Genomic DNA, 46,845 nt, shown 5'->3' with positions numbered 1-46,845 from the left:
GAGCCGACGTGCTCTTCGCGATGCTCCGCGACGGCACCTTCTACGACCCACAGCCCGCCCCATCAGCTTGACGAAACCCATAGGGGCACCCCCCCCCGCCCCGGAAGCAGCCCGCTGCTGATCCGCCGCAATCGCAGCACTGGCGAACTCGCCTACTACCGCTGTTGCTCGCCCGCCGCGGTGCCGCTGGCCGAGTTGGTGCGAGTCGCTGGATCAAGGTGGCGGGTGGAGGAGTTCTTTCAGTCAGGAAAAGGCCTGGCCGCTCTGGACGAGCACCAGGTCCGCCGCTACGCGTCCTGGTCCCGCTGGGTCACCCTCGCCTGGGTGGACAACGTGCCGCGGCGGCCGGAGCAGATTCGGGTAGAGCACGCCGAGTACTTCGCCGACAGCGTTGCCGCGATGATGCAGGAGCTGTACGCGTGGCGGTTCGTCGAGCATGTCGCGGACGCACTGTGGCTGATGCCGCCCACCGGACGGGTGCCGAGCGAAGCACTCGACGTCCTGCGGGTGCGCATCCCGGGCCAGCCCCGGCATGTGACCGGCCACTCGGAGGGTGAGCTACGGCGCCTGGTGGCCGCCGCCCGTGCGGACGTGGCCGCGATGCGTAAGCGGATCACGCACGGGCGGGCTCCACTCGCCGCCCCGGACGGCGGGCCGGATGCCGGGCGGCTGCGGACCGCGGTACGCGCGGCGCGCGAGCCCCGTCTGTCAGCATCCGGCGCGCCTCATTCCGAGTACAGCCGCGGTTCGCGTTCACTGCGCCGCACCAGGAGCATCCGCTCCCGCTCGTTAATCACGACGGCGGCAGCCAGTCGCTCGCGCCGAGGATCTCCAGGTGCATGGTTCCTCGGTCCCTCGCCGGTGCTGAGTCCGAAGGGTCCGTCATCCAGGAAGGCGCCCGCCGTACCGGCGCGGACCGAACCGCTCTGCGCACTCGCTCCCATCGTGCCACGCCTCCGGTCCGGGCAACGGCGGCTTCGTGACGCCTCGGAGATCGCCAGAACACAAGCCGAAGGACGTCTCGTGTTCATCACTTCATCCCGGAAGCGTTGATGAACGCGAGTTCAGTACCCGATGAACGCGCGTTCAGGGCGTGTGGGAGCTACTGGCCGCGCTGGGCGGCAAGGGATCTGAACGGAAGAAGTCGATGCGCAAGATCATCACTACCACTGTGGCGGTGCTCGTCACCGGACTGATCGCCACGGGTTGTACCTCGCCGGCGTCGGCAGGAAATACGGGTGGTGCCAAGAGTCTCGTGGTGTACAGCAACTCCGTGTCGGACGGACGTGGTGACTGGCTGAAGAAGGAGGCGGACAACGCGGGGTTCAAGCTCCAGCTCGTGGACCTCGGCGGCGGTGACATCCGAAACCGGCTGCTCGCCGAGAAGGCCAACCCGATCGCCGACGTCACCTTCGGCCTGAACAACGTCTACTTCGAGAGCCTCAAGAAGGACCACGTCCTCGACGCGTACACACCCTCCTGGGCCGACAAGGTTGACGCCTCGGCGGGCGATCCGGACGGCAAGGAGTTCTGGCCGATCGTCCGCGAGCCGGTCATGCTGGTCTACAACAAGGCCGTGTACGCCAACCCCGGCCAGGCGCCGTCGGACTGGCCCGACTTGTGGACCAAGGAGCAGTTCGCCAAGCGGTACGAGGTGCCCTCCGACCTCGGCGGCGCCACCAGCCAGATGGTCCTCGCCGGCATCCTCAGCCGCTACCGCGACGACAAGGGCGACCTCGGCGTCAGCAAGGCGGGATGGGACGCGGTGAAGGCGTACTTCCACAACGGCGTCCCCGCCGTCACCGGCACCGACCTGTACGCGCAGATGGCGTCCGGCAAGGTCGACGCCGGGCAGATGTGGCTGGCTGGCAAGGCCACTCGCGAGGAGCAGTACAAAGTGTCGACCGAGGCGGTGCACCCGAAGGTCGGCGTTCCGGTGATCGTCCAGCAGGTCGGGCTCGTGAAGGGCACCAAGAAGTCCACCGAGGCGAAGCGGTTCATCGACTGGATCGGCAGCGCGAAGGTCCAGGCCGCCTGGTCCAGGCAATTCCAGACCGTACCGACGAACAAGGACGCGCTGGCCCAGGCCGACCCGTCCGCAGTCAGCGCGACCGACTCCTTCACCGAGCAGGACATCGACTGGCCGTTCGTGGCCCAGCGCCTCGACCAGTGGGTCGAGAAGATCGAACTGGACTACCTGTCGAGCTGACACCGCGCCGCGCGGGGCGTCCGCCCCGCGCGGCCGCTCCGCCTCCTGGGACGCCTCCCATCCCGTCACATCCGTACCCGCCAGACCCGAGGACCCACATGATCACCTTTGCCGACGTGACGGTGAGGTTCGACAGCTTCACGGCGCTGCCCGCCTTCTCCCTCCATGTGGAGGAGGGTGAGTTCTTCACGCTGCTCGGGCCCTCCGGCTGCGGCAAGAGCACCGCGCTGCGTGCCCTCGCCGGCTTTGTCGACCTCAGTGCCGGCGACATCCATGTCGCGGGCAAGAAGATCACCCATCTGCCCAGCGGCAAGCGCGAAGTGGGCATGGTCTTCCAGAACTACGCCCTGTTCCCCGGAATGAACGTACGCGAGAACATCGCGTTCGGCCTGCGGGTGCAGAAGCTGTCCAAGGCCGAGACCGACCGCCGGGTGGCCGAAATCGCCGAGCGGGTGGATCTGTCGCGGCAGCAGCTCGACAAGCAGGTCGCGGAGCTGTCCGGCGGCCAGCAGCAGCGGGTGGCCATCGCCCGCGCCCTGGTGCTGCGCCCCAAGGTGCTGCTGCTCGACGAGCCGCTGTCGAATCTCGATGCCAAGCTCCGCCGCCAGTTGCGCGTGCAACTGAAGGAACTACAGACCCAGTTCGGCATCACCACCGTCTACGTCACGCACGACCAGGACGAGGCCCTGTCGATGAGCGACCGCATCGCGGTCCTCGACCAGGGGCGGATCGAGCAGATCGGCACCCCGCAGGACATCTACGAGCGTTCGGCCACCGAGTTCGTGTGCACCTTCGTCGGTGAGGTGAACCGGCTGAGCCGGGCCCTGGTCGGCACGCTCGTCACGGCCGGCGCCTCCGGTCTCGACGCCGACGCCACCACTTATGCGCGGATCGAGAAGGTCAAGGTGGTCCGGCCCGGCACCGCGCACGCGGGGATCGCCGTTCCCGCCACGGTGGACTCACACACGTATCACGGCATGCACAACGTGTGCCATCTGCGCACCGAGCACGACCGGCTGCGGGCGGTGCTGACGGCCCACGACGGCTGGCGGCCCTGTACCGGCGAGCGGGTCGACCTCGTCGTCGACCCGGACTCCCTCCTGCAGTACCCGGGCGCGAACGCCGGTTCGCAGGATGTCGTCGCGGTGGCCGGGGCGACACGGTGAACCGCTCCGCGCGGAGGATGCCCCGCTCACCGCTGGTGCTGGTGACCGGCGCGCTGCTGCTCTGGTTCGTCTTCGCCTTCCTGGTCTTCCCGAACCTCGTCGTGCTGCGGGAGATCTTCCTTCCCGACGGCTCGTTCAGCACCCGTGCCTTCGCCCGGCTATGGTCCTCCGACCGCGCGCGGGCCTCGCTGCTCAACAGCTTCCTGCTGGCCGCCCTGCTGTCCGTCACGGTCAACGCCGTCGGCGTCTTCGTCGTCCTGGCGACCCGTTACTTCGCCGTGCGCGGCGCCCGGCTGCTGTGGCTCGGCTACGCGACCACCCTGGTCTACGGCGGAGTCGTGGCCGTCTCCGGCTACACCTTCGTCTACGGCGAGCACGGCTTCGTCACCCGCCTGCTGTCTGCCGTGTTCCCGGGCATGGACCCGGCGTGGTTCTCGGGCATGCCGGCCGTGGTGATGGTGATGACCCTCACCGGTACCAGCTATCACCTGCTGTTCCTCACCTCGGCCCTGGGCCGGGTGGACCACCAGACCATCGAGGCCGCCCAGCAGCTCGGTGCCTCGCCCTGGCGGATTCTGCGCCAGGTGGTGCTGCCGGTGCTCAAGCCCACCTTGTTCGCCGTGACCGTGCTGACCTTTCTCGGTGGACTCACCGCCTTCGCGGCACCGCAGGTCATCGGCGGACGGGACTTCCAGACGATCACCCCGATGATCTTCACCTTCGCGGGCATCCCGTCCTCCCGCGACCTCGCCGCCACCCTGGCCGTCCTCCTCGGTGTGGCCACGCTGATCCTGCTGACGGTGCTCAACCGGATGCAGGCGGGCGGGACGTACTTCTCCGTCTCCAAGGTGCCCACGGCACTGCGCCGGCAGCGGATAGGCGACCCGGTGGCCAACGCCATCGTCCATGTCCTTGCCTACGCGCTGTTCGCCGCCTACCTGATCCCGCCGTTGCTGATCGTGGTGTTCTCCTTCACCGACGCCTCGACCATCGCCTCTGGCCGGATCACCACGGGCAGCTTTACCCTTGCCAACTACAGTCAGGTGCTGACCGACGCGACCGCTTCCTGGCCCTTCGTGGTGAGCATCGGGTACGCGGCCGTCACCGCGACCGTCGTCATCGCCCTGATGCTGTTCGTGGCCCGGGTGCTGCACAAGTACGTCAACCCAGTCACCGTCGCCGTGGAGTACCTGCTGCACATCCCCTGGATGCTGCCGAGCACTCTGACGGCGCTCGGCCTGATCGTCACCTACTCCGTGCCCCGGTCCGCGGCCGGCGGCAGGGTGCTCACCGGCACGCTGGCGCTGCTGGCCGTCGCGTACATCGCGGCGAAGATCCCGATCACGCTGCGCATGCTCAAGGCGGCCTACGCCGGCATCCCGGACTCCCTGGAGGAGGCCGCCGCCCTGCTCGGCGCGGGCGGCCTGCACACCTTCCGGCGCGTCCTGCTGCCCCTGGTACTGCCGACCGCCGCGGCCGTCAGCGCGCTCAACTTCAACAGCCTGCTGGACGACTACGACATCTCCGTCTTCCTCGCCCACCCGCTGTACGAACCGCTCGGCATCGCCATCCAGAACGCCACCCGCAACGAGGGCAGCGGCGACAGCACGGCCCTGACCCTGGTCTACGCGGTGCTCCTGATGGCCGTCTCCAGCGTCGCCATGTGGTTCGTCTACGGCCGCCGTTCCGGCACCGGGCTCAACAGGCGGCGCAACCGGCGGTCCGGCCGGTGGCGTGCCCGGTCGCTGACCGCGGCGACCGACCCTAAGCAGACCCTGCCCGCCATGGACGGCGACACCGCCGCACTCGCCCGCCGAACCCCCGCCGTCTGACCTTCACATACACAGCAGAGGAACACCAACACCATGTTCGGGCATCCCCGGTACCAGGACGTCAACGCGCTGCTCAACGCACACCTCGCGCAGCGCACCCCGCTGATCTGCGTGCACCGCGGCACCGGGCTCGGCAACGTGCCGGAGAACACCGCCGACGCCATCGAGGCCGCGCTCCGCCAGGGTGCCGACATGGTCGAGTTCGACGTCATCGGCTCGTCCGACGGAACGTTCTTCGTCTTCCACGACGGCACCGAACCGCACGCCTTCGACCGCGAGGACGACATCCGCGCGCTCGGCTCGGCAGAGATCCGCGCGCTGCGCTACCGGTGGAGCAGCCACGCGGCCGGCCTCTCCGAACTGGCCGAGGTCCTGGCCCGCTTTCGGGGTGAGACGCTGTTCAACGTGGACCGGTCCTGGTGGTACTGGGACCAACTGCTGCCCTTCGCCGACCGGTTCGACATGGCTGGGCAGCTCGTCCTCAAGAGCCCGGCGGATCGGCAGTGGCTGGACAAGCTGCGCCGGCACCCCGTTAAGTACCCGTTCGTGCCGATGGTCCGCTCCCGCGCGGACCTCGACACCGTCCTCGGCGATCCGGACATCAACCTCGTGGGCGTCGAACTCATTGCGCGTCACCCAAAGGACCAACTCGCCGACCCCGGCGTCATCGCCGAGATGCACCAGCGGGGACTGCTGTGCCTGCTCAATGCGATCAACCTCCCCGACGGGGTACCCCTGTACGCCGGGATCGACGACCACACGTCCGTCTTCGGCGATCCGGACGACGGATGGGGCCGGCTCATGGAGCGGGGGGCGGACATCATCCAGACCGACTGGCCCGACCTGCTCGGCCGCTACCGGCAGCGGGTGCGCGGCACCGCCGTGCGCGAGTACGGCAGGTGGGGCGGTCGGTGCCCCAGCGGCAACGGATAGGCTGACCAGGTGACATCGGGCATGGACAACAAATCCCCTTCACCTCTGAAAGTGACCATGGCGGCGGTCGCCACGGAGGCGGGGGTCTCCCGGGCGACGGCTTCACGGGTCTTCTACGGTTCGACGCCTGTGGCCGAGCACACCCGTCAGGCCGTGTTCGCGGCGGCGGAGCGGCTCGGCTACGTGCCCAACACCATGGCGCGATCGCTGGCCGCGCGCGGCTCCGACCTTCTCGGCCTGCTGCTGCGCGCGCCGGACAACCCCGCCTACGGGCTGCTCTTCAGTGAACTACAGGCCCATGTCAGCGCGGCCGGACTGCAGATGGTCACCGTGGCACCATCACGCAATGAGGGCGCGCACTTCGAGCGCCAGGCACTCAACCGGCTGCTCGGGCTGCGCGTCGGCGGTATGTTCCTGGCCACGAGTGTCATCCGCGCCGAGATGCTCGAACCCTTCCTGGACCTGGTGCCGGTCGTGGTCGTCGGCCGGCCGGAGTCGCACCCCGGCATTCACAGCGTCTCCTACGACGAGGACCACAACGCCGAGCTGCTTGCCGACGCCGTTGCAGCGGCGGGGCATCTCAGCGCTGCGGTCGTGGTCCCCGAGCACTCGGTCTCCGAACACCGCCGTGGCATGGCGTTGGCCCGGGGCCTTGCCGAACGTGGGGTGCGGGTGCACCGGATCTCTTCCCCCACCTTCGGCAGTCTGGACGAAGGTGGCCAGGAGATCGTGGCCCTGCGGCGCCAGGGACGGATCACCGCCGCTATGTTCCCCTCGGACTGGCGGCTGCTGACTTTTCTGACGCTGGCACAGGAGGCGGGCCTGAAGGTGCCGGACGACCTGTCCCTCACCGGCTTCGACGGCATCATGCCCGGCATCGACCTGCTGGGCTTCACCACCGTCCGTATCCCGGTGGAGGAAGCGGCACGCCGGGCTGTCGAAGTGATGCGCACCCAACTCCAGGAGCGCACGCGGCCCCAGCACGAACTCCTCCCGGGCACCCTGATTCGGGGCCGCACCCTCGGCCCGGCCCCCGTACTCCGCTGAGGACACCGTACGAGCAGCGGCGGGCGGACGAACTCGATGAGGGCAGAGTGCCTCGCGGAGCAGGGATTGGCGACGTCCTCCTGGATGCGTCTGCACCCTGCCGGACAGGCACTGCACGCGGTGCGGGCCGAGATCGCACTCATCCGGGGGGACTACAAGGGGCTGCTCGCGGACCATGCACCGGCCCGGCGACCGGGATCTTCTGCTCTGGCCTCCTTCGCACTGCACGCCCTCACCGAACCGGGGTGCTTCGAGGAGGCGCGGCGGCTGGTCCGGGACGGGGATCTCGACCCTTGGGGCGACGTGTGGGAGCTGAGCCGCTTCCGGTACGCCAGTGGTGTCCTGCGAGCAGCTCAGGGCGACGTCTCGGGGGCGTTGCACGACTTCCTCGACCGCGGCCGCCGACTCTCAGCACCCGCGGGCATGAGCCCGTTTCTCCTGCCGTGGCGTACGGCCGCGGCGATGTGCCGGCTCGCCAAAGGAGACCGCTCTGCGGCGCTGGCCCTGGCACGGGAAGCGCTCCGTCTGGCTCGAACATGGAACGCTCCTCGATCCGTCGGACGCGCTGCACGGAGTAGCCGTCGCGACCCCGGGACGGGACGGGCTCGAACTGGGAGCAGAGGCCGTGCGCATCCCGCGGCAGTCCCACGGCACCCGGGATCTGATCTCGGCACTGCTCAGTCACGGTCGGCAGCTGGCCGCCTCGGGCCGGCGGACGCAGGCGCGCGAGCACTGTCAGGAGGCAACCTGTCATGCGGAGCGGCTCGGTTCGGTGCGTCTGCGTACCGACGCCGAGAGGGATCTGCGTACCGTGGGAGTCCGCCGTCCCTCGGCGTCATTCACAGGGTCCGAATCCCTCACGGGATGTGAGCGCCGCGTCGCCGAACTCGCCGCCCGGGGCCACACGAACACCGAGATCTCCCATCTCCTCCAGGTCACGCGACGCACGGTCGAAAGCCACCTGACGAGGGGCTGCAGCGAGCTGGGCATCAACGGCCGGGACGAGTTGCGGACGGCTCTGCGCGGGATGGAGGAGGACCAGTGACACCGATCGCCTCACGCCCGACCCGCGGTCCTGGCCGGCACCACTCGGCCTGCTCGGCGCCAACGGCGCCAGCGGCTCCAACAAGACATCGACCGTGGAACGGCTGGAGGGGACTGACCGCTCCGGCCGGCGGGCGTGCGCGTCCTCGGGCACGACCCGTACACCGAGCGGGCCGCCGTACGCCCCCGCACCGGCGTGATACTTCAGGAAGGCGTCTTCCCTTCCGAGCTGACCGTCGCGGATACCGCCCGAATCTGGGCGGGGACCGTGAGCGGCGCCCGTTCGCCGACCGACGTGGACACCTGGGAGTTGGTGAGCGCGCTGCGCGAGGGCGGGACGACGGTGCTGCTGACCACGCACTACCTGGAGGAGGCCGAGCACCTCGCCGACCGCCTCGCGATCATGCACGCGGACGGATCGCCACCTCCGGGCCCCCCGCCGAAGTCACCGCCACCCAGCCGGCCCGGATCTCCTTCCAGCTCCCCGATGGCTACTTCGTCGGCGACCTCCCGCCGCTCGCCGAACTCGGCATCAGCGACCACGAGGTCGACGACCGGATGGTCAAGCTGCAACCCCGTAAACTCCAGCGCGCCGCCACCGGACTGCTGACCTGGGCCGCCGAGGCCCGGGTGGAGCTGCGCAGACTGGACGTGCGGTCGGCCTCCCTCGAAGAGGCCTTCCTGCGGATCGCCGAAGAGGTTTCCGCCGGAGGCCCGGCTCGGGGATCTCCACGGCAAGCGTCGCATCCTGTATGCGTTCGGTGAGCGCGGCTGTGTCCAGCGCATTAGGGCTTGCCCGTCCCCGGGGTGGATCCGCCGCACGGCCCGGCGACGCCGCCGCTCTTTGGGCATGTCCCGGTTCCCGTTACTCGCTCGGCTCCGCCGCGCAGGCGAGGTCCTGCGGCGGGCGTTGCCCGGTGGTCAGGAATCCCGTCACCGCGTCGTTCGCGCACGTGCTGAGGCCGAACGGATAGACGCCGTGACCGCCCTGGTCGGCCGTCACCATCGTGGCCCGCTTCCCGAACGCGTTCCGCAGCTTCCGGGCGCCGGCCAGCGGTGTCCCCGGGTCGCGTTCGTTCTGCACCATGAGCACGTTCGACGGGCCCCGGTCACCGATGCGTACCGGCGGTTCGACCCGCTTGTCCGGCCAGAACGCGCAGGGTCCGATGCTGGCCGTGGACCCGCCCAGCATCGGGTACTTCAGCCGGTCGACCGCGACGTTGCGCTGATAGTCCCGGACCGTCCCCGGCCAGCGTGTATCACCGCATATCACTGAAAGGCGGGAGGCCAAGCTGTTCTCTATGTTCTCCGGCAACGGCAGTGTGGGCGGAGGCTGGTCCTTCTCGAGCGCTTGCCATGTGACGGCCAGCAGGTGCATGGTCGCATCGCTGTAGAGGTACTCGAACGTGATCCCGCGGAACAACGTCCCGTCGATGCCCTGGACCGGCTTCGCCTCCAACCGCTTCGCCAGGTCGAAGAACTTCGCGGTCACCTGCTCCGGCGTGGTGCCCAGACCGTACTCGGGACGCGCGGCCGCGAACGCCGCGAAGTCCGGGAACCGGTCCTCCATCCCACGGGCGAACAACCGCGTGGCCGTGACGTCGTACCCGCCCGGGCCCAGGTTGCTGTCGAGCACGACCCGGTCGCCGCGCTCGGGGAACATCGTCGTGTACACCGCACCGAGGTAGGTGCCGTACGAATGACCGAGGTACGAGAGCTTCGGCTCGCCCAGCGCCACCCGGATCCGGTCCATGTCGCGCGCGGTGTTCGCGGTGGTGGTGTGCGGCAGCATCCACGCCGTCCGCGAGGTGGCGCACTGCTTGGCGATGGTCCGCGCGTACTTCGCCTCCCTCGTGACATCGGCCGCGGTGTGCGCGAACGACGCGAGGTTGCGGCGTGCCACCTGTTCCGGCGTCAGATCGCAGGTCACCGGCGCGCTGCGGCCGACGCCGCGCGGGTCGAAGCCGATCACGTCGTAGGAGTCCAGCACCTTCTGGGGCAGCCCTGAGCCAGCGAGAAGTGCCGGGTAGTCGAGTCCCGTACCGCCGGGGCCGCCTGGATTGGTCAGCAGCACGCCGCGGCGCTGCGAGGGGTTCTCGCTCGCCAGTCGCGAGATCGCGATCTCGATCTGCCGGCCGTCGGGATCCCGGTAGTCGAGGGGGACTTCGAGCGTCGAGCACTGGAGACGGGGCGAGGCTATGTCCTCCGGGCACGGGCCCCACCGCACGGTGTCCGGCGTCGCCGCCGACGACACTCCCGGAATCGCGGTCACCGCCACCGCGGTGGCGGCAAGGGCGAGGGAGAGTGTTCTGCGCATCTGATGTCCTCCTGAAGGGGCGCCGCGGGGACGCCGGAATCGAGGGTTCGGAACGCGCGCCGTCAGGTCCTGCCGGCCCGTGGAGGCCGGCCGGACAGGGCATGGCGCGTGACGGGATTGCGTCAGGCCGGTTCTCGGCAGTGGATTTCTCCGGAATCACCGGGCCGACCGGTGTCCGGTTGCCGGTGGGTGTGTGCCCAGCCACCGAGCACCATCGCGACGAGCGCGATGGATCCGAGAAGAGTCACCCGGCCGGCAAGGCCGCCCGGGACCCAGTCGAAGATGCCCCACAGCAGCTCGGAGTCCCGGTCGAGCAGACCGTGGATCACCGCTTGGGCGGCCAGGGCCGTGATCACCATCCCCACCGCCTCAAGGGCTCCGAAGCCACCCTCGCGCATCGCGCTTCTCCGTCTCGTGTTCGGTTGTCTCGGCACGTGAACGAGTCTGTCCGTGAGGCGCGGCCTCCACATCAGCCCGACGGCTCGAAAGGCCTTCGACCACAGGCGAGACGGTCATTCGACTTTGGTCCAGGGGGTATCAGCCCCCGGTCCGATTCACCGGACATACGGTGTCGCGATAATGGCCAGGTGGACACGGACATCGCACCATGGCTCAGGTGGTGGCCGCAGGCCTGGCGGCTGGCAGCGGCCGCGGCAGTGGGCCTACCGGTCTGGCTCGCCACCGGTGTGCTGCTGAAGTGGCAGGCGGCCGGAACGGGCTCCTGGTTCCTGATCGGTGATCCGCTGGTGGCGCTCGGCTGCTTGACGGCGCTTGTGTGGCGGCGGCGGTTCCCGCTCGCCGTCGCCATGACGGTCGCGGTCGCGTCGACCGCGTCGGCACTCGCCACCGGCGCCGCGCTCGTGGCGCTGGGTTCGGTCTCCACCCGTCGCCGTCCGGTGGAGATCGGGGTCGTCGGGCTGGCCTACGTGACAGCGTCACAGTTCGCCGTCGGGCTCTACCCGGTCCAGGGCCCGAGCCCGCCCGGCCCGTGGTGGGTCCAGCTCGCGCTCTCGGCACTGACCGCGGGCATCGCGGCGGCCGTGGGCATGGCCATCGGCGCGCGGCGTGCCGAAGTGCGCTCCCTGCGGGACCGGGCGGAGAGCGCGGAACGGGAACAGACCGCGCGAGCGGCGCAGGCACGGGCCCTGGAACGCAACCGGATCGCGCGCGAGATGCACGACGTGCTCGCGCACCGGATCTCCCTGGTCGCCATGCAGGCCGGGGTGCTGGACCACCGCGGCGACCTCACAGCGGAGGAGAACCGCGTGCTGGTCCGCTCCATCGCCGACGGCTCCCATCAAGCCCTGGAGGAACTACGGGATGTCCTCGGTGTGCTCCGGGCCGACCCGACCCGCCCGGAACCACCACAGCCCTCCCTCGACCGCATCCCCGAACTGGCGGCCGACGCCCGCGCATCCGGGCTGGACGTCACACTCACCACCAGCCTGACGGCAGATCCGCCCGACGTCGTAGGGCGAACCTGCTACCGGATCGTCCAAGAAGGACTGACCAACGCCGCCAAACACGCCCCGGGCGCACACATACACATCACCCTCGAAGGAACAGAAGGCGACAGACTAGAGGTCACTGTCCGCAACTCCCCAGCCATCACAGAAAACGCGCGACCACCGGCGTCGGGATTTGGCCTGCTCGGCCTCGGCGAACGAATCACCCTCGCCGGCGGAACACTCGACCATCACCCCACACCCGACAACGGATACGTCCTCACCGCACGACTACCCTGGCCGAACCCCACCCACGAAAAGAGAACATGAGTGGACAGCGAGCGGCAGCCGGTGCGCGTCGTCATCGTCGACGACGACCAACTGGTGCGCGTGGTGCTGCGGCTTGTCATCGACGGCGAACCGGACCTGACCGTCGTCGCGGAGGCAGCCGACGGGGACGCCGCGATCACCGTGGTGGATGAGCAGCGGCCGGACGTCGTGCTGATGGACGTGCGGATGCCCGGCCGTGACGGTCTCAGCGCGACCCGGGAAATCCTCACCCGCCGGGCGCCACCCCGGGTGCTCATGCTGACCACGTTCGACTCCGATGCTCTGGTGCTCGGCGCGCTGGAAGCAGGAGCACTCGGGTTCGTCCTCAAAGACACCCCACCGCCTCGGATTCTCGACGCGGTGCGGACCGTCGCGGAGGGCAACCCCGTACTGTCTCCAGCGGCCACGGCACGGGTGATCGCCGCAGCCACCGGTCCACGGTCCTCCTACGCTCGCGACTCGTCCCGGGAAGCCGCACGGAAACGGCTGGCCGCGCTGACCGAACGAGAACTCGAAACCGCCCGGGCCATCGCGGACGGGCTGGGCAACCCGGAGATCGCCCGGAGGCTCCACATCACCATCGCGACCGTCAAGGCACACACAGGCAACCTGTTCGCCAAGCTGGCGGTCGAGAACCGGGTACAGATCGCGCTCCTGGTTCGCGACGCGGAGGAATGACGGACCCCGCGACGAGGTGAACCTTGAGCGGACCCAGGCCCTTTCAGCGGCAGGTCGAGCTGCTGGCCACCATTCCCTGGGTGAGCGCGCACACCGCCAAGGTGATCCTCGCCGAGATCGGCGCGGACATTCGGCCGCTTCCCCTCGGCCGGCCACCTCGCCTCCTGGGCAGGGGTGTGTCCGGGCAACCACAAGTCCGCGGGCAAGGGCCCGTCAGGCCGCACCCGCCCCGGCGCCCCGTGGCTCAAGGGCTGAAGCCTGAGCGGCCCTTCGAGGACAAGGAGAGCTTCGTACTTTCGGCTGACATCCAGGCCTCACATTCCACCTTCTGACCGAACCGGGCAGGGCCGCCGTGCGTGAACGACAAGCAAACCACCTACCTGCAGGAGTTGCCGTGATGCCCTCCCTGACCAGTCCCGTTGCCAAGTTGCTGCTGACAGCTTCAGCCCTGTCGTTGACCGCCGTCACTGGCTGCGGTGTGTTCGGAGGGAGCTGGGACGTCAAGCTCGAAGTGATAGGTGAGGGAAGCGGTAACGTCAGCGTATCAAGTTAGGCGAGGTGAGGTGACGTATGTCCTGACTGACAACTCCCGTCAAGTCGAGCGGAATCGCCCCCAAGAGGAGGTCACATGGCGGTCGAAGTGAGCGACATGGCCGAGCGAACCTGGATCCGGCCCGACAACGCCAAGCTGATCGGCCGGCCGAATTCCGCTCCTCGCCATGAGATCCGTGTCACCGGCGTTCGGAGGAACCGCCGTTCCTCTCGCCATCACCTGGCTGGTATGAGGAACAACCTATCTGGCGATCGCGTTCGGGCTGCGTGGCACGGAATCCCTCACGCTCTGCTTCGGTCCGGTTTCTGACGGCGGGTCTGCTGCTGTGTGGCTTGGCCGAAAGCCGCCACGAGCCGCGGCTGACGGCACCTCGGCGACGGCGGGCCACGCTCGTCCGGGTACTGCTCCTCTCCGTGGGCATGGGCGGCGTGGCGTTGGCCGAGGTGTATGTCGACTCGGGCACGCCGGCCTCGTTCATCGCCACGGTTCCGCTGTGGAGGGTGTTGCTGAACACCGCAAGGGGACGGCCGACGCGCGGCGCTGAATGGGCCGGGTCCGGCTCGGCCTGGCGGGCGTCGCCGTGCTGCCGGCCGGATTCGGACGCGGTGAGCTGACAGGCGCAGCGATCCTCCTGCCGGCCGCCATATGCTGGGTACTGGGCTCCCATCTGGACGACCACTCTGCCGGAACGCGTGGACCAGCCGCGCAGATGCTCGCGCGCGGTGCTAGCTAGTACTGCAACGGTCTTTTGTGTGACGGTGGGTCGGTTTCTGGTGGTGTGTGGCCTCGTTGTTTGTAGTGGCTGGTGCGTGCCTGGTGTTGTAGTAGGCGATGTCCTCCGGCCGGCGGACGCTGCGGCGGGCGATGACCCAGTGCTGCCGGTCGGGCCGGTGCCAGGGGCGGACTTCGACGCGGGCCCAGTCGAACACGCGCGGGCCGTGGGCGCCGTTGCCGCACGAGCGGCGTTTCCACTTCTGCCGGGGCAGTTCCGGGAACAGGTCGCGGACGGGGTGGTCGATGGCCCAGCGTGTGACGACGGTGTCGTGCCGGGCGGCGGCCATGATGTGGAAGACGTCGGCCTGTTCGAGTTCGTGCCGCCAGCCCTTGCTGTAGCCGTAGGCGGCATCGGCCGTCAACCAGCCGAACGGGATCTTCTCCGCGATTGCGCGGCGGACCATCGCTTTCGCTATGGCTGCCTTGGTCTCGAAGCCGGTTGCATCGTCGATACCGGCCCGGCGGCACCGCTCGCGGTCGTCTGTCCACGACGTGGGCAGATACAGGCGGCGGTCGATCAGCGTGCGCCCGCGGTCGGTGCAATGGGCGAGGAAGACGCCGATCTGACAGTTCTCCGTGCGTCCCGCGGTGCCGGAGTACTGCCGCTGGACCCCCGCCGACCGCACGCCCTTCTTGAGGAAGCCGGTGTCATCCACGCCTCCAGGATTCGGGGTCAAGGCCCGTCTAGACTTCCCCGACCGACTGGCGGAAGGCTGGCGCTATGCGGAGACTGCTCTACGGCATGAACCTGTCCCTGGACGGCTATGTCGCCGCGCCCGGCGACGACCTCAGCTGGAGCGAGCCGAGCGACGAGCTGTTCCAGTGGTGGCTCGACCAGGAGCGGGCGATCAGCCTGTTGCTGTACGGGCGCAAACTGTGGGAGACCATGAGCGCCTACTGGCCGACCGGCGACGAGCAGCCGGGCGTCACTCCAGCGCAGACCGAGTTCGCACGGAACTGGCGAGACACACCGAAGGTGGTGTTCTCCTCGACGGTCGACAAGGTCGACTGGAACACTCGCCTGGTCACCGGCGACGCGGTCGCGGAGATCACCCGGCTCAAGGCCGAGGACGGTGGGCCGATGAGGGTCGGTGGCGCAGCGCTCGCCGGGGCGGCGATGCGGGCCGGACTGATCGACGAGTACACGATCGTCACCCATCCGGTCCTGGTAGGTCGCGGCACACCGTTCTTCACCGCGCTGGACAGCTGGGCGAACCTGAACCTGGTGGAGACACGGACGTTTCCCGGTGGTGTGGTCCTGACCAGGTACGAGACGAGCCGCTGAACGCGCTGGTCGAGCGGTGGGACATCGACGACCAGCGACGGATCGGGGCACGTCCACGGACCGTCGGCGAGCAGTTCCCGGTCGAACAGCCGCTGCGGGTATCCGAACGGGTGCGGCTGCTGCGGGCTGTACGCGGTCGCCCGTGACGGCGCAGTACGGGAACCGGCCCGAGTCGCAGCCGGAGGGGCAGTCGCCGGGCTTACCGGCGTGTGCACTCGCTGCTGGGCAGACCACCCCTTGCACGCCTGAATGCCGCTGTCGAGCTGCGTGCTTCGGGTCATCGTGACCACCTCCGACCGTCACGGTGCACCCGCTTCGACAATCGGGCAAAGCTCTTTGCGGAAAGTGAAAACCCCATGCAGGGTGAGATGCATGAGCGACGACTTCGAGGCGGTACTGGCCGCCGTCGGCCCCCGGCTGCGCGAGCTGCGCCGCCGCCGCCGCGCCACCCTGACCGCCCTATCGGAGACCACCGGCATTCCGATCAGCATCTTGTCCCGGCTCGAATCCGGGCAGCGCAAACCGGGTCTGGAACTCCTGCTGCCACTCGCCCGCGCCTACCAGATGCCGGTCGAGGAGCTGATCGGCGCACCCACCGACCTCGACCCACGGGTGTACCCGCAACCTTTCACCCGCAACGGCATGACGGTCGTTCCGCTCTCGCGCACCCCCGGCGCACTACAGGCGTACAAACACATCCTGCCCGCCGGCCTGACCGACAGCCACGAACCCGATCCCCGCTCCCACGAGGGCTACCACTGGCTCTACGTCCTGCGCGGACACCTGCGCGTCGTGCTCGGAGACAAGGACTTCATTCTCGCCGAGGGCGAGGTCGCCGAATTCGACACCCACCTCCCGCACTGGTTCGGCAACGCCGACGAACACCCCGTTGAGTTCCTCAGCATCCTCGGCCCGCAAGGCGAACGCGTCCACATCAAAGCCAGCTACCGCCCCGACGAAACCCGCCCCCGCTGAGCAGCCAGACCATCGGCACGAACCACGAAGCGTAGGCCATCTTCTGCTCCAGATCCCTCTCGCTGGCGTTAACAACGATTGTGGTCAATACACCTAGTAGCGAGCCTGAACCCAACAGATGAGGGCGGTAGAGATCAATCCGCCGGTCGTGTAGGCGGCACCCTTAACGGCGTGGACTGTGATCATCCCGGCCCGGCGCCGCCATCGCGATGGCGGCCGGTGACCGCACGGGGCGGCCGACTGGTGCTGAGACTCTCCTCAGGTTCTCAGACCTCGCGGATGGTGGGTCCGGATACGCCTGCGTTGGCCATTCTGGCGCCCAGGGTGTGCCGAAACTAGTGCCAGTTGACGACAGCGGGGTCGCCACCGTGTGCCGGAAGAGCTGCCGTGTCGTCCGGTTTGGGGATGCTCGGGGCCCGGGGCGACGTCTCGGCAGTGGACCGGAATGTCGGCGTGGATGCTCCCGGCCGCAGTGCAGGAAGTGAGACGCAGGTCACCTTCGTTCGTGTCACAACTTGCGGGAGCTGTCCCGTCCCAGAGGCACAACCACCAACAACGACGGGGCAATGGAGTGCACCATGGAAGCCCGGTTCCATGGAGTCTGCGGCCACTGGGGTCCATGGGCCCCGCCGTACGAACCAGCGCCGCGCCCCTCTCGCGAGAGGAGAAGGCGATGATCGAGACGGTGTTCCGGACTGAGGGAGTGCCCGCAGCGGAACGATTCGGTTACTGGCGTGAGTGCATGACCCGGCTGCTGTGTCCCATGGACATGAACAGTGACGACGACTCCACATTCCGCGCGGAGACGAGACTCCTCCGACTCGGTTCCGTCTCGATCTGGCCGGGAGGTATGCAGCAGCCGATGCGCTGTCGGCGGACTCCCAAGCTGATCCGGCAGTCCGATCCGGAGAACTACCACCTCTCCCTGCCGATGAATGGTTCGATGGCCATCTCGCAAGCCGGGCGCGAAGCCGTGCACGGCGCCAACGAGATGTACGTCGTTGACACCTCACAACCCTATGAATGCCGTGTATCCGGCGGGCCCCTTCGCGGCGTGGGGCTCGAAGTGCCCAAGACACTCGTGCCCTTACCCACGCACGCCGTCGGCCGACTGCTGACCCGCCGGATGTCGGCACAGGAAGGGATGGGCGCACAGCTCGCCGGCTTCCTGGCCCGCCTCGCCGACGACAGTGGCTCTTACAAGCCCGGCGACGAACAGCGGCTGGAGACGATCCTGATCGATCTGTTCACCGCCACGCTGGCCCATCACCTCGATGCCGACGATGACCTGCCGCCCGAGACTCACCGCCGGACCCTGCCCGTGCGCATCCGGACATTCATCCAGCACCATCTCCACGACCCGGGTCTCACACCTGGCGCGATCGCTGCCGCGCACAGCATCTCAACCAGCTACCTGCACAGCCTCTTCCGGAACCAGAACCTCACCGTCTCGGCCTGGATACGTCACCAGCGCCTGGAACACGCCCGCCGCGACCTGGCCGACCGGGCCCAGTACACGGTCCCTGTCCACCGCATCGCCGCCCGCTGGGGCTTCACCCACCACGCAGCCTTCACCCGCGCCTTCACTACCGCATACGGCCTCGCGCCCCGCGACTACCGGTACCAGGTCCACGCCGGTTCGCCGACGGATACGAGGCCAACAACGTTGCCTGCATTCGGGACTGCGGTGTAGACGCATCGTCAAGAAGTCTGGCCTCTACGCCAACGACGCACTGGCGACACCACGGCAACGTTGATCCCGTCACCACCAGTCCCCGGGAAGCGCCCGGGGCCCAACGAGGAGAAGACATGAAGATGAAACGAGCCCTGGTCGCTATGGCGATGACCGTGGGAGCAGTGGGAGTACCACTGGCGACCGCCACCTCGGCACAAGCCACGCAGAGCCAGTGCACGAACTACCTGGCCAGCAAGGGCTACGTCGTCAGGGACGGCGTTCGGTCGGCATGCAGCCACGGCACGTTCCTCGGCGGCGCCCATCCCTTCTGTACCGCGAAACTGATAGAGCTCGGGATGACCAACGGCACCCATATCAACGAGGCCTGCAAGCGCGCCTAGGTTTTGTCCGGCCGATCATGTGGCTACTTCGTCCTCGGGTCGTTGATGCGGATATGGGGCGGGGTGATCTTACGGATGCCGAGTGGGAACGGCTGCGGCCGTTCCTGCCGGTCAGCAGCAGGCGTTGTGGCAAGTGGCGGGATCACCGGCAGGTGATCGAAGTCGTCCAGGCCCACAAGGTCCGCACGACACAGTTCGGTCAGCAGGCCGGCGTGCAGGCGGGGCCAGACGTGGGCCTCGGTCCAGTCCCGCAGTCGACGCCAGGCCGTGACACCGGAGCAGCCACGGTCTCAGCGGGGACGTCGCGCCAGGCGACACCGGTCCGCAGCACGTACATGATGCCGACGAGAGCTGTCCTGTCCGGAACGCGAAGTCTCCCGGGATGGCGGTGTCGTCGTTCGGGAGCGGGTGGCAGCAACGGGGCCGCCCGCTCCCACAGGTCGTCCGGAACAAGATCAGCACGCACTCGGACACCCTGCAGAGCACGATCGCTGAACGCAATGCGTGCGGCTCAGCTCGATTCGCGGCCCTCAGGCCGCACCGGTACCCGGCGCTGCGGGCAGGGTGATAGCTCGGGCCCGGCGGATCGGCTGGCCCGGGCGCGCCTCCAGGATCTCTGTGCCGTCCCGGATGATGGGGGTGCCGCTCCAAGGACGTGCCGGAAGCCGGTGGAGCGCTGCGCGGGCTCGGTGAACGTCGCATTGTCCTGCACGGTGGCGAGGTCGAACACCACGACGTCCGCGTCCGCACCGACCTGGAGCCGGCCCTTGCCACGCATCTGCGGCACCGACGCCTCCAGGATCTGCGCCGGGATGAGGCTCGTCCTGCGGATCGCCTCGACCAGCGACACCTTGGGCTCCTCCCCGGGGCCCCCGCGCGCCCAGCGGGAGAGGAAGCGGGAGAAGCAGCCGGCCGACCGCGGGTGGGCGAAGGAGCCCTCAGGCAGGGGCCAGACATCGCCCTCGACCAGGGTGCCGTCCTTGTTCACCCACGGCATCGCGTCGGAGGCAATCGCGGCCCCGGGGTACAGCACGGAGAGGTCGAGCAACTCAGCATCTTCGGGCTTGTCGGGGTCGTCGGGGCGCAGGAAGTGCATGTTGACGACGGTGCCGGGCTCGTTCTTCTGCAGTTCGTCGATCTTCTCCTGGGTCATCGGTTCGCCGTTGACCTCCATCGCCGAGGCGTCCTCCACCCCCCAGCGTGCGAGCCAGTCGCCCTGGAAGACCTCCGCGCTCACGGTGCTGGAGCACGCGCCGTAGGGGTACGCCTCGACGGTGATCGGCACGCCGCGGTCCTGCGCCTCGGAGACGAGTTCCACGCAGGCCTTGGCGTCCCGGCCGGCGTTGGCGTTGAGGTGGCAGATGTGCATGTGCGCGCCGGTCGTCGCGGCGAGGGAGATGAGTTCTCCGAGTCCTTCGAAGCCGCTGTCCGGCTCCTGGACGGAGAGGTAGCGGATGTGTGTGAACGTCGGCACTTTGTGCTTCGCGGCGAGTTTGGCGAGCGCGTGGTACTCCTTGCGCCCGTATCCCGGCGCGTAGCCGCCGTTGATGCCGATGCCCAGGCCGCCCTCCAGCAGTCCCTTCTCGACGCGCGCGATGATGCGCTCGACCTCGTCGTCGCCGGCCAGGCTGTTCTGCCAGCCGTCGTGCGAGAACGCCTCCTGGAACCAGACCAGGTTGGCCTCGGGCTCCCGGCCCTCCTTCTCCGCGATACGGGCGTACGTCCACGCGGCGGAGGCGCCGTAGTTGATCGGGCGGCCTTCGGCGGCGACGTTGTCGTAGAACTCCGCGATCGGCAGGAGTCCCGATTCCAGTTCGAGCGCGGTGGTCACCCCGTCGAAGGCTTGCATCCACGCGGCGGGCAGCTGCTGGCCGTGCGAGTGGAGATCGATGAACCCAGGGGCGACGACCAGGCCCTCGGCGTCGATCACTGTCGAGCCCTCCAGCGGCTCGCGCGAGATCGCCGTGACCTGGTGTCCCGTGATCCCCACGTTGAGGACCTCGTCGACGTTCCTCTCGGGGTCCACCACGCGCCCCCGACGAGGACGACATCGTACGGGCCGGGTTTGTTCTGCTGCGTGTGGCCCTCTTGCGGCTTGTCAGTCATCGGCATGTCCCTGGTCGCCATAGTGATTCGTGTCCGAGCAGATCCTGACAGGTCATCAGCTTGCAGGACCTTGCCCCGGGGCCGGGTTCACCCGACGGGCGGAACCCGGCGCCCTCGGCGCCAGCCTTCCGTCGTCTCGTCATTCTTGTCCTCAGCTGACTCGCAGACGTCGCAGCCCTCTGCAGACCCGAACCGGTTTCGCGGAAGCCGTAATGCCCAAGCACGATGAGGAATGCGCGGCAGGGCCGGCAGGGTGTTGGTGGCCAATTGCGTTTACCCGCTTGCGGTCACTCGAAGGGGAGTCATCTGGCCGCGAATGTGACAGTGCGTGGCTGCGTCCCTCTCCCCGCCTCGCCCGCAGGTAGCTCGGCGCAGATCCCGGTTCGGTGTCTCCGGTGGACGCGGACAGGCCGGAGCCCCCGTCGCGGGGGCTCCGGTGCGCCGGGCATCGGCCTCAGGTAGTGAGGATGAAGGGGAACAGGCCGGCGAGGACGAGGTCAGCACTCAGCTTGAGATTTATCCCGTAGGAGCCTTCGGTGCTTGGCTCGCATACTGGTCTGATGAGTCCGATCCGCACACACCATCGGTTCCGGGACCCGCGCAGCACGAAGTACGACTTCCTCGAGTCTGTCCTCGTGCGCTGCCCCGGCTGCGAGAAGGTTGCGCACGTCGGGACGGCGCCAGACCCGGCCGGATTGCAGACCCCGGGCCTCTTCGCACCACGGCGTCTCGTCTGCCGGAACTGCGGGACGGCGAAGGAGTGGAGGCGTGGCTGTGTGGCCTTGCACCGGGACCCAAACGAGCCGGCCGCAGACCCGCACTTCGGCGTCCGTCTGTGGCTGCAGACCGAGACCCGGCACGGGTGGGTATGGGCCTACAACCTGGAACACCTGGACCTGATCAGACGATTCGTGCAGGCGCCGCTGCGCGAGGGGACTCCCTGGCACGACCACGGCCGGAGGATGACCGTGGTGGCCTGCCTGCCCGCATGGATGCAGCAAGCTAAGAACCGCGACGAGGTTCTGCGGGCCATCGCCCGCATCTTGCCTCACTGCTCGGTGCCTGGTCCAGGAACACCGAACTTGTCGCTCATCCCGTGACGCGTCTGGGCTTGGTGCCCTTCTTGTGGTGGCTGGGGCGTGAGTGCGGTTCGCCAGTTCTGAGGACCCGGCCGACGTCCTGAACGACAGCCCGTCGACGGTTCTTCACGCCGGGCGGGCGGCCGGGGCCGGGCTTGGTGGGTTTGGGTGCACGGGCTGGCAGAGGGCACTTCATGCGGAGGTTCCGGAACCTCCGTCGCACCCGGGCGGGGGTGAGTTTGTTCGGCAGAGCCGGCCGTTCCCAGGGGCGGCGGAGATCGGTGACCAGGCCACGGACGAGGCGGAGTTGCGTGTGAGCTGCGACGATCAGCCAGGTCCATCGGTCGGCGGCCTCGGGATCGCGGAGCTTCGGGCGGGTCCAGCCGAGCGTCTGCTTGATCATTCTGAAGGTGTGCTCCAGATCGAATCTCCGCAGGAACGCATGCCAGAGCCGGTCGACATCCGTCTCGCTCGCCCCGGTGCCCGGACCACCACAGCCAGACCAGCTTCGGGTCCGCGCCGTTGGGCAGACGGTCGACCTTGAGCCGGATCACAGTGCCCTCGCTGATCGGCAGCTCGTCCCGGTGGGCGAGCCAGGCTGCCCGGCGGGTCAGTCTCGGGTGGAGCCGGTCAAAGGCGGTGGCCACCGCGGTGCCGTACCGCTCCGTCTCCGTGACCGTGCGGACATCCGGCTCACCCCAGGTGTCCGGCTGGCCGAAGACGAACTCGCCGCCGTGCTTGGGCGGCCGCCCGCCCTTCGGGTCGTAGATCCTCGGCGGCGCCGGCCGGCGCATCACACGGTCCGACCGCAGCCTGCCCAGCAGCTCGACCGGTAGATCGGTCAGCAGGAACGACAGCCGCTGAACGTCGTAACCTGCATCCAGGAGCAGAAGGATGTCCAGGTCGCCGGGCTTCCACTGACCTGCGGCGACCAGGCGATCGATCACCTCGCGGACCTGGACAGCGGTGACCGCCGCGACGTCGGCACCCGGTTCGAGCCGGATCGCGTCCAGCAGCGCGGTCCAGGAGGTGCGGCCCACCTCCAGTGCCGCGACAATCGAGTACGGCCAGCCGGGGATCATGCGGCGCTCGTTCTTGCCCCGGCCATAGGTGTGGCAAGAACGAGCGGTCTGGTGAGGTGTTCGCGTCCGGCCGCAGCCACGGGCTGACATCCGCCGCGAGCACCAAGCGCCCGTCCGCGGCCCGGGGCAGCGGCAGCCCGGCTAGCGTCCTTCGCAGCCGTGCGGCATCGACGCGGCCACGGTTGAGTCCGCCGTACAACGCGCCGTGCCCACGACGGTGTTCAGGCGCGAGCGCGAGGTCGACCAGGGTCCTCACCGGCCCATCGGAGCACAGCAGCGCGTCGCAGAGCTCAAACAGCTCGTCGCCCCGTCGGGCCAGGCACGCATAGAACTCCGACCGGAAGCGTGACGCTTCCGCGAACGCCTCCCGGCGGACGTCCTCATCCAGCAGACACGACTCCACGGCCTTCGTTACGGTCACGTGCGCTCCTCGGTCGGAGCACAGGATCGGGCGAAGGCCGCCCGCATGTCCGCTGAACTGCGAAAACACGGCTCAAGTACGAGGGCCGTTCGACACCTGGACGATAAGCGACAAGCTCAGAGGAGACGCTCGCGTTCAGGCTTGTGCCGATCGGTGATGAGATCCCCTGCTCCATCCGGGTCGGCGGTGGCACTGTCGAGTGCAGGTCATCGAATCAGCACCCCTTCTCGTAGCCGCCGGCTTCGTTCAAACGCTCGCGTCGGCACCCGTTCGAGGGGTCCGGGGCGTTTATGCGGCAGCATCCCTACCGGCCGCAGGATGATCAACTACGGCGCAGCGTGGCTCAGCTGGCGGACCCGGTGGTCCCCCTCTGGCTGCGGACTCACATTCATCGCTGGATCCGGGAAGGCGGCAGGCATCTCACTCCCCGAGTACATGTGTGCCTGCTCGCCTTGCGGGCGTCGGCCCGGAGGCGTCCTGGCTGCCTTCCCCGAGCCGGGGTCACCAGGGGCCAGAGAGACCATCACCACCACCGAGGAGCACGGATGCACCTGGTTCCGTCAGAGCAGGAAAAGCTGCTGTTGAGCGTGGCGGGGATGCTCGCCAGCTACCGCAAAGAGCGCGGCATCAAGCTGAACTACCCCGAGGCCGTGGCCTACATCAGCTGTTGGGTCATCGAGGAGGCCCGGGCGGGCACCTACACCGTCGACCAGATGATGAGCGACGCCAACGTTCCCCTGGAGCGGCGGAAGGGCGACACCCGGGGCGAGGGCGAGAGCATCCTCACGACGGTCGACGTCATGGAGGGCGTCGCCGAGATGCTCGACATCCTCCAGATCGAGGCGACCTTCCCCGACGGTCGCAAGCTCGTCACCCTCTACGACCCGATCCGTACCCCGAAGATCACCCCGACGGCCACCCCGATCCGCTGAGGACGAACCCATGCCCTACTTCCAGCCGCTGGCAGCGAAGCCCACGCCGATCGTGTGTCCGGACGCGCGGCCTGACTGCGCTGGTCCTCCCGAACCCCTGCCGCCCTCCGATCTGGATCCGGGCCAGGTCCACAGCTTCTCCCGGTACAAGGTGGGCGGAGTGTGGGTCAAGGACCCGACCGCGGAGCACGTCCTCAACTCCGAGGAGGGCAAGGCCACTGTCTACGTGGTCAACGTCGGTGACCGCGACATCCAGATCGGTTCGCACATCCACCTGGCCGACGTCAACGAGGACCTGCTGTTCTTCACCGACCTGGACGCCGCCACCGCTGCCGAGGCCGCGCTGACCGACCCTGAGCGCGTGCGGTCTGAACAGATCGCCGCCGCCCGCGAGTTGGCGCACCAACGGTCGAAGACGCCGGGAGTGGCCCCCTGGGGCTACCGCCTCGATATCGCTCCGGGGGACTCCATGCGGTTCAGCCCCGAGAACGCGCCCAGCGACGCGATCGAAGTCGTTCCGATCGGCGGGAGGCGTCATGTTCCGGGCCTGCGCAAGGACAAGCAGGCCGGCGACGCCGATCTGGACTGACAGGGCCCTCGTAAACCCAGCTGGAGGAAAGCAATGGTGCAGATCACCCGCGAGCAGTACGCGAAATCCTATGGCCCGACCGTGGGCGACCAGGTCCGTCTGGGCGACACCAACCTCTGGATCGAGATCACCGAAGACCTGACCTTCGGTGGTGACGAGGCGATCTTCGGCGGCGGCAAGACCATCCGCGAGTCAATGCTGCAGGGCACCACCACCAGTGCGCAGGGTGCCCCCGACACCGTGATCACCAACGTGATCATCCTGGATGTCGCTCCCGCCCAGGAGCGGGGAAACAGCAACGCCGTCGTACGTGCCGACGTCGGAATCAAGGGCGGCAAGGTCGTCGCGATCGGCAAGGCCGGCAACAGCGATGTCATGGACGGGGTCACGCCCGGGCTGGAGATCGGTCCCTCCACGGACGTGATCTCCGGCGAGGGCAAGATCCTCACCGCCGGCGCCGTCGACACCCATGTGCACTACATCTCCCCCTCCGCCGTGATGGAGGCCGTGGCCACCGGGACCACCACGCTGATCGGCGGCGGTGTTGGCCCTTCCGAGGGTTCCAAGGCGACCACCGTGACACCCGGCCCGCAGCACCTGGTGAACCTGCACCGCAGCTTCGACGACCTGCCGGTCAACGTGATGCTGCTGGGCAAGGGCAACACAGTCAGCAAGGACGGCCTGGACGAGCAGGCGCTGGCGGGCGCCGGTGGTTACAAGATCCACGAGGACTGGGGAGCCACTCCGGCGGCTCTGGATGCCGCGCTGAAGGCCGGAGAGAAGTGGGGCCTGCAGGTCACCCTGCATGCCGACTCCCTCAATGAAGCCGGCTTCGTCGAGACCACCCTCGATGCCATCGGTGGGCGTGGAGTTCACGTCTTCCACGCCGAGGGCGCCGGCGGCGGGCACGCCCCCGACATCCTGAAGGTGGCCGCCGAGGAAAACGTTCTGCCCGCCTCGACGAACCCGACACTGCCGTACACCAGGAACACCGTGGCCGAGCACATCGACATGCTGGCCTCCGCCCACCACCTCGACCTCAGCAACAAGAATGACCAGGCGTTCGCCGACTCCCGTATCCGCTCCACGACCATGTTCGCCGAGGACGTGCTGCACGACATGGGCGCGATGTCCATCACCTCCTCCGACGCCCAGGCCATGGGTCGCATCGGTGAGGTCGTGACCCGCACCTGGCAGGTCGCCCACGTCATGAAGGAGTGGAGCCACAAGACCTTCGAGGACGCGAACTTCTTCTACCGGACCGAGCGGGGAGCGGGCGACAACGCCCGTGCACTGCGCTACGTGGCCAAATACACGATCAACCCCGCCATCGCCCACGGCATTGACGAGTACGTCGGTTCGGTGACGGTGGGCAAGCTGGCCGACCTGGTGCTGTGGGACCCGCGGTTCTTCGCCATTCGGCCCGAAATGGTCATCAAGGGCGGCGCCATGGTGCTCGGCAACCTGGGCGACCCCAACGGTTCGGTGTCGACGCCGCAACCGACGTTCCTGCGCCCGGCGATGGCCGACGCGCTCGCCTCCCAGCTGTCCTACTCGTTCGTCTCGGACAAGGTCCTCAACCCGCCCTCCGGCACCGACCCATACGGCGCGGTGAGGGACCAGGGCGTGTTCAAGGACTCATTGAAGACCACCCTTGGTCTACGGCGCGAACTGAAGGGCGCGAAGCCTGTCAAGGACGTCAAGAAGGCGGACATGGTCTTCAACGGCGGGCAATTCGGCATCGACATCGACCCGAGCACATTCAAGATCGCGGTGGAGATCCCGGGTCTCGCCACGGCGCGGAATCACAGCCTCGCCAAGCACAGGAGCCGTGTTGGTTTCTGGTATCTCGACCAGCCGAATCCGCCGAAGAACCTGCCGCTCACCCAGCGTTACCTGATGTTCTGAGGCGCCCGGTGAGCACCTCTTCGCTCCTGCTCGCCCTACTGGGCGACGCGCGGCTCCCGTCCGGGGGACACACACAGTCCGCCGGTCTGGAGCCAGCCCTGCGGGCCGGCACGACATCGGCCGAGGTTCCCGCCTACCTGCGCGCCCGGCTCCGCACGGTCACCCTTGTGGAGGCCGGAACCGCCGTGGTCGCCCGTGCGGTGGCAGCCGGCGGCGGCGACCTCGCCGAGGTCGAGGCCGCATGGGCCGCCCGGACCCCCAGCCAGGCGCTGAGGGTCAACGGGAGGCGCCTGGGCCGCGGATACCTGCGTGTCCTGCAGACGCTCTGGCCCGGCCCCCTCGACGCTCGCGCACGCAGCTGGTCGCGCCCCGTAATCCTTGGCCTGCTCGCCCACCGCGCCGGGATGGACCCCGCCGAAGTGGCCCGCCTGGTCGGCTACGACGACGCCCAGACCGTCACGGCGGCCCTGCTCAAACTCGAGCCGCAGGACCCGCTGCTCATCACCGCGTGGGTGAACGACCTGCTGCCCGACATCGACGCGATGGCCGCTCAGGTCGCCCACCTGCACACCCCCGCACAGATCCCGGCCCACGGCGCCCCTCTCATCGAGCGCTGGGCCGAGACCCACGACACCACCACAGAAAGACTTTTCAGTGCCTGAGAACACCACCGCCCCCACCCGCGCCATGCGTCTGGGCGTAGCCGGTCCCGTCGGCACCGGCAAGAGCTCGCTGATTGCGACACTGTGCCAGGCACTCTCCGGCGAACTGCGCCTGGGTGTCATCACGAACGACATCTACACCGACGAGGACGCACGCTTCCTCAAGAGCGCCGGGGTGCTGGACCCCGAGCGGATCCGCCCGGTAGAGACGGGCGCGTGCCCGCACACCGCGATCCGCGACGACGTGACCGCCAACCTGCTGGCGGCCGAGGACATGGAGGCCGACTTCGGCCCGCTGGACCTGGTCATCATCGAGTCCGGCGGCGACAACCTCACCGCGACCTTCTCCCCGGCCCTGGTGGACGCCCAACTGTTCGTCCTGGACGTCGCTGGCGGCGGTGACGTCGTACGCAAGGGCGGCCCCGGCATCGCCCGCGCCGATCTGCTCGTGATCAACAAGACCGACCTGGGCCAATACGTGGGCGTGGACGTCGAGCGCATGGCCCGCGAGGGCCGCGAAGCCCGCCAAGGCTCCCCGGTGGTCGCGCTGTCCCGGCACGACGCAGCGTCCATCCGGATGCTGACCGGCTGGGTGCGCGACACCCTCGCCCACTACCGCACCGGCGAGCACACCCCCGTCGACCCCGGCCCCATGGCCCCACACTTCCACGCCGACCAGGACGGCGAGGGCGGTCACCCGCACACCCACGCCGACGGCACCAACCACGCGCCCTACCACGCAGCAGCGAACGCAGGGCAGAGCGCGTGACCCGCCCGACCCGCCTGAGCGTCGCACCCACGGGGAGCCGCAGCCGCGTCCACCACACGACCGGGCACCTGACGGTGCGGGTCATGGACCAGGACGCAGACGGAGCCAGGGTGGGCCTGCTCGCCACCCAGGCACTGCTGCTGTCCGGCGACGACGTCCGCATCGAGGTGGACGTCGCTGCCGGCGCCTGGCTCGACGTCGTGGAGACGACCGGCACGGTCGCCTACGAAGGCGAGGCACCGTCGTCCTGGACGGTCGACGCCACCGTGGGCGACGGAGCCGTCCTGACCTGGGCGGGCAAGCCGTTCGTGGTCTCGGACGAGATCGCCACCCACCGTCGCACCCAGATCCGGCTGCACGGCACCGGCAAGGTGCTGATGCAGGAGAAGGTTGTACTGGGGCGTGCCGGGCAGTTGGGCGGGGATCTCAGCATGTCCCTGGAGGCGAGCGACGACACCGGGCCGGTGCAGGTGGAACACCTGAACCTGGGACAGCAGGTCCGTCAGATGCCGGGCGTCTTCGGAAACCTGCGTTCCATGGACACGGTCACCGCCCTGGGATGGACACCTGAACCAACCGGTGAACCAAAGGCCGGCACCACCGGGCCCGGGGAGACCTACTTCCCTCTGGACCGGTCCGGGGCCGCACTGCGCTGGATGGGAATCGGACGATTCCGTGACCAGCTGTGCGACGCCACCTTCGCCGTCTGGCGCGAGGAAGTCATGCGCGACTACCGGCACCGACACGCCGCACGGCACCTGGGTCACGCAGAGGAGGAGACCGGCCTCGGAGAGGTTGATCGTGGCGCGGCCGCCGCGGCCGTGGCAGCCGCGGCCGGGCGGCCCCGTGCCGGTACACGCTGCGCTCCCTGACCGGATGACAGATCGACCCATACGCGGCCCCTCTCGGAGCGGACGAGATCGGCGCTGCCCCCGCAACGATGCAGCGCGGCGGACGGCTCCCCGGGAGCCGATTGGGAGCCGACCCGCTCCCCCAAAACCTCCCGGCCGACCGAGACGAGCTGCTGCTGTGCCTGGTCGGACGCAACGAGCGCGAGGACGCCGACTGACCGTCACCCCCGACGCCCCGGACGACTTCTTCGCCCGCTTCGATCCTCCCGGCCCCGGAGCGGGCGCCGTCACGCCAACAGCGTCCTGGCGATCAGGGAAGCGATGGCACACTGATGGGCCCAACTTTCCCACCGCGCCCGGGAGATCACTTGATGAATGCCACCCCCGCCGACGCCCAGGAAGCCGAAACAGCCGGGGAGCGTACCGGCGGCTGCCTGTGCGGCCGCATCCGCTTCACCACTCGGGGGCCAGCAGTTTTTGCCCACACCTGTGCCTGCGGGCATTGCCAGAAGCTCGGCGGTGCCCCCCTTATGTGGTGGGTGGGATTCGAGACCGTCACCTGGACCGGTGAGGGCGGCGAGCCAACCTGGTACGAGACCTTCGAAGGCGAGGCGAAACGCGGCTTCTGCCCGACGTGCGGCAGCCGCCTCGCGGCGATCGACAGCGACATCCCGGAGATCGGCATCAACGTCACCGCCCTCGACGGCACCAGCGGCCCAGACCTCGTGCCGATCCACGCGTCCTTCCGCGACAACGCCGTGCACTGGCTGCCCTCGGTGTCGGCGACCGAGCACAGCACGGCCAGTTGACCGACCGTCCGCTTGTAGCGTCTCGCGGCTGATGTCGTAATCTCACGGGGGGGGTGTCCCTATCTGTTTGGTCAAGGCCGTGGGTCAGGATTTGCAGCATGACGACCTGGTTCCGGACCTATTACGAGGACGAAGATCTGTGGCTGTATTTCGAGGCCGATGACGAAGGCTGGGCAGCGCGACAGGTTGAGGTCCGGGGGCAGGGCTCGCGTCCGGTGACGGCGGCCTCCTTGGAAGAGGTGCTGCACTCGCGTGATCATGCCGATCTCGCGGCGATGGGCCGCTATGAACGGCAGTACGGCGTTCTCGCCGTAGGCCCCATGGACGGCTGGCAGGATCAGCCGCAGGCGGCCGAGATCTCCGCGGAGGAGTTCGATCGGCTGTGGGCTGAAGCGCGGCAGGCTCTGGGAGATTCAGCCTGACCTGGCGGGTTGGGGGTTGTAGAAGGTGCCGTCGCGGAGCATCGCGAAGAGCACGTCGGCTCGGCGTCTGGCGAGGCGGAGGAGGGCCTGTGACGGGAGGGTTGTTCGCCGCGGATCGAGGAACCGGAACTGCGGGTTGCGGGGGCGAGGCCGGCGTAGGCGGCGAGGTGGGCGGCGAAGGGGAAGTTGCTGCCGTCGCCGACGTCGATGAGGATGCGGGCTCCGGTCCTGACGCCGATGCCGGGTATCCAGGTCAGGACCTGGGAAAGAGGGTGGGACTCCAGCAGTTCCTCGATCCGGCCGGCCAGGACTTTCCGCTGGTCGAGCACCGCCTGGAGCGAGGTGGCAAGGCTGGGGACGATCAGCGCGGCGGCGTCCGTGCCCGGGACGACGACGGTCTGCTCGTCGAGGGCGGTGAAGATGTCGTCGGCCAGGCGCTCGGCCATCCTGGGGGCCCTCGGGCGTATGAGGGTGAACAGCCGTCGGCGTCCGGCCTTGCGGATTCGGGCCGGGGATCCGAACCGTTCCAGCGAGGTGAGGACGGCCGGGTGCTGAATCCGCGGGCCGATCACCCGTTCCAGGTGCGGGTGGATCTGGGTGAGCGGGCCCCGGAGCCGGTTCCCGACCCGGGTGAACCTCGCCCGCGGGGTCGTCGTCGAATCCCACGATCATCTCCAGCTCGGCGACCGTCTCGTCTTCGAGGTCGATCGCCCGCAGGGTGTGGGGCATGGCGCGGGCGGCGTCCGCGATGATGAACGCGTCGCGGGCGTCGGTCTTGGCCTCGCCCGGGTAGAGGTCGGCGATCCGCCGCATGGTGAGGCCGGGCAGATAGGCCACCCGGCAGCCCATGTCCCGCGCGACCGCGAGAGGCAGGGCACCGATCGACGCGGGCTGGTCGACCACGACGAGCACGGTCCCGTGCTTGGCCTGGAGTTTCGCGAAGACCTCGCGCAGTTTCGGTTCGCTGTTGGGCAGGCGCTTGTCGAACGCCTTCTTCCCGGCCGGGGTGACGGCCGTGGCATGGTGTTCGCCCTTGCCGACGTCCAGACCGAGGTAGACGTCGATGTCGCCGGTGTCGATCACGTGCGTCCTTCAGTCGTGCCCACCCGGCCGTCCGTCGGCACCGATCGTCACATCCACATTACGAAGAGCCTCCCTGCCTCCCGGAGGAGTCGGTGGTCATGCCCCTAATCAGCGGTCTGTCAGTGCCTCCGGGATTGGTGACACCCCCCGGGCCATACCTTCAACAGGGGGGAGCAGTCATGCCGGGCCCGGAGGCCGAGAGCCCCATTGCGGGACCACCAAAAAGGTAATGGGGGACCGACGGAACCCTGTGACCAGGACTGTTCTGCCCCTCCGGGGAGATCGGTTCCCTCGCTGTTGCAGATCGTTTCCCACCGGACGGGGCCGACCGGGCCGACGAGCTGGACACATCGACCGCCAACTCGTCGACGCCGCAAGGAAGTTTCGTCGGTGCCCCCCAACGGGCCGTGTCGTACCGATGTCGTATGCGACATCACCGTGAGACCAGCGCGTGGGTGCTGCTGCTCAGAACCTCGTCTCGTACCTGGTCAGGATCACGCCGCCGGGAAACGTCCGCGTCTCCACCAGGTTCAGGTTCACCCAGTTGTCCAGCGCGGTGAAGAACGGCGTGCCGCTACCCACCAGGACCGGCGTGGTGGCCAGCACGTACTCGTCAATCAGCCCGGCCCGCATGGCCGCCCCGGCGAGCGTCGCGCCGCCGATGTCCATCGGGCCGCCGTCCTCGGCCTTAAGCCGGGTGATCTCGGCGACCGCGTCGCCGGTGACCAGGCGGGTGTTCCAGTCGACCTTGTCGATCGTCGAGGAGAACACCACCTTCGACATGTCCCGCCAGCGGCGCGCGAACTCGATCTCCGCCGGGGTGGCGCCTGGCTGCTGGTCGCCGGTCGGCCAGTGGGAGCTCATCGTCTGCCACAGCTTGCGCCCGTACAGCGACAGGTCGGTCGCCCGCAACTGGTCGGACCAGAACTGGAACAGCTCGTCGCTCGGCACGCCCCAGCCGATGTCGTCGCCGGGCGCGGCGATGTAGCCGTCCAGTGTCAGGTTCATGCCGTAGATCAGTTTCCGCATGGCGCCAGCCTTCCGTGAGTCGGTCTCACGCGTACAGACCGGCGCGGCGCGGGAAACTCATCGGTGCGCGATCTGAGCTCACATGTAGTCCTCGTGCTCGGTGGCTCAGGCGCAGACTCATCGTTCCGCCGAGGAAATGGCATCGAGTTGAGACTGATCTTGAGTGACATCACGGTGAGACAACAGAGAACCAGAAGGTCACAGAAGATCGACATGTCATCGGCGGCGAGAGGTGTCCCGGCGAGGTCGTTCCACCAGGGGTCCTGCAACGGGAGTTCGTGTTGGAGGATCGGGTCGTCGGACAGGACCGGCTCATCGATGCGCACCGACAGCTCCGCCCGGTAGGCGGTGCCGTCGTCGACGACGTCGTGGACAGCCAGGAGGGCGGGCCGATGCCCGTCGAGATCGCCGAAGGCGTGCTGGGCGTCGAGGGCGCCGTCCCACAGCTTCCCCGACGCCTTGTCCTGCGGCGCGGACACCAGCCGCAGCCATACGGGCGCGCCCGTAGTGGTGCGGGCCGGGGCGCCCAGGGTGCGCCCGGCCCAACCCCAGAATTCCGAGCCCGGCTCCACCTGGACGTCCAGGGCCTTCGCGGTGTGCGCGTGGTGGGCGCGCATGCGCTGTTCGGTTTCCGAGTCAGGCGGAGGCGAGTACACGAGTGATCTCCCGCAACTGGGCGGCGGTCAGGGAGGGGTGAGCGACGGCGTCGGCCGCCTCTCTCCAGTGTGACGTACCGGAGGCGGCGAGAAGGACGTTCGTCACTCCTGGGCAGGAGGCGACTGCCAGGACGCACGCCTGTGCGGAAGTCAGGCCCGGCCGGATGAGATCGGCGAGCTCCTGGTCGACCATGCCGGGAAGCTCGCCGCCGTGCAGCGGGGCGGAGGCCATCACTCGCAGGCCCGCGCCTGCGGCGGCCGGGAGCGGGCCCCGGCCGTGAAGGGCCTGCGCAATCGGCGTCATCATCACCAGGCTGACCGGCATCTGGATCGCGACCAGGTGGTGCCGGCCGCCCGCGGCTTCGGCGGCCAGGGCGAGGAGCTGCCCCACCGTGAACGCCTCCTCTTCCAGGCCCGCCCAGGTGGCGATGCCGTATCCGGCCACGTGCCTGGCTGCCACGGCTTGCTCCAGGACGACGAACGCGTCCCGCATCGCGCGGTGCAGGGCGAATCGGTCGCCGGGATGGGCGCGCTCCGGGTTGTGCGGCAAGACCAGGTCCAGCCGCTCGCGCCCAAGCTCCTCGCGGTTGCGGCCGGTCTGCCAGCGCACGTAGTCCGGGGCGAGGCTGTGCCCGGTCGCCGCCTGGTCCTCAGTGAGGACACCGGCGTTCACGGCGTCGGCACCGGTGGCCGCGGTGAAGTAGCCGGCCTTCGTCGCGATCCTCAGGGACGGATGGGCGGCCAGGGCGGGAGCAAGCAGTTCCTGGGCGCGGCCGGTGGCGTAGTTGGGGGCGGTGTCGATCCACTGCGCGCCGGAGGCGGCCGCACGGTCGGCCGCCTCCGGGATCGCACGGCACCGGTAGGTGCCCAAAGCGAGCTGTGCTGTCACAGCAGGCTCCCCACCGTCGCGGCCTGCCCGGCAACGAGCTCCTGGACCAGTCCGGCGACGTCCTCCAGGGCGAGTCCGGCCGTGTCGGCGAGCGCGGCCAGGTCCACGGTCCGCCCGTCGACCAGCGGGCGTAGCACCGCCTCCGCTTCGGGCGCGAACTCGAACGTGCTCCCGGCGGCGGACAGCGTCACCATGTCCTCGCCGACGTCCAGCACCGCGCGGGCGGTAGTCAGCCGCACTCGCAGACCGCCGTCGACGGGGACGGCGTCGATGTAGGGCAGGCTCGGCACCATCCGGCCGACGGCCTGTCCGTCCATCGCCGTCCGGTAGCGCGTGAGCAGCTCGGGGTCGTCCAGCAGTTCGGCGAGCCGCTCGCACATCCCGTCCACGGCGTCGGCCTGGACGTCCGGTGCAGCGAGCAGCGGCAGGTCGCGCCTCCAGTCCTCGTGCGTGAGCAGCTGCTCGGACACCCACGCCATCAGGTCGGTGGCGGTGTGGGTCTGCAGGCCGCAGGTGACGTGCAGGGAGCGGGTGCCCTGGTCGGCGGAGACCGCGTGCCACACGCCGCGCGGCACGTACAGGACGTCCCCCGGCCACAGGACCAGGTCGGCGACCGGCTCGGTGGGCGCCTCGCCCGGGTCCTCGATGTCGCGGTACAACGGGAAGGGGCGGGTGGTGCCGTAGATCCGCCACCGCAGATCCTCGTCTCCGGACCGGGCGGGACGAACCAGACCGTGTCCACGAGCGCCTCAGGTGCGCCCGGGAACGGTGACAGCGACCGCCCCTCGCTCTCCTCCGACGGTCGCGTCGTCAGCTTCGCCTCGAAGGCCGCGAACCTCACGAGCGGGGACCCCGGCGCGGATTCGCAGCTCTACGTGCGCACGGTGAGCGCCCGGCAGAGCATCGTCCGCCTCGCCCCGCTGGGCTCCTCGGGCACGGCCGCCCGCATGGACGGCCACGGCGCCCTGGCCGTCTTCGCCACCTCACGGTCGCTGGCGGGCACGGACACCAACGACGAGCCGGACGTGTACGCGAAGGCGGTGCCGGGGCGCCTGACCGTCACACCGGCCGCCGTCGACTTCGGCTCTTTCGCCAAACTGTCCGACACCGAGCTCGGCATCCAGGTCACCCTCGGGAACGCCGGCCCCGGCCCGGTCACCATCACCAGCGTGGTGCCGGAAGAGCCCTTCGGCTATCAGGGCGCCTGCGCGGGGCAGATGGTCCTCCCGGGGGACACCTGTACGGCCGTCGTGTCGTTCGCGCCGCGGGCCGCCGGCACCTTCACCGGTCCGCTCCGGGTCAAGGCGACCACGGCGGGCGGCACGGAGCAGACGGCCGGGCCCGTCCTGCGGGCGGTGGTCACGGCCGGAACCGCGCCGCCCGGCCCGCCGGCTCCGGGGCCCTCATCCTCGCCCCCGCCCTCCTCCCCGCCCCCGGGGCCGTCGCGCTCGTCCTCACCCCCGCCGCCGGGGCCGTCGCGCTCGTCCTCCACGATTCCCCCGCCGCCGGAGGGGTCCTCGCCGCCGCCCCCGGCGGCCGGCACCGCCGTGCTGGGCGTGTCGCCCACCGTCGCCAGGCCGGGCCGGGTGCTGGAGGTCAGAGGGAGCGGGTTCGTCCCGGGCGCGCCGGTGAACCTGACCTGGGGGGTCTCCGGCCCGGTGAAGTCCGTGACCGCCACCGCGACGGGCACCGTCCACGAGTACTTCGACGTACCCTCCTCCTCCCGGCAGGGGGCGAAGGCCTCGATCACCGCCGCCGACCCCAAGGGTGGCCTCCTCGCGTACACCGTCTTCCTGATCGAGCCGGTGCCGCTGCAGCCGCCCTACTTCAAGGACCGGTCATGACGCCCGCCGCGACCCGCCGCGCATTGAGCCAGAGTGAGGGCCGGAGATGCCGCTGATCCCGCCATGGCGCCCCACCGGGCAGACGGCAGGCCCCCAGGCGCACCCGCAGAGGCATCCGGAAGTCCCTGGCGCCGCGCCCCGATCCCGGCACCACTGCCGCAGCTCAGAGCGCGCCGCCGACGCCAAGTGGCCTCCGTCAGCACCCTTTCGGGTCCGGGCATCAACCCGTATCCGGCCGGTTATGCGAGACGGCCGGCGGAGAAGCCGGTCATGGTGTCTCGTGTTCCTGCTGCCTTTCGGCCGCCGGCATTGGCTTCTGAGGCCATCCTGCACCCGTTGGAGAGTCGGCCCTTCCTTACGGCCGGCTTGCCGAGGACGGCGGCGTCCCCGGACTCCAACGGGGTCGTCACGTTCCGCACGAGTGAGGTGCGGCCGGGTCGGGTGCCCCCTATACCCCGAGGACGGCGGTGTTCTCCCGGCCGAACTAGCGTCTTCTGGTCGGCGCCTGCCGCTTCTCAACGGCCAGTCCTTGACCCCGCCGCAACAACCTGCGACCGAGATTTCTACTTGGCGGACGAGCGCAGTACTTGGCGGATCTTGCTTCCGTAACGCTGTGTTGTTGAGACTTAGTACTCTCGTCTGCCCTTGAGCGCTGCAGCTAGCCCGTGCCTACCCGGCTTGGGCGCGCATCGCCCCGGCTCTTGAGATTCCGGAGCTGGGCGTTAGCCTCGGCGGATGATTCCTGAGCCGCCATCGAAGGTCATCACGCGTCACCGTGACGGGCGGATCCACGCCTACGTCGTGGGCGCCGGGGTCTACGGGGCACTGGAGCCCGCAGCGGTTTTCCCGCCGCGGGACGGCGACGAGGTCGTAGCGTCGGTGGTCCGGCAGGATTTGGAGCGGGTCGTGTACACGACGCTGAACGGCGTCGTCTGCCTCACGCGTGCCGGCGACCTCGTGTGGGCCTCGGACTTCGAGCCGCACTCTGACATACGCCATGGCCACCGGCCTGGCTGCGCACTGTCCCTGGACGGCCGGACGGTGTGGGTCTACCGGCCGGACGCGATGGCGGGCCGCGGGGGCGGTGACCAGTGGGTCGTGCACGACGCTGAGAGCGGGGCGGTGCTCGCCCGCCGGGAGCTGGAGACGGTCGGGCACGGCGCCGTCCACCACGTGCATCCCGTGGACGGCAGCATCTACCTCGACATCGGTGAGGGCCAGGACGGCTCTGTCATTCTCCGGGGTACGGACGGGGCGGACAGCGAGTCGGAGTTCGTGACGTACCCGTGGTCGGACCGCTGCCTGATCGACCTGGCACCGTCCGGGCAGCAGTTCATGACCGTCGACCACGGCCAGACGGACGTCGCCTTCCACGACCACCCCAACGGGGACGTGCTCTTCACCCTCTCCGTCGAAGCCTTCGGGTACGACCCTGAGGAGTCCTTCGTGGAATGGAGCGGCGGCTACCTGACCGAGGACACGGCCATCGTCACCCTGGGCGGTGAGAGCCAGGACGAGGAGGAAGAGTTCCGCTACCACCTAGTCGACGTGCGCACGGGCACGCCCAGTGGCGAATTCACCGTCGAGGCGAGCAATCCATACGAGCTGGTGCCACTGGGTGACGATTCCTGGCTCACCGGCGGCCCCGATGGCGGGCCCGTCCGTTGGTCCAGCGCTCCGCAGCCGTCGGCACCGCCGCACCCAGCCGCACCGACCTCTCCATGCGAGAGGCAGCAACCGTGACGGCAGACCCCCGAGTGCCGGTGATTCCTCAGGCGCCTGAAGGCTTGAGCCGGCGAGCTCGTTACTTCGTTGAGGGACACGGGCTGCGTGTTCCACACCGCGACCTCGGGCTTTTCCGGGAGGCATGGCTCAAGCAAGGGATTCCGGATGCCGAGATCGACCGGGCTGTCGCCTTCCAAGAGCGCTGGGGCGGTCTCGCCCTGCCCCCGGCCCCCGAATACGAGGGCGGCCCGCGCGTTCTGCAAGCCGATGCCCCCGAGGGCCCGGCCGCGAACGGATGGCGGTTCCCGGCTGGCGACTGTCGTGTCTCCATGGCCCACGGGTTCATGATCGGGCCAGGAGGTGAGTTCGGGATCGACGCTGACCACTGGACGCCGCTGCACGCCAGCACAGAGGGATGGGTGGAAGCCCTGGCACTGGCCAGCCACGCGGGCTACTGGGCCAAGACCATCACGAAGGTCAAAGGCAGTGCCGTCGAGGACCTGAACCTCGACGGATTCGAGCCGGTACCCGACGTCCAGGGACTCGCTGACACCTGGTGGCGGGGCAAGGACTCGCTCATCGCCATCTACCGCGGCGAAGCCTCAGGCTTCAGCGCCCCCCACTGCCTGAGGGCCCATATCTACGGCGGGCTCGATGCATGCAGCCTGGCCGGCAACTGACTCCCGAAGGCCGAGCCCCCGGTCCCGCCGCTGAGTGTTCGGGTTGCCACAGGGGCCAAATTGCAGCGCTAAGAGGCTGCGCGGATAGGGGCGGTTTCGGGGGCGTCGGCTTGGGCTGTTGTTGCGGCGGTGGGTGCTCCAGGCACGGCGGATGAGGCTGCGCACGGTACGCCTTCGAGTGGCCCTTGCTTGGAGGTGCTCGCTCCAAGTCAGCGCACGCTCATCGTCCGGTCGTGGCAATGGCCTGTCTGGACTCAGATGCTGCGATGAAGGCTTGTAGGAGAGGACGGTCGTCTCCTCGGCGGGTGGCCATCAAGATCCGGCTCACGGTAGGAGGCCCGTCGAGTTCGAGCCTGCGGGCGCCTGCGGGGAGCAGCGTCGTGACGCTGTAGGGGGCGATGCTGACGCCGAGGCCGGCCGCGACGAACATGATGATGGTGTGCCAGTTCGAGCACTCCTGCGCGACCTGGACGTCGATGCCGGCGTTCCGCAACGGCTGCGTGTTCAAGTCGAACGCGTGAGTTCCTGCTGAACGCGGGAACAGGATCAGCGGGTCAGCGGCCAGCGCCCTTGCTTCCACGCGGTCACCCCTTGCGGCGGGGTGCTCTGTGGGGATGACGGCGACGAACCGTTCCGATGCCAGTAGAGAAAGTTCGATGGCGTCGCGCTCCTCGGCGTCCCGCACGATCCCGACGTCGGCCGTACCCCGCTCCAGGGCCGCCAGGACATCGGTGGTGAAACCGTCGTGAAGTTTGACCTGGACGTCCGGGCGGCGGCAGGAGAATGCACGGAGGTGTTCGCTGACGATCGCCGTGGCGGAGGTGATGAAGGCGACATCCAGACGGCCGGCCTCACCTCGGCCGACGCGCCCGGCCTCGTCGAGGTCGGCCGCCAGACGGCCCAGAAGGTTCCGGGCCCTTGGCTGGAACGCCGCTCCCGCCTCTGTGAGTCGAACACTTCGAGAGGTCCGCCGGAACAGCTCAACGCCGACGATCTTCTCAAGCTGCCTGATCTGCTGGGACAGGGCGGGCTGAGCGATGTGCAGCCGCTGGGCGGCGCGGCCGAAGTGCAGTTCCTCAGCCACAGCCAGAAAGTACCGCAGATGACGGAGCTCGATTCGCTGATCCATAGTTTGAGCTTATTGATAGAGATCAAGGCGTGTATTGGACACATGGGTGAGTGAAGTCGGAGGCTACGGGAAGCCACACCGGAAAGGGAACCCTTCGCATGCCGCACACCTCTGCCCCGACCATGATCTCCTCGATCGGCTCACAGAGTGACGCAGACGCGTTCTACGCGCTGAACGAGGAGTGGATCTCGCGTCTGTTCACGCTGCAGGAAGAGGACCTGGCCGTTCTCGGAGATCCGTTCGGCCGCATCGTGGGCCCGGGCGGCGACGTACTCATGGCGCGCGAGCCGGGCAGCGGCACTGTAGTTGGGTGCGTCGCACTTCTGGCCTATCCGGACGCCGTGTTCGAGCTGGCGAAGATGGCCGTGGCTCCCGCCGCACAAGGACGCGGCATCGGCCGCCAACTCATAGCCGCAGCGATCGACCGCGCCCGGGCACTCGATGGGACCCGGTTGTTCCTCGGCACGAACAGCATGCTGGCCCCCGCCCTTCACCTCTACGAGGACGCCGGGTTCGGCAGGATCACCCGCGACCGTCTCCCCGTGGCCGACTACTACGCCCGCGCCGACATCCTCATGGAACTGCAGTGATGGCGCTCTGTGATCACTGGGAAACCTGTGCCTGCGCTTCCCTCATGGCTGACCGAACCGCTTTGGGACCAATTCGCGACCCTGCTGACGGTGCGGCCGGTCTACGATCCGGCCCACCCGCTGGGCTGCCACCGCCGCCGGGTCAGCGACCGGATCGTCTTCGACAAACTGCTGCAGGTGCTGCGTTTCGGCTGCTCCTACCAAGCCATCGCCGATTCCACCTGCTCAGCCACCACGATCCGAGGCCGTCGCGACGAGTGGATCCGGCTCGGCGCCTTCGCCCAGCTCAGGGAGATCGTCCTGAACGCCTACGACCGAAACGTCGGTCTCGTGCTGGAGCAGATCGCCATCGACGGGTCGATCGCAAAGGCCCCCGGAGGCGGGGAAGCCGCCGGACGTTCGCCCGTCGACCGAGGCAAACGGGGGATGAAACGCTCAGCCATGACGGATGGTTACGGCATCCCCCCTGGGCCGAGTCCTGGCCGGGGCCAACTGCCACGACTCCCCGTTGCTCGCTCCCACCCTGGACCTCCTGAACGACCTCGGCCCGCTGCCCGACGACATCACCGTGCACCTGGATGCCGGCTACGACTCGGCCAAAACACGTTCAGTCCTCGACGAACGCGGCCTCCGCGGCCAGATCGCCCACAAAGGCGAGAAGGCGCCGTTGCAGGCCACTCAGCGCTGGCACGTCGAGCGCACCCACGCCTGGCAGAACGCCTTCCATCGGCTCGCCCGCTGCTACGAACGCCGTCTCCACGTCATCAACGCCTTCTTTGACCTCGCAGACGCCGTCATCACCGTACGTAGCCTCATCCGCCGCGCCTGGACCACTCACCGCTGGGACAACCGCCCAATCCGACGCCCCTGAAACTGCCCTATCCGTGCAGCCTCTAAATCACAGTTGTGATCAGTTCCGGAGATCGGGCCTTGTCGCCATGCGGGTGGTGACGCTCTGAGTGAGTGAGCGAGGTAGCCAAGGCAAGGATCCGGTCGGACTCAAGTCGCCTCGACGAGCTTGTCGCGGCGTACAGCGGAGATGCCGCATTTCGGGACCAACTCGACCTTGCGGATGGCTGGATTGCGCGGTGGAGTTCGACGTGGCGGGTGGGTACCGGCGAGGTCTGCTGGCCGGTCCGCGACATGGCCCATGTTCCTGTGCTGTCGTCCCGGCCGGTGCGGGGGTTCACCTGGCGGGCGAGGCAGCGGCATCGTCCCGGCCTGGAGGTGATGGCGTCCACCGGCAGAGGGCATGGCTTCGAGTCGCTGGAGGAGATGCGGCTGCTGCTGGTCGCGCTGGACTTCGTGGGACGTCGGAGGTGCTGTCACAGCCGTTCCGGCTGGACTTCGGACACAAGAGCGGGTCGTCTTGGCACATCCCGGATTACTTGGCCGTGATCGGTGGCGGGATGCGGCTGTTGGACGTCCGCCCGATGGGACTGATCAAGGACGAGGACGCGCTGAAGTTCGCGGCGGCCAGGGAGATGGCGGCGGCTTGCGGCTGGCAGTACTCGGTGGTCGCGGGCTGGCGCCCGCATGTCTGGAGCGTCCTCGACCACCTGTCGTCGCGTCGTCGGCCGGTGAGGGATCTGCTGGGCATGCGGGACCAGCTGCTGACGATTCATTGGAGGCCAGGAGGGCCGCGTGATGACGTTCTCCGCGTTGGCGGACGCGACCAGCGTGCCTTCCATTGGCCGGGCCAACATCGTCCGGCTGCTCTGGCAGCGCGAGCTCGGCGTTGATCTGGGCAGTCCCCTGCGCAACAGCTCGCTGATCTGGGGGGTTTGATGGCGGCGCGGGCTTTTCTGCAGATCGCGCCGGGCAGGAGGGTCGCGCTCAACGGCGTCGAGTGGACGGTTGAGGATGTCCACGGCCAGGTCGGCCGACTCGTGCTCGTCGATGGCGGTGGCCACGCTGAGACCCGCTCGTTCCGCTGGCTCATCAACCACGCCGACCTGCGGCTCCTGCCCGCGGCCGAAGGGCCCGGGCGCCCAGCACCGGTCTCCCGGCAGCCCAGGACACTAGCCGACCTGACCGAGGACCAGCTGGAGCGGGCCCGGCACGTGGCACGTCCTGCGCTGGCGGGGACTGCCGCCCGAGGCGAGATTCCCGCCTTCTCCGACAAGACCGCCGACGCTCTCCTGGGGCATCTGAGGGCGAACAACATCAAGATCCACTCGGAGGGCGAGCTCTTGGAGCATCTGCTCGGGATCCTCGGCTCGGTCACCCCCGTCGACCAGTGGCCAAGCCAGGCCGAGAAGAAGGCTGGAAGGAAGCGGCGGACCGCCCAGTCCCGCGAGATCTCCCGCGCACAGACCGCGGCGGCCGACCGCCCCACCGCACCCGCCCCCGCGGACGAGCCGACTCCGGCTCAGATGCCCGCTGCCTGGGCCGGACACGCCCGCATGATCGACCGGGCAGTCGACACCGACCGCCGCCGACGCCGCGAGGAAGCTCTCGCCGGAACCCGGCCCCTTGCTCCACCAACGCTGCACGAGGCCCTGAACCGGCGGCACATGTTCCTGCCGCCGCCCCGCGAGGACGCAGATGCCGAGACGACTGTCCGGGAGGACGACGCGTGACCCGAGCCCCCTCACCCGGTGACCTGCCGGAGGGCCTGCCCCCTCGATCCAAGATCGCCGAGTTGATCCTGGGCGGCCACCCGCCGCGCGACACTTACGTCGGCTGGCAGAGCTACCGGTCCCGCCGCGGCCTGCTCCTTCCCGCTCCGGCGATCTCGTTGCAGCAGTGGAGGACAATCCCGGAAAGCCGCCGCGCGGACTATGACCTCTTCCGGCATCTGACGAACGCGAACCTCCCGCTGCAGGACACACCCATGCACGACAAGGTCGGCAGGCTGATCCGACGCCGACTTCGCGGCAACACGATGAAGCAGGACGACCCGACACGCGCGGGCGTCATGGTCAGCGGATGGGGCAACTACGGCAAGACGGCATCCGTCTGCTCAACCGCGGCCGTCTTCGAGGACCACTGCCTGCAAATGCACAGTTACCTCATACCCGGAACTCTGCCGGGCACCCGTGACCTCCACGCGCCGGTTGTCTACGTCTCGACTCCGGTGACGGCGTCACCGAAGAGCCTTTGCGCCGCGATCCTGGGTTTCTTCCGCGCCGAGATGCGCAAGTCGGCCACGCTCCCGGAATTGGTACGGCAGGTCGCCGACTCCCTGCACGACCACGGCGTCAAGGCGATGATCCTGGACGATGTCAGCCGGCTGCGGATGCACCGGGCCGACGACCAGGACGTCCTCGACCTGATCCGGGCCTTCATGAGTCTGGACGTCACCCTGATCCTGACCGCCGTCAACATCCCTGGGATCGGGCTGCTGCGTGAGTCCAAGTGGAACAAGAGGACCGGGCAGTGGGAGATGCCACCGCTGGAGTCGACCCGCATTCACGGCCTGGAGATCACGCAGACAGAGCACCGCTTCGAGCTGATCGAGCTCGACCGCTTCCGCTACACCACGCCGAAGCAGATCCAGGCGTTCGTCAACCATCTGGACGGGATCGAGCAGCATCTGCGGCTGCTGAACGCGAAGAGGGGCATGCTCACCGAAGGCACGATGCCGGAATACCTGATGCGTCGCACCGGCGGCGTCGTCGGACTGCTCGGGCGGCTCATCGAGGACGGCGCCCAGGAAGCGATGGACGGTGGCAGGGAGGTTCTGGACGAGGACCTGCTCGACGAAATCGTCCTGCGCCGGGAAGAGATGACCGACGCGCCTGACGAACCGGCCGGGCAGCCCGCCGGCCGCCGGTCATATAACGCGAAACGTCGGCGTCGCAACACCGTGTTCGACGATCACGGACCACGCGCCGCCGAAGACAGGACGGGCTGACCCATGCCCGCGGCCCAAGCCCCGCCGCCCAGAAGTCTTGACCCCCTGCCCGAGGAGAGCCTGCCCGGCTTCCTTCTCCGCCTGACTCACCGACTGGACCTGCCCCCCACCAGTTGGCACGGCGAGTCACGCTGATCCCCCCGCATGATCCCCATGCCAGGGTCTCAGCGGCGCATCTGCTGATGATGCAGTCGGCCCGCCTGCACACCTTCGCCGACGTGACCCGGATGACCCCCGCAGACGCCGACGCGCTGACGCTCAGGCCATACGCCGACCGCTACCCCGCCCTTGCACGGGCACTGGTCCGCCCGGGAAGCATTCCTCGCCCCCGCAGACTGTCCCAGCCCTGGCTGCTGGTGGACCATTCACGCTACTGCCCGGCCTGTCTCGCAGGTGATGGAACCCCGATCCAGAACCGCCATGGCGGGCCCTGGAAGCGCCAGTGGCGGCTGGCTGTCGTCTTCGCCTGCCTTGATCACTGGACCTTCCTTCGCAGTGGGTGCCCGCGCTGCCGACTGCCCGCGCTCAGCGGCAGATCAGGTGGTCCCCTGGCCTTGCTGCCCGCCGCCAACGCGCCGAGGCTCCACCCCGCCCAATGCCGCAACTGGCTTGGCGGTTCCGGCAAGCGTGAAGTCTGCGGTCATCGCCTCGACGGCGCCGAACCGGCGGCCGCAGCCCTCACCCCTGAACTCGCGGACTTGCAGACCGTCCTCCTGGGCCTCCTGGACGGTGACGAGCCCGCAGAGGTCGTCTCCCAGCGGTTCGCCGATCTCCAGGTCGCCATCTCACTGATCCAGGCGGGCTGGCCCGTCGCGGCCGATCTTGCCCCTGCCGCGACCCGGGCCATTCTGGACGCGCATCTCGCACCACAGCAGCAGGACTGTCACAGCCCCGGCCCAGCGGCCGAAAGCGCCGGCTCGCCACCCGCAGGCGTTTGGAGCGCACCGCCCGGTGACGCGATCGCGACGGCCGGTCTCCTCTTTGCGGCTTACCACCTGCTCGCTGAGGATTCTTCCGGACCACGCAGCCCCCTGCCCCAGCTGCTACAGAATCTTCCCACCCGCGACGATCTCCGCTGGGGCAGGACCTGGCCCATGCTCGCTCACGAGGCTTCGCCCTCGCTCCGGCGCCGGATCGACCAGGTCTACCGGCACCGACTCCCTGCCGAATGGATCCGGCAAGGAGCCCCGACACTGCCGGTCTCCAAGGCGAACACCACCCAGAAACTCTTCGCCCCCACCCACACCCTCACGGACTTCGGGATCGCTCCTGAGCACATCCCGCAGTCCCTTCCCGGCTCCTGGTTGCTGGCCGCCGCCCTGGAGGACTTCGAGCAGGCCCTCACCAGCCGCCGACGACTCCGCCGCATACTCCCCGTCCACCGGGTCCAAGCGATCAGCGACATGAACTTCCTGGAAGCGGCAGCCTTCCTCGGAATCCCAACGTCCTGGACGACCCGGGGCCGACTCCGGGTCAAACCACTGAGCCCCTACCAAGACCTCAAGGACCGGGACCTACCGGCCACGCTGAAACGCCTGGCCGAGCACGTCAGCGGCCAGGAGAGCATCGACTACCGGGCCCGCCGCATGCAGTTCTCCCGCTGGTCCATCGACGACAGGACCTGGGACGAGCTCTGCCGCCTTCACCGTCGAGGCAGAGGTCCCAAGCCGACAGAACGCACCCGAGAGTGCGCATCAGCCTTCGTCTGGAGCTACGTCACCGGCAGTGAGTTCGCCCTCGCACCAGTCTTCCAGCCGCCAATGCGGCCCCACGACCGAACACGAACCGACGATTTGCCGCACTTGACCCTTCTCCGACGCTGGGAATCGCAAGAACAACCCATCCCCTCCGCCGACCTTTGCAGAGCGCTTGAAGACCACGCCAGGCGGCTGATCGCAACGGTCACTCACACACCGTGATCAGCACGCACCCCGGCCCGCCAACTATCGCCCTCAAGATCCGCCAACAAGCGCCCTCCGGCTGCTGACGACCAGCACCGCAGGAAGCCTCACCCGCCAACTACGATCCTCGGTCACACAACCCGTCTGCGGGGCTTCCGATGACGAGGCATCACCAGGGGTTCACCCCGTCGGCCTTCCCCGTGACCCGTAGCTCCCGGATGGAACGGGAGCCCTTGGGCCTGGAGACCTGAGCTTCGTACCCCGCCGTTACCGGCGACGTAGCGTCAGGCCCGGGGACAGATCCTCGAACACTGATCTGTAACCACATCTTCGGCATCTTTGGATGGTGCCGGGAGAGCGGGTGGCGGCGTACTCCGGACCCCGGACGGGAATGTCATGGGCCCCGTGGTGTCCGGCACGCACGCTCGTCGCGTTGGCCGAAGACCCGAGTAGCTCCGCTACGAGGGCCTTTGGCCACCTCGCGACCGAACGCACCGGACGCCGCTCCACGACGCGCAAACGTCGCCGGTCGCGGCACTAGGCATGTGCCTCAACCTCTCCGGCCATGACCTGGGGAGCGTGAGGAAGTAGAGACGCGAGGTTGTCCCGCACAAAGTCCGACGCCCTCTTGATCGACTCATCGGCACCGGCTTGGTCCCGGAAGACGCTGGTCGAGACGACCACTCCGTGCCCGGGATTGATCCAGTAGAAGGCCACGAAGCCAGGGATCTGGCGAACGAGGGGAATGAATCCCTCGTTCACAAGGCGGCCCACCTCGGCAGGATCGGTTACCCCTTCGTACCGGCGGACTGCTGCGTACATGGCGCTCCTTGCAGGTTCGGGGTGGATCCTTTGCTGAGACGCCATTCCCGCACGGCAGTTCTCCGCCTCGCGAGGCGTTGGACAATCACTGGAAAGGCCGCCGCCAGTGACGCCAATGGCGCCGCTTGGCGTCGAATGGGGCGTCTGACCCGATGACGCCCACCTGCGAGGAGCGCGGGCAGGGCGTAGCAGCCGAGCGCGTGGTACGTGATCACGGGTACTCCCGGTGGAGACGGGGGGCATGACGGGCGGGGGCCCCCCCGCCCCCGCCCGGGCGGGGGCCGGGCCGCCCGCGACGGTGCGGTTGGGGGGGGGCCCGACGATCACCGTGTACGGCCCCGAGC

At 68.6% G+C, this 46,845-nt stretch carries 39 protein-coding genes and 8 pseudogenes; 33 read left to right on the top strand and 14 right to left on the bottom strand.

From position 1 onward, the window contains the following. Window positions 1-87: 87 nt before the first annotated feature. The 8 genes and pseudogenes from ACFRKB_RS36430 to ACFRKB_RS36395 form a co-directional block, all read left to right on the top strand. Window positions 88-321 (top strand): annotated as a pseudogene (locus ACFRKB_RS36430) (IS701 family transposase); the annotation flags it as partial. A 772-nt stretch (window positions 322-1,093) separates the two neighbouring features. Continuing rightward, window positions 1,094-2,209 (top strand): extracellular solute-binding protein, encoded by a 1,116-nt coding sequence (locus tag ACFRKB_RS36425; RefSeq protein WP_383110894.1) that lies wholly within the window; start codon window positions 1,094-1,096, stop codon window positions 2,207-2,209. A gap of 98 nt (window positions 2,210-2,307) precedes the next feature. Continuing rightward, complete coding sequence (locus tag ACFRKB_RS36420; RefSeq protein ID WP_383110893.1) at window positions 2,308-3,375, top strand: ABC transporter ATP-binding protein; 1,068 nt, start codon at window positions 2,308-2,310, stop codon at window positions 3,373-3,375. Window positions 3,376-3,392: 17 nt separating this feature from the next. Continuing rightward, complete coding sequence (locus tag ACFRKB_RS36415) at window positions 3,393-5,207, top strand: ABC transporter permease (protein WP_383110892.1); 1,815 nt, start codon at window positions 3,393-3,395, stop codon at window positions 5,205-5,207. 33 nt (window positions 5,208-5,240) lie between these two features. Next, window positions 5,241-6,140, top strand: coding sequence for a glycerophosphodiester phosphodiesterase family protein (locus ACFRKB_RS36410; RefSeq protein ID WP_383110891.1), 900 nt, complete (start codon window positions 5,241-5,243; stop codon window positions 6,138-6,140). Between the two features lie 21 nt (window positions 6,141-6,161). Further along, window positions 6,162-7,187, top strand: a complete 1,026-nt coding sequence (locus ACFRKB_RS36405; RefSeq protein WP_383110890.1) for a LacI family DNA-binding transcriptional regulator — start codon at window positions 6,162-6,164, stop codon at window positions 7,185-7,187. A 625-nt stretch (window positions 7,188-7,812) separates the two neighbouring features. Then, window positions 7,813-8,232 carry a helix-turn-helix transcriptional regulator gene (locus tag ACFRKB_RS36400; protein WP_383110889.1) on the top strand — a complete coding sequence of 140 codons (420 nt, stop codon included), beginning with the start codon at window positions 7,813-7,815 and terminating at the stop codon, window positions 8,230-8,232. Between the two features lie 49 nt (window positions 8,233-8,281). Next, window positions 8,282-8,996, top strand: a pseudogene (locus tag ACFRKB_RS36395) (ABC transporter ATP-binding protein). A gap of 100 nt (window positions 8,997-9,096) precedes the next feature. Here ACFRKB_RS36395 and ACFRKB_RS36390 read toward each other — a convergent pair. Together ACFRKB_RS36390 and ACFRKB_RS36385 are read right to left on the bottom strand one after the other, a co-directional pair. Further along, a complete protein-coding gene (locus ACFRKB_RS36390) occupies window positions 9,097-10,548 on the bottom strand; it encodes an alpha/beta hydrolase (protein WP_383110888.1) in 1,452 nt (483 codons plus the stop codon). 122 nt (window positions 10,549-10,670) lie between these two features. Next, window positions 10,671-10,946 carry a hypothetical protein gene (locus ACFRKB_RS36385; RefSeq protein ID WP_383110887.1) on the bottom strand — a complete coding sequence of 92 codons (276 nt, stop codon included), beginning with the start codon at window positions 10,944-10,946 and terminating at the stop codon, window positions 10,671-10,673. Between the two features lie 189 nt (window positions 10,947-11,135). Here ACFRKB_RS36385 and ACFRKB_RS36380 point away from each other — a divergent pair, with 189 nt between their 5' ends. The 3 genes and pseudogenes from ACFRKB_RS36380 to ACFRKB_RS38975 all read left to right on the top strand — a co-directional run. Next, entirely contained in the window at window positions 11,136-12,323 is a 1,188-nt protein-coding gene (locus ACFRKB_RS36380; protein ID WP_383110886.1) for a sensor histidine kinase, read from the top strand. Further along, a complete protein-coding gene (locus ACFRKB_RS36375; protein WP_383110885.1) occupies window positions 12,324-13,001 on the top strand; it encodes a response regulator in 678 nt (225 codons plus the stop codon). A 35-nt stretch (window positions 13,002-13,036) separates the two neighbouring features. Then, window positions 13,037-13,253: pseudogene (locus ACFRKB_RS38975) on the top strand (IS110 family transposase); the annotation flags it as partial. Between the two features lie 1,086 nt (window positions 13,254-14,339). Here ACFRKB_RS38975 and ACFRKB_RS36365 read toward each other — a convergent pair. Beyond that, a pseudogene (locus tag ACFRKB_RS36365) lies at window positions 14,340-14,984 on the bottom strand (IS701 family transposase); the annotation flags it as partial. A 65-nt stretch (window positions 14,985-15,049) separates the two neighbouring features. Between ACFRKB_RS36365 and ACFRKB_RS36360 the strand changes: the two are divergent. The 4 genes from ACFRKB_RS36360 (at window position 15,050) to ACFRKB_RS36345 (ending at window position 18,664) form a co-directional block, all read left to right on the top strand. After that, the gene (locus tag ACFRKB_RS36360) at window positions 15,050-15,613 is read left to right on the top strand and encodes a dihydrofolate reductase family protein (protein WP_383110884.1); all 564 of its coding nucleotides are present in this window, start codon (window positions 15,050-15,052) and stop codon (window positions 15,611-15,613) included. A gap of 372 nt (window positions 15,614-15,985) precedes the next feature. Beyond that, complete coding sequence (locus ACFRKB_RS36355) at window positions 15,986-16,588, top strand: helix-turn-helix domain-containing protein (RefSeq protein ID WP_383110883.1); 603 nt, start codon at window positions 15,986-15,988, stop codon at window positions 16,586-16,588. A gap of 673 nt (window positions 16,589-17,261) precedes the next feature. Continuing rightward, complete coding sequence (locus ACFRKB_RS36350) at window positions 17,262-18,281, top strand: AraC-like ligand-binding domain-containing protein (RefSeq protein WP_383110882.1); 1,020 nt, start codon at window positions 17,262-17,264, stop codon at window positions 18,279-18,281. A 116-nt stretch (window positions 18,282-18,397) separates the two neighbouring features. Then, window positions 18,398-18,664 carry a hypothetical protein gene (locus ACFRKB_RS36345; protein ID WP_383110881.1) on the top strand — a complete coding sequence of 89 codons (267 nt, stop codon included), beginning with the start codon at window positions 18,398-18,400 and terminating at the stop codon, window positions 18,662-18,664. Between the two features lie 164 nt (window positions 18,665-18,828). On the opposite strand, the pseudogene ACFRKB_RS36340 reads toward ACFRKB_RS36345, so the two are convergent. Both ACFRKB_RS36340 and ACFRKB_RS36335 read right to left on the bottom strand, forming a co-directional pair. Beyond that, a pseudogene (locus ACFRKB_RS36340) lies at window positions 18,829-19,130 on the bottom strand (transposase); the annotation flags it as partial. A 45-nt stretch (window positions 19,131-19,175) separates the two neighbouring features. After that, window positions 19,176-20,693 (bottom strand): amidohydrolase family protein, encoded by a 1,518-nt coding sequence (locus ACFRKB_RS36335; protein ID WP_383110880.1) that lies wholly within the window; start codon window positions 20,691-20,693, stop codon window positions 19,176-19,178. Window positions 20,694-21,330: 637 nt separating this feature from the next. Here ACFRKB_RS36335 and ACFRKB_RS36330 point away from each other — a divergent pair. Beyond that, entirely contained in the window at window positions 21,331-21,870 is a 540-nt protein-coding gene (locus ACFRKB_RS36330) for a hypothetical protein (protein WP_383110879.1), read from the top strand. On the opposite strand, the pseudogene ACFRKB_RS36325 reads toward ACFRKB_RS36330, so the two are convergent. Then, a pseudogene (locus tag ACFRKB_RS36325) lies at window positions 21,860-23,322 on the bottom strand (NF041680 family putative transposase). The gene ACFRKB_RS36330 and the pseudogene ACFRKB_RS36325 overlap by 11 nt on opposite strands. A gap of 575 nt (window positions 23,323-23,897) precedes the next feature. Between ACFRKB_RS36325 and ureA the strand changes: the two are divergent. The 8 genes from ureA (at window position 23,898) to ACFRKB_RS36285 (ending at window position 30,294) form a co-directional block, all read left to right on the top strand. Beyond that, complete coding sequence (ureA, locus tag ACFRKB_RS36320; protein ID WP_383110878.1) at window positions 23,898-24,284, top strand: urease subunit gamma; 387 nt, start codon at window positions 23,898-23,900, stop codon at window positions 24,282-24,284. Between the two features lie 10 nt (window positions 24,285-24,294). Then, window positions 24,295-24,873: an urease subunit beta gene (locus tag ACFRKB_RS36315; RefSeq protein ID WP_383110877.1), complete on the top strand. Its 579-nt coding sequence runs from the start codon at window positions 24,295-24,297 to the stop codon at window positions 24,871-24,873. A gap of 33 nt (window positions 24,874-24,906) precedes the next feature. Then, window positions 24,907-26,781, top strand: a complete 1,875-nt coding sequence (ureC, locus tag ACFRKB_RS36310; RefSeq protein WP_383110876.1) for an urease subunit alpha — start codon at window positions 24,907-24,909, stop codon at window positions 26,779-26,781. Window positions 26,782-26,789: 8 nt separating this feature from the next. Then, window positions 26,790-27,443 (top strand): urease accessory protein UreF, encoded by a 654-nt coding sequence (locus tag ACFRKB_RS36305; RefSeq protein WP_383110875.1) that lies wholly within the window; start codon window positions 26,790-26,792, stop codon window positions 27,441-27,443. Between the two features lie 25 nt (window positions 27,444-27,468). Next, window positions 27,469-28,212 (top strand): urease accessory protein UreG, encoded by a 744-nt coding sequence (ureG, locus tag ACFRKB_RS36300; protein WP_383110896.1) that lies wholly within the window; start codon window positions 27,469-27,471, stop codon window positions 28,210-28,212. A gap of 83 nt (window positions 28,213-28,295) precedes the next feature. Continuing rightward, the gene (locus tag ACFRKB_RS36295) at window positions 28,296-29,084 is read left to right on the top strand and encodes an urease accessory protein UreD (protein WP_383110874.1); all 789 of its coding nucleotides are present in this window, start codon (window positions 28,296-28,298) and stop codon (window positions 29,082-29,084) included. A gap of 350 nt (window positions 29,085-29,434) precedes the next feature. Next, window positions 29,435-29,872 carry a GFA family protein gene (locus tag ACFRKB_RS36290; protein WP_383110873.1) on the top strand — a complete coding sequence of 146 codons (438 nt, stop codon included), beginning with the start codon at window positions 29,435-29,437 and terminating at the stop codon, window positions 29,870-29,872. Between the two features lie 98 nt (window positions 29,873-29,970). Then, complete coding sequence (locus ACFRKB_RS36285; RefSeq protein ID WP_383110872.1) at window positions 29,971-30,294, top strand: hypothetical protein; 324 nt, start codon at window positions 29,971-29,973, stop codon at window positions 30,292-30,294. 104 nt (window positions 30,295-30,398) lie between these two features. On the opposite strand, the pseudogene ACFRKB_RS36280 reads toward ACFRKB_RS36285, so the two are convergent. The 5 genes and pseudogenes from ACFRKB_RS36280 to ACFRKB_RS36260 form a co-directional block, all read right to left on the bottom strand. Beyond that, window positions 30,399-31,377: pseudogene (locus tag ACFRKB_RS36280) on the bottom strand (IS110 family RNA-guided transposase); the annotation flags it as partial. A gap of 465 nt (window positions 31,378-31,842) precedes the next feature. Next, window positions 31,843-32,406 (bottom strand): dihydrofolate reductase family protein, encoded by a 564-nt coding sequence (locus ACFRKB_RS36275; protein WP_383110871.1) that lies wholly within the window; start codon window positions 32,404-32,406, stop codon window positions 31,843-31,845. Continuing rightward, window positions 32,394-33,023, bottom strand: coding sequence for a hypothetical protein (locus ACFRKB_RS36270; RefSeq protein WP_383110870.1), 630 nt, complete (start codon window positions 33,021-33,023; stop codon window positions 32,394-32,396). The genes ACFRKB_RS36275 and ACFRKB_RS36270 overlap by 13 nt, the downstream gene beginning before the upstream one ends. 19 nt (window positions 33,024-33,042) lie before the next feature. After that, window positions 33,043-33,951, bottom strand: a complete 909-nt coding sequence (locus tag ACFRKB_RS36265; protein WP_383110869.1) for an aldo/keto reductase — start codon at window positions 33,949-33,951, stop codon at window positions 33,043-33,045. Beyond that, window positions 33,948-34,637: a winged helix domain-containing protein gene (locus ACFRKB_RS36260; protein WP_383110895.1), complete on the bottom strand. Its 690-nt coding sequence runs from the start codon at window positions 34,635-34,637 to the stop codon at window positions 33,948-33,950. The genes ACFRKB_RS36265 and ACFRKB_RS36260 overlap by 4 nt, the downstream gene beginning before the upstream one ends. Before the next feature lie 48 nt (window positions 34,638-34,685). Here ACFRKB_RS36260 and ACFRKB_RS36255 point away from each other — a divergent pair, with 48 nt between their 5' ends. The 3 genes from ACFRKB_RS36255 to ACFRKB_RS36245 all read left to right on the top strand — a co-directional run bounded on the left by ACFRKB_RS36255 (window position 34,686) and on the right by ACFRKB_RS36245 (window position 38,200). Continuing rightward, complete coding sequence (locus ACFRKB_RS36255) at window positions 34,686-35,795, top strand: hypothetical protein (RefSeq protein ID WP_383110868.1); 1,110 nt, start codon at window positions 34,686-34,688, stop codon at window positions 35,793-35,795. A 735-nt stretch (window positions 35,796-36,530) separates the two neighbouring features. Then, window positions 36,531-37,538 carry a hypothetical protein gene (locus tag ACFRKB_RS36250; RefSeq protein WP_383110867.1) on the top strand — a complete coding sequence of 336 codons (1,008 nt, stop codon included), beginning with the start codon at window positions 36,531-36,533 and terminating at the stop codon, window positions 37,536-37,538. Further along, window positions 37,535-38,200, top strand: coding sequence for a hypothetical protein (locus ACFRKB_RS36245; RefSeq protein WP_383110866.1), 666 nt, complete (start codon window positions 37,535-37,537; stop codon window positions 38,198-38,200). Before ACFRKB_RS36250 ends, ACFRKB_RS36245 begins: the two co-directional genes overlap by 4 nt. A gap of 220 nt (window positions 38,201-38,420) precedes the next feature. Here ACFRKB_RS36245 and ACFRKB_RS36240 read toward each other — a convergent pair whose 3' ends face one another. Further along, window positions 38,421-39,329: a LysR family transcriptional regulator gene (locus tag ACFRKB_RS36240; protein ID WP_383110865.1), complete on the bottom strand. Its 909-nt coding sequence runs from the start codon at window positions 39,327-39,329 to the stop codon at window positions 38,421-38,423. Window positions 39,330-39,427: 98 nt separating this feature from the next. Here ACFRKB_RS36240 and ACFRKB_RS36235 point away from each other — a divergent pair, with 98 nt between their 5' ends. Both ACFRKB_RS36235 and ACFRKB_RS36230 read left to right on the top strand, forming a co-directional pair. After that, entirely contained in the window at window positions 39,428-39,919 is a 492-nt protein-coding gene (locus ACFRKB_RS36235; protein ID WP_228023395.1) for a GNAT family N-acetyltransferase, read from the top strand. 27 nt (window positions 39,920-39,946) lie between these two features. Next, window positions 39,947-40,790 (top strand): annotated as a pseudogene (locus tag ACFRKB_RS36230) (IS5 family transposase). Window positions 40,791-41,303: 513 nt separating this feature from the next. Here the strand turns inward: ACFRKB_RS36230 and ACFRKB_RS36225 are convergent. Continuing rightward, window positions 41,304-41,519, bottom strand: coding sequence for a hypothetical protein (locus tag ACFRKB_RS36225; protein WP_383110864.1), 216 nt, complete (start codon window positions 41,517-41,519; stop codon window positions 41,304-41,306). A 44-nt stretch (window positions 41,520-41,563) separates the two neighbouring features. Here ACFRKB_RS36225 and ACFRKB_RS36220 point away from each other — a divergent pair, with 44 nt between their 5' ends. The 4 genes from ACFRKB_RS36220 to ACFRKB_RS36205 all read left to right on the top strand — a co-directional run bounded on the left by ACFRKB_RS36220 (window position 41,564) and on the right by ACFRKB_RS36205 (window position 45,697). After that, window positions 41,564-41,707, top strand: coding sequence for a hypothetical protein (locus ACFRKB_RS36220; protein ID WP_383110863.1), 144 nt, complete (start codon window positions 41,564-41,566; stop codon window positions 41,705-41,707). Further along, complete coding sequence (locus tag ACFRKB_RS36215) at window positions 41,707-42,501, top strand: hypothetical protein (protein WP_383110862.1); 795 nt, start codon at window positions 41,707-41,709, stop codon at window positions 42,499-42,501. Before ACFRKB_RS36220 ends, ACFRKB_RS36215 begins: the two co-directional genes overlap by 1 nt. Then, entirely contained in the window at window positions 42,498-43,778 is a 1,281-nt protein-coding gene (locus ACFRKB_RS36210; RefSeq protein ID WP_383110861.1) for a TniB family NTP-binding protein, read from the top strand. The genes ACFRKB_RS36215 and ACFRKB_RS36210 overlap by 4 nt, the downstream gene beginning before the upstream one ends. 113 nt (window positions 43,779-43,891) lie before the next feature. Next, window positions 43,892-45,697 carry a TniQ family protein gene (locus ACFRKB_RS36205; RefSeq protein WP_383110860.1) on the top strand — a complete coding sequence of 602 codons (1,806 nt, stop codon included), beginning with the start codon at window positions 43,892-43,894 and terminating at the stop codon, window positions 45,695-45,697. A gap of 519 nt (window positions 45,698-46,216) precedes the next feature. Here the strand turns inward: ACFRKB_RS36205 and ACFRKB_RS36200 are convergent. After that, window positions 46,217-46,501: a hypothetical protein gene (locus ACFRKB_RS36200; protein ID WP_383110859.1), complete on the bottom strand. Its 285-nt coding sequence runs from the start codon at window positions 46,499-46,501 to the stop codon at window positions 46,217-46,219. Between the last annotated feature and the right edge of the window lie 344 nt (window positions 46,502-46,845).

It is taken from the genome of Streptomyces scopuliridis, from assembly GCF_042790125.1.
Classification (GTDB): Bacteria; Actinomycetota; Actinomycetes; order Streptomycetales; family Streptomycetaceae; genus Streptomyces; species Streptomyces scopuliridis_A.
This window is presented reverse-complemented; position numbering and strand designations above follow the sequence as displayed.

Bases quoted from the DNA above. Each gene is read 5' to 3' on its own strand.
- ACFRKB_RS36420 (WP_383110893.1), top strand. From the start codon at position 2,308: ATGATCACCTTTGCCGACGTGACGGTGAGGTTCGACAGCTTCACGGCG.
- ureA (WP_383110878.1), top strand. From the start codon at position 23,898: ATGCACCTGGTTCCGTCAGAGCAGGAAAAGCTGCTGTTGAGCGTGGCG.
- ACFRKB_RS36415 (WP_383110892.1), top strand. From the start codon at position 3,393: ATGCCCCGCTCACCGCTGGTGCTGGTGACCGGCGCGCTGCTGCTCTGG.
- ACFRKB_RS36330 (WP_383110879.1), top strand. From the start codon at position 21,331: ATGAGTCCGATCCGCACACACCATCGGTTCCGGGACCCGCGCAGCACG.
- ACFRKB_RS36355 (WP_383110883.1), top strand. From the start codon at position 15,986: ATGAGCGACGACTTCGAGGCGGTACTGGCCGCCGTCGGCCCCCGGCTG.
- ACFRKB_RS36315 (WP_383110877.1), top strand. From the start codon at position 24,295: ATGCCCTACTTCCAGCCGCTGGCAGCGAAGCCCACGCCGATCGTGTGT.
- ACFRKB_RS36405 (WP_383110890.1), top strand. From the start codon at position 6,162: ATGGACAACAAATCCCCTTCACCTCTGAAAGTGACCATGGCGGCGGTC.
- ACFRKB_RS36240 (WP_383110865.1), bottom strand. From the start codon at position 39,329: ATGGATCAGCGAATCGAGCTCCGTCATCTGCGGTACTTTCTGGCTGTG.
- ACFRKB_RS36250 (WP_383110867.1), top strand. From the start codon at position 36,531: ATGATTCCTGAGCCGCCATCGAAGGTCATCACGCGTCACCGTGACGGG.
- ACFRKB_RS36360 (WP_383110884.1), top strand. From the start codon at position 15,050: ATGCGGAGACTGCTCTACGGCATGAACCTGTCCCTGGACGGCTATGTC.
- ACFRKB_RS36275 (WP_383110871.1), bottom strand. From the start codon at position 32,406: ATGCGGAAACTGATCTACGGCATGAACCTGACACTGGACGGCTACATC.
- ACFRKB_RS36295 (WP_383110874.1), top strand. From the start codon at position 28,296: ATGGACCAGGACGCAGACGGAGCCAGGGTGGGCCTGCTCGCCACCCAG.
- ACFRKB_RS36285 (WP_383110872.1), top strand. From the start codon at position 29,971: ATGACGACCTGGTTCCGGACCTATTACGAGGACGAAGATCTGTGGCTG.
- ACFRKB_RS36270 (WP_383110870.1), bottom strand. From the start codon at position 33,023: ATGCGCGCCCACCACGCGCACACCGCGAAGGCCCTGGACGTCCAGGTG.
- ACFRKB_RS36235 (WP_228023395.1), top strand. From the start codon at position 39,428: ATGCCGCACACCTCTGCCCCGACCATGATCTCCTCGATCGGCTCACAG.
- ureG (WP_383110896.1), top strand. From the start codon at position 27,469: ATGCGTCTGGGCGTAGCCGGTCCCGTCGGCACCGGCAAGAGCTCGCTG.
- ACFRKB_RS36385 (WP_383110887.1), bottom strand. From the start codon at position 10,946: ATGCGCGAGGGTGGCTTCGGAGCCCTTGAGGCGGTGGGGATGGTGATC.
- ACFRKB_RS36200 (WP_383110859.1), bottom strand. From the start codon at position 46,501: ATGTACGCAGCAGTCCGCCGGTACGAAGGGGTAACCGATCCTGCCGAG.
- ACFRKB_RS36410 (WP_383110891.1), top strand. From the start codon at position 5,241: ATGTTCGGGCATCCCCGGTACCAGGACGTCAACGCGCTGCTCAACGCA.
- ACFRKB_RS36390 (WP_383110888.1), bottom strand. From the start codon at position 10,548: ATGCGCAGAACACTCTCCCTCGCCCTTGCCGCCACCGCGGTGGCGGTG.
- ureC (WP_383110876.1), top strand. From the start codon at position 24,907: ATGGTGCAGATCACCCGCGAGCAGTACGCGAAATCCTATGGCCCGACC.
- ACFRKB_RS36215 (WP_383110862.1), top strand. From the start codon at position 41,707: ATGGCGGCGCGGGCTTTTCTGCAGATCGCGCCGGGCAGGAGGGTCGCG.
- ACFRKB_RS36350 (WP_383110882.1), top strand. From the start codon at position 17,262: ATGATCGAGACGGTGTTCCGGACTGAGGGAGTGCCCGCAGCGGAACGA.
- ACFRKB_RS36345 (WP_383110881.1), top strand. From the start codon at position 18,398: ATGAAGATGAAACGAGCCCTGGTCGCTATGGCGATGACCGTGGGAGCA.
- ACFRKB_RS36290 (WP_383110873.1), top strand. From the start codon at position 29,435: ATGAATGCCACCCCCGCCGACGCCCAGGAAGCCGAAACAGCCGGGGAG.
- ACFRKB_RS36225 (WP_383110864.1), bottom strand. From the start codon at position 41,519: ATGCCCAGCAGATCCCTCACCGGCCGACGACGCGACGACAGGTGGTCG.